At 65.7% G+C, this 56,876-nt stretch carries 49 protein-coding genes and 1 rRNA gene (1 of these 50 running past the window's edge); 19 read left to right on the top strand and 31 right to left on the bottom strand.

From position 1 onward, the window contains the following. From I7X43_RS15015 to polA, 10 genes are all read right to left on the bottom strand, one after another. Positions 1 to 84, bottom strand: a 16S ribosomal RNA gene (locus I7X43_RS15015); the annotation flags it as partial. A 349-nt stretch (positions 85 to 433) separates the two neighbouring features. Next, entirely contained in the window at positions 434 to 2,215 is a 1,782-nt protein-coding gene (locus I7X43_RS15020) for a GspE/PulE family protein (protein WP_198101770.1), read from the bottom strand. Next, positions 2,212 to 2,979, bottom strand: a complete 768-nt coding sequence (locus I7X43_RS15025; protein WP_198101771.1) for a class I SAM-dependent methyltransferase — start codon at positions 2,977 to 2,979, stop codon at positions 2,212 to 2,214. Before I7X43_RS15025 ends, I7X43_RS15020 begins: the two co-directional genes overlap by 4 nt. Before the next feature lie 42 nt (positions 2,980 to 3,021). Beyond that, positions 3,022 to 3,558, bottom strand: coding sequence for a DNA-deoxyinosine glycosylase (locus tag I7X43_RS15030; RefSeq protein ID WP_246480462.1), 537 nt, complete (start codon positions 3,556 to 3,558; stop codon positions 3,022 to 3,024). After that, entirely contained in the window at positions 3,537 to 4,070 is a 534-nt protein-coding gene (locus I7X43_RS15035; RefSeq protein WP_198101772.1) for a GNAT family N-acetyltransferase, read from the bottom strand. The genes I7X43_RS15030 and I7X43_RS15035 overlap by 22 nt, the downstream gene beginning before the upstream one ends. Continuing rightward, complete coding sequence (locus I7X43_RS15040; protein ID WP_198101773.1) at positions 4,067 to 4,882, bottom strand: TatD family hydrolase; 816 nt, start codon at positions 4,880 to 4,882, stop codon at positions 4,067 to 4,069. Before I7X43_RS15040 ends, I7X43_RS15035 begins: the two co-directional genes overlap by 4 nt. A 13-nt stretch (positions 4,883 to 4,895) precedes the next feature. Continuing rightward, complete coding sequence (gene purU / locus I7X43_RS15045; protein WP_198101774.1) at positions 4,896 to 5,747, bottom strand: formyltetrahydrofolate deformylase; 852 nt, start codon at positions 5,745 to 5,747, stop codon at positions 4,896 to 4,898. Next, positions 5,744 to 6,424: an ABC transporter ATP-binding protein gene (locus tag I7X43_RS15050; RefSeq protein ID WP_198101775.1), complete on the bottom strand. Its 681-nt coding sequence runs from the start codon at positions 6,422 to 6,424 to the stop codon at positions 5,744 to 5,746. Before I7X43_RS15050 ends, purU begins: the two co-directional genes overlap by 4 nt. Further along, positions 6,417 to 7,673: a lipoprotein-releasing ABC transporter permease subunit gene (locus tag I7X43_RS15055; protein ID WP_198101776.1), complete on the bottom strand. Its 1,257-nt coding sequence runs from the start codon at positions 7,671 to 7,673 to the stop codon at positions 6,417 to 6,419. The genes I7X43_RS15050 and I7X43_RS15055 overlap by 8 nt, the downstream gene beginning before the upstream one ends. Positions 7,674 to 7,700: 27 nt before the next feature. Next, on the bottom strand, positions 7,701 to 10,460 hold the full coding sequence (gene polA / locus I7X43_RS15060; protein WP_198101777.1) for a DNA polymerase I: 2,760 nt from the start codon (positions 10,458 to 10,460) through the stop codon (positions 7,701 to 7,703). A gap of 38 nt (positions 10,461 to 10,498) precedes the next feature. Between polA and I7X43_RS15065 the strand changes: the two genes are divergently transcribed. From I7X43_RS15065 to I7X43_RS15080, 4 genes are read left to right on the top strand one after another with little or no spacing between them, the layout of a single operon-like run. Next, a complete protein-coding gene (locus tag I7X43_RS15065) occupies positions 10,499 to 10,873 on the top strand; it encodes a hypothetical protein (protein WP_198101778.1) in 375 nt (124 codons plus the stop codon). Further along, on the top strand, positions 10,873 to 11,853 hold the full coding sequence (locus tag I7X43_RS15070; RefSeq protein WP_198101779.1) for a homoserine kinase: 981 nt from the start codon (positions 10,873 to 10,875) through the stop codon (positions 11,851 to 11,853). The genes I7X43_RS15065 and I7X43_RS15070 overlap by 1 nt, the downstream gene beginning before the upstream one ends. Next, positions 11,850 to 12,743, top strand: coding sequence for a BPSS1780 family membrane protein (locus I7X43_RS15075; RefSeq protein WP_198101780.1), 894 nt, complete (start codon positions 11,850 to 11,852; stop codon positions 12,741 to 12,743). The genes I7X43_RS15070 and I7X43_RS15075 overlap by 4 nt, the downstream gene beginning before the upstream one ends. A 5-nt stretch (positions 12,744 to 12,748) precedes the next feature. Next, the gene (locus I7X43_RS15080; protein WP_198101781.1) at positions 12,749 to 13,300 is read left to right on the top strand and encodes a tRNA-uridine aminocarboxypropyltransferase; all 552 of its coding nucleotides are present in this window, start codon (positions 12,749 to 12,751) and stop codon (positions 13,298 to 13,300) included. Here I7X43_RS15080 and I7X43_RS15085 read toward each other — a convergent pair. Both I7X43_RS15085 and I7X43_RS15090 read right to left on the bottom strand, forming a co-directional pair. Next, the gene (locus I7X43_RS15085; protein ID WP_198101782.1) at positions 13,287 to 15,632 is read right to left on the bottom strand and encodes a UvrD-helicase domain-containing protein; all 2,346 of its coding nucleotides are present in this window, start codon (positions 15,630 to 15,632) and stop codon (positions 13,287 to 13,289) included. The genes I7X43_RS15080 and I7X43_RS15085 overlap by 14 nt on opposite strands. A gap of 36 nt (positions 15,633 to 15,668) precedes the next feature. Then, positions 15,669 to 16,094, bottom strand: coding sequence for a hypothetical protein (locus I7X43_RS15090; protein ID WP_198101783.1), 426 nt, complete (start codon positions 16,092 to 16,094; stop codon positions 15,669 to 15,671). A gap of 126 nt (positions 16,095 to 16,220) precedes the next feature. Here I7X43_RS15090 and I7X43_RS15095 point away from each other — a divergent pair, with 126 nt between their 5' ends. Genes I7X43_RS15095 through I7X43_RS15105 form a run of 3 tightly spaced genes read left to right on the top strand, consistent with a single transcriptional unit; the run spans position 16,221 to position 19,349 of the window. Further along, positions 16,221 to 18,221, top strand: coding sequence for a M13 family metallopeptidase (locus I7X43_RS15095; protein ID WP_198101784.1), 2,001 nt, complete (start codon positions 16,221 to 16,223; stop codon positions 18,219 to 18,221). After that, entirely contained in the window at positions 18,221 to 18,640 is a 420-nt protein-coding gene (locus tag I7X43_RS15100) for a YchJ family protein (protein ID WP_198101785.1), read from the top strand. The genes I7X43_RS15095 and I7X43_RS15100 overlap by 1 nt, the downstream gene beginning before the upstream one ends. Next, positions 18,618 to 19,349 carry an RluA family pseudouridine synthase gene (locus I7X43_RS15105; RefSeq protein WP_198101786.1) on the top strand — a complete coding sequence of 244 codons (732 nt, stop codon included), beginning with the start codon at positions 18,618 to 18,620 and terminating at the stop codon, positions 19,347 to 19,349. The genes I7X43_RS15100 and I7X43_RS15105 overlap by 23 nt, the downstream gene beginning before the upstream one ends. 19 nt (positions 19,350 to 19,368) lie before the next feature. Here I7X43_RS15105 and I7X43_RS15110 read toward each other — a convergent pair whose 3' ends face one another. After that, positions 19,369 to 24,840 (bottom strand): PAS domain S-box protein, encoded by a 5,472-nt coding sequence (locus I7X43_RS15110; RefSeq protein ID WP_198101787.1) that lies wholly within the window; start codon positions 24,838 to 24,840, stop codon positions 19,369 to 19,371. Between the two features lie 27 nt (positions 24,841 to 24,867). Further along, the gene (locus I7X43_RS15115; protein ID WP_198101788.1) at positions 24,868 to 26,346 is read right to left on the bottom strand and encodes an NAD-dependent succinate-semialdehyde dehydrogenase; all 1,479 of its coding nucleotides are present in this window, start codon (positions 26,344 to 26,346) and stop codon (positions 24,868 to 24,870) included. Between the two features lie 91 nt (positions 26,347 to 26,437). Here I7X43_RS15115 and alaS point away from each other — a divergent pair, with 91 nt between their 5' ends. The 3 genes from alaS (at position 26,438) to I7X43_RS15130 (ending at position 30,055) form a co-directional block, all read left to right on the top strand. Beyond that, positions 26,438 to 29,068 carry an alanine--tRNA ligase gene (gene alaS, locus I7X43_RS15120; RefSeq protein ID WP_198101789.1) on the top strand — a complete coding sequence of 877 codons (2,631 nt, stop codon included), beginning with the start codon at positions 26,438 to 26,440 and terminating at the stop codon, positions 29,066 to 29,068. Continuing rightward, positions 29,065 to 29,619: a GNAT family N-acetyltransferase gene (locus I7X43_RS15125; RefSeq protein WP_198101790.1), complete on the top strand. Its 555-nt coding sequence runs from the start codon at positions 29,065 to 29,067 to the stop codon at positions 29,617 to 29,619. The genes alaS and I7X43_RS15125 overlap by 4 nt, the downstream gene beginning before the upstream one ends. 67 nt (positions 29,620 to 29,686) lie before the next feature. Then, positions 29,687 to 30,055 (top strand): TraR/DksA family transcriptional regulator, encoded by a 369-nt coding sequence (locus I7X43_RS15130; protein WP_198101791.1) that lies wholly within the window; start codon positions 29,687 to 29,689, stop codon positions 30,053 to 30,055. On the opposite strand, the gene I7X43_RS15135 is transcribed toward I7X43_RS15130, so the two are convergent. From I7X43_RS15135 to I7X43_RS15145, 3 genes are read right to left on the bottom strand one after another with little or no spacing between them, the layout of a single operon-like run. After that, on the bottom strand, positions 30,056 to 30,520 hold the full coding sequence (locus tag I7X43_RS15135; protein ID WP_198101792.1) for a YciI family protein: 465 nt from the start codon (positions 30,518 to 30,520) through the stop codon (positions 30,056 to 30,058). 10 nt (positions 30,521 to 30,530) lie between these two features. Next, entirely contained in the window at positions 30,531 to 30,830 is a 300-nt protein-coding gene (locus I7X43_RS15140) for a hypothetical protein (protein WP_198101793.1), read from the bottom strand. After that, complete coding sequence (locus tag I7X43_RS15145) at positions 30,823 to 32,286, bottom strand: peptide MFS transporter (RefSeq protein WP_198101794.1); 1,464 nt, start codon at positions 32,284 to 32,286, stop codon at positions 30,823 to 30,825. The genes I7X43_RS15140 and I7X43_RS15145 overlap by 8 nt, the downstream gene beginning before the upstream one ends. Positions 32,287 to 32,354: 68 nt before the next feature. Between I7X43_RS15145 and I7X43_RS15150 the strand changes: the two genes are divergently transcribed. Continuing rightward, entirely contained in the window at positions 32,355 to 34,181 is a 1,827-nt protein-coding gene (locus I7X43_RS15150; protein ID WP_198101795.1) for a diguanylate cyclase, read from the top strand. Between the two features lie 11 nt (positions 34,182 to 34,192). Here I7X43_RS15150 and I7X43_RS15155 read toward each other — a convergent pair whose 3' ends face one another. Next, positions 34,193 to 35,299 carry an MFS transporter gene (locus I7X43_RS15155; RefSeq protein WP_198101796.1) on the bottom strand — a complete coding sequence of 369 codons (1,107 nt, stop codon included), beginning with the start codon at positions 35,297 to 35,299 and terminating at the stop codon, positions 34,193 to 34,195. Between the two features lie 80 nt (positions 35,300 to 35,379). Continuing rightward, a complete protein-coding gene (locus tag I7X43_RS15160; protein ID WP_198101797.1) occupies positions 35,380 to 36,771 on the bottom strand; it encodes a DNA recombination protein RmuC in 1,392 nt (463 codons plus the stop codon). Between the two features lie 119 nt (positions 36,772 to 36,890). Here I7X43_RS15160 and I7X43_RS15165 point away from each other — a divergent pair, with 119 nt between their 5' ends. After that, entirely contained in the window at positions 36,891 to 37,628 is a 738-nt protein-coding gene (locus I7X43_RS15165; RefSeq protein ID WP_198101798.1) for a hypothetical protein, read from the top strand. 23 nt (positions 37,629 to 37,651) lie between these two features. On the opposite strand, the gene I7X43_RS15170 is transcribed toward I7X43_RS15165, so the two are convergent. The 3 genes from I7X43_RS15170 to I7X43_RS15180 are packed head-to-tail and all read right to left on the bottom strand — an operon-like array spanning position 37,652 to position 40,722. Then, entirely contained in the window at positions 37,652 to 38,602 is a 951-nt protein-coding gene (locus I7X43_RS15170) for a 2-hydroxyacid dehydrogenase (protein ID WP_198101799.1), read from the bottom strand. Beyond that, complete coding sequence (locus I7X43_RS15175) at positions 38,599 to 39,996, bottom strand: sodium:proton antiporter (protein WP_198101800.1); 1,398 nt, start codon at positions 39,994 to 39,996, stop codon at positions 38,599 to 38,601. Before I7X43_RS15175 ends, I7X43_RS15170 begins: the two co-directional genes overlap by 4 nt. Before the next feature lie 6 nt (positions 39,997 to 40,002). Then, positions 40,003 to 40,722 carry a nitroreductase gene (locus tag I7X43_RS15180; protein ID WP_310737583.1) on the bottom strand — a complete coding sequence of 240 codons (720 nt, stop codon included), beginning with the start codon at positions 40,720 to 40,722 and terminating at the stop codon, positions 40,003 to 40,005. A 145-nt stretch (positions 40,723 to 40,867) separates the two neighbouring features. Between I7X43_RS15180 and I7X43_RS15185 the strand changes: the two genes are divergently transcribed. Further along, a complete protein-coding gene (locus tag I7X43_RS15185) occupies positions 40,868 to 41,410 on the top strand; it encodes a phasin family protein (RefSeq protein ID WP_198101802.1) in 543 nt (180 codons plus the stop codon). Positions 41,411 to 41,537: 127 nt separating this feature from the next. Here the strand turns inward: I7X43_RS15185 and I7X43_RS15190 are convergent, their stop codons facing one another. Beyond that, the gene (locus I7X43_RS15190) at positions 41,538 to 42,071 is read right to left on the bottom strand and encodes a DUF4188 domain-containing protein (protein WP_310737584.1); all 534 of its coding nucleotides are present in this window, start codon (positions 42,069 to 42,071) and stop codon (positions 41,538 to 41,540) included. Between the two features lie 99 nt (positions 42,072 to 42,170). Here I7X43_RS15190 and I7X43_RS15195 point away from each other — a divergent pair, with 99 nt between their 5' ends. From I7X43_RS15195 to I7X43_RS15220, 6 genes are all read left to right on the top strand, one after another. Next, complete coding sequence (locus I7X43_RS15195; protein WP_198101804.1) at positions 42,171 to 43,067, top strand: LysR family transcriptional regulator; 897 nt, start codon at positions 42,171 to 42,173, stop codon at positions 43,065 to 43,067. Positions 43,068 to 43,124: 57 nt separating this feature from the next. Further along, on the top strand, positions 43,125 to 44,177 hold the full coding sequence (locus I7X43_RS15200; protein WP_198101852.1) for an SPFH domain-containing protein: 1,053 nt from the start codon (positions 43,125 to 43,127) through the stop codon (positions 44,175 to 44,177). A gap of 69 nt (positions 44,178 to 44,246) precedes the next feature. Beyond that, a complete protein-coding gene (locus I7X43_RS15205; RefSeq protein ID WP_198101805.1) occupies positions 44,247 to 45,827 on the top strand; it encodes a DUF4178 domain-containing protein in 1,581 nt (526 codons plus the stop codon). A gap of 33 nt (positions 45,828 to 45,860) precedes the next feature. After that, positions 45,861 to 46,079 (top strand): DUF350 domain-containing protein, encoded by a 219-nt coding sequence (locus I7X43_RS15210; RefSeq protein ID WP_198101806.1) that lies wholly within the window; start codon positions 45,861 to 45,863, stop codon positions 46,077 to 46,079. A 91-nt stretch (positions 46,080 to 46,170) separates the two neighbouring features. Then, positions 46,171 to 47,733: a polyamine aminopropyltransferase gene (locus I7X43_RS15215; protein ID WP_198101807.1), complete on the top strand. Its 1,563-nt coding sequence runs from the start codon at positions 46,171 to 46,173 to the stop codon at positions 47,731 to 47,733. Further along, positions 47,730 to 49,286 (top strand): FAD-dependent oxidoreductase, encoded by a 1,557-nt coding sequence (locus I7X43_RS15220; protein WP_246480465.1) that lies wholly within the window; start codon positions 47,730 to 47,732, stop codon positions 49,284 to 49,286. The genes I7X43_RS15215 and I7X43_RS15220 overlap by 4 nt, the downstream gene beginning before the upstream one ends. Before the next feature lie 24 nt (positions 49,287 to 49,310). Here I7X43_RS15220 and I7X43_RS15225 read toward each other — a convergent pair whose 3' ends face one another. From I7X43_RS15225 to I7X43_RS15260, 8 genes are all read right to left on the bottom strand, one after another. Continuing rightward, a complete protein-coding gene (locus I7X43_RS15225; RefSeq protein ID WP_198101809.1) occupies positions 49,311 to 49,625 on the bottom strand; it encodes an ArsR/SmtB family transcription factor in 315 nt (104 codons plus the stop codon). A gap of 88 nt (positions 49,626 to 49,713) precedes the next feature. Continuing rightward, positions 49,714 to 50,994, bottom strand: coding sequence for a diguanylate cyclase (locus tag I7X43_RS15230; RefSeq protein ID WP_198101810.1), 1,281 nt, complete (start codon positions 50,992 to 50,994; stop codon positions 49,714 to 49,716). An 83-nt stretch (positions 50,995 to 51,077) separates the two neighbouring features. Further along, on the bottom strand, positions 51,078 to 51,443 hold the full coding sequence (speD, locus tag I7X43_RS15235; protein WP_198101811.1) for an adenosylmethionine decarboxylase: 366 nt from the start codon (positions 51,441 to 51,443) through the stop codon (positions 51,078 to 51,080). A gap of 9 nt (positions 51,444 to 51,452) precedes the next feature. Beyond that, positions 51,453 to 51,698, bottom strand: a complete 246-nt coding sequence (locus tag I7X43_RS15240; RefSeq protein WP_216860166.1) for a MoaD/ThiS family protein — start codon at positions 51,696 to 51,698, stop codon at positions 51,453 to 51,455. Positions 51,699 to 51,704: 6 nt separating this feature from the next. After that, positions 51,705 to 52,922: a molybdopterin molybdotransferase MoeA gene (locus I7X43_RS15245; RefSeq protein ID WP_198101813.1), complete on the bottom strand. Its 1,218-nt coding sequence runs from the start codon at positions 52,920 to 52,922 to the stop codon at positions 51,705 to 51,707. Further along, positions 52,919 to 54,325, bottom strand: coding sequence for a threonine synthase (thrC, locus tag I7X43_RS15250; RefSeq protein ID WP_198101814.1), 1,407 nt, complete (start codon positions 54,323 to 54,325; stop codon positions 52,919 to 52,921). The genes I7X43_RS15245 and thrC overlap by 4 nt, the downstream gene beginning before the upstream one ends. Before the next feature lie 2 nt (positions 54,326 to 54,327). Next, positions 54,328 to 55,644, bottom strand: coding sequence for a homoserine dehydrogenase (locus I7X43_RS15255; protein WP_198101853.1), 1,317 nt, complete (start codon positions 55,642 to 55,644; stop codon positions 54,328 to 54,330). Positions 55,645 to 55,655: 11 nt separating this feature from the next. Continuing rightward, positions 55,656 to 56,876 carry the 3' portion of a pyridoxal phosphate-dependent aminotransferase gene (locus tag I7X43_RS15260; protein WP_198101815.1) on the bottom strand. It continues 15 nt past the right edge of the window, so the window shows 1,221 of its 1,236 coding nt (coding positions 16-1,236); its start codon lies off the right edge, out of view; the stop codon is at positions 55,656 to 55,658.

Consider the following 56,876-nt stretch of genomic DNA (forward strand, 5'->3'; position numbering starts at 1 on the left):
GGTTGCCCCGCGTTACCGTTCGACTTGCATGTGTAAGGCATGCCGCCAGCGTTCAATCTGAGCCAGGATCAAACTCTACAGTTCGATCTGTTTTACTCAACGGAATCGAAGTGAACTTCACTTCTATTTCCGCGAGCATTTTTTGCAAGTCATCCCAAATCGCTTCAGGATGCGACTCGCATCAAATGCCCACGCTTATTGGCTGCAACTTGTTAAAGAACTCGAACTCTTCAGTTCGTCGCGCCGTCTTCAACAGCGCAGAAGCGAGATTATTGCAGCGTTTTAATCCGACTGTCAACACCTTTCGAAATCTTTTTGCAATCAGCAAAAACTCTCAAAAGACCTCGCCTCCAACCACTTCTTGCGCCTAAGGCACCAATCAGCAGCGGAGCCCGCCAGTGTAGCAGGGTTTCCGATAGGCGCAAGTATTTTTTCAACTATCCCAAGCCGGGGTGCTGCGCAGCACTTCTTCCAGGGTGGTGAGACCCTCGCTAACTTTGCGCAGGCCGCCCAGGCGCAGCGGCACCATGCCGTCCCGGCAGGCCTGCGTCCGCAGGCCCTCGCCATCCCAGGCGCTACCGCGGGACTCTGACTCCAAGGTCAGCAACTCATATAGACCAATCCGGCCTTTGAACCCGGTGTGTCGACACTCCAGGCAGCCCACCGCTCGAAAGGCCCGAGGGGTGCCGCTGAGGCGCCAAGGTTTGGCATAAGGCGCCAGCGTCTCCTGGGTGATGCGCGCATCCGACGCCTTGCACGCAGGACAGAGCACCCGCACCAGTCGCTGGGCCAGCACGCCGCGCAAGGTGGCCTGGATGAGATAGGGCGGCACCCCCAGGTCCATCAAGCGGGTGACAGCCGAGGCCGCGTCGTTCGTGTGCAGCGTCGAAAACACCAGATGGCCGGTCAGCGCCGCCTGGATTGCCATCTCGGCCGTGGGGAGGTCGCGGATCTCCCCCACCATGATGATGTCCGGATCCTGTCGCATGAGGGCGCGAAGGCCTTCCGCGAATCCCAGATCGATCCCCGCCTGCACCTGCGTCTGATTGAAGCTGGGCTCGATCATCTCGATCGGGTCTTCAATGGTGCACACATTGACCTCTTCGGTCGCCAAGCGCCTCAAGGTCGAATAGAGCGTCGTGGTTTTGCCCGATCCCGTGGGTCCCGTCACCAGCACGATCCCATGCGGCTGGCCCACCAGGGCATTCCATCGCTCCCGGTCCTGCGGCGCAAACCCAAGTTGCCCGAGGTCTTTGACCACGGTCTCGGGGTCAAAGATGCGCATGACCAGCTTCTCGCCAAAAGCAGTGGGCAGCGTTGAGAGGCGCATTTCCACTTCTTCGCCCGCTGGGTTGCGGGTCTTGATGCGCCCATCCAACGGGCGCCGGCGCTCCACCACGTCCATTCGGCCGAGCAGCTTGATGCGCGCCACCATGGCGGCCATCACCGGCGTCGGCAATTGATAAACGGTATGCAGGACTCCGTCGATGCGAAACCGAATCGCGCCAACATCTCGGCGCGGTTCCAGGTGGATGTCGCTGGCTCGCTGATCAAAGGCGTATTGCCACAGCCAGTCCACGACCTGGACGACGCCTTGGTCATTGGCATCCAGCTGTTTGCTGGTTTTGCCCAGCTCCACGAGTTGCTCAAAGCTGGCCAGCGTGGACAACTCCCCTGACTTGCTGGCCACGCGAACCGACTGGGCCAGGGTGAAAAACTCCGTGGTGAACCGGGCAATGTCCACCGGGCTGGCCACCACCAGCTGAATAGTCTTTCGCAGGTGGCCCTGGACCTGCGCGACCCAGTCCGTGTCAAAGGGCTCACAGGTTGCGATGGTGGCCTCGGTCAGCCCCACTTGGACGGGAAAGCAGCGGTGCTTCTCGGCGTAGCTCACGCTCATCACATCGCCCACGCGGCCCAGGTCCACTTTGAGTGGGTCGATGCGCATAAACGGCAGCCCTGCCCGGCCGGCCAGCCATTCGGTGAGGGCATCCAGCGTCCACGGTTTGCCCGTATCCACCCGCGTCAAGCCTGCCCCCGCCAGTCGCACCATGGGATGAAGGGCCGAATCGCCAGAGCCGAAACGCTGCTCCGTGTCCCGGCGCGCCTCCGCCGTGATCAAGCCTTCTTCGGCCAACCAGGTCAATAGATCACGCCATGAGGGCCGCTGCGGGGCTCCTGCGGACTGACCTGCCGTGCTGCGCCGCGCGCTCATGCAATCGGCTCCGCAGCCACCACCTCACGCAGCCCCCGCAGCCAGCGCTTGGCCGGCAAACCCTGGCTGGCCTCCAGCGCCGTGGCCCGGCGCTGGAGTTCATCCTTGGGGGGCAGGCTCGACGCGCGACTGGCCACGACGACGGTGTTGCCTTCCTTCGTGCTCGACAGGCGCCACACGCGCCCTGGCCCAAACGCCTCGAGCAGCCGCTGACAACTGCGCTCAAAACTCACCTGTCGGCCAAACAGGTTCACACTCAAGACCCCGTCATCCGACAGCAGATCGCGGCAGGCCGCATAGAAGGCCACGTCATCAATCACCGGCGCGGCCGCTTCGTGGTCATACAGGTCAATGTGCAGCAGGCGCACTTGACCCGCCAAGTCCACGTGCTGCACCCAGTCCCCCGCGTCGGCGAGGCATAGCCGCAACTGATCGTGGTCGAGCGGCAGTTCGAAATAGCGCTCGCAGACCCGAACCACGTTTGGGTTCAGTTCAACCGCGATGGTGGGACGGTCCAGAACCTGAAGGCAGTATTTGGTCAGCGCTGCCGCACCCAGGCCGAGTTGCACGCACAGCCCTTCGCGCCACGTCGCTGGAGCCTGCCAGAGCAGCGGCGCCATCATGCGCTGGATGTAATCCAACTCCAGCTTGAGGGGTTTGGACAGGCGCATGGAGCCCTGGATCCAAATGGAATTGAGGTGCAGAGAACGCACGCCGGCGTACTCCGAGATCGAAACCTCGGGCATGAAATCTTCGTCTTGCATGGGGCGGGGATTGTGCGCGCCCTCACCTACCCTCGTGCGCCGTCAGGCAGGCGCCCACCCCTCGCGCAGCGCCTCACACCAGAGCGCTTGCTTGTCGGCCTGGCTCAGTCCCGCGTGCGCCGGGCTCGTCGAAGGCAGGCGCAAGAGGGGCCAGGGAGCGCCCGGCAACAGTGCCACGGCCTGGCGGTAAGCCGTGTCGCCATTGCAGGCGATGACGCGCAACCCAGGCAGACGCGCCACCAACGCGGGCAGAGCGCTGGGTTCAGCATGGCGAATGGCGCTGTCCAGACTGCCCGGTCGCTCGCAAGCGGTCACGGCGTCCCACAGGGCGATGTGCGAATCCATCAAAGCCTGAAGGCGTTCGGCATAGGGGCGTTGGGGCAAATCGGTCACGCCGGTCAGCGACGCCATGATCGGCCAGAAGGCATTGCGGGGGTGGGCGTAGTACTGCGCCGCCGCCAGCGAGGCCACACCGGGGAAGCTGCCCAGAATCAGCAACTGGGCATCGGGGCGCCACACCGGCGCGAGCCCGCGCAAACGCTCAGGCGCCTGGTCACTCAGTCGCGCCTTTGATCGCATGCGGAAGCCTCGATGGCATAAACCCACAGTGCTTGCCCGGAGCTCGGCGACAGCATCTGCCGCTGCCGCACCATGCCCAGCCGTTCCAACACCTGCTGCGAGGCCGTGTTGTCCAACCGCACCGTGGCCAGCACACGCTGCAAGCCAAGCTTCCAGGCGAGGGCCAGCACGGCACGGGCGGCTTCTTGCGCCAAGCCCTGCCCGCGGCCTTGAGGCAACAGACCGTAGCCGATGTCGGGTGCGTCGAGGTAATCGCGCTGCGCCAATCCGCAGACGCCGATCAGCCCAGGCTGCCAGCGCCGCTCCAACGCATAAAAGCCAAAGCCCTGGCTGGCGTAGCGGGTCCAGTACCCCTCCGCCAAGAAATGCTCCGCGTCTTCCAGGCTGCGCAGGCCACGGTCGCCCACCCGGGCCAGCCATTCCGGATCATTCAACAGACACAGCACCTCGGATGCATCGGCGCGGTCCAGCGGGCGCAGCAGCAGGCGTTCGGTCGGTGACGGGTGCTTCATGACGCGAAAGCTGCCAGTCCAGGCAGCACCCGACGCGCGTTGCAGCTGGAAATCACAGCCGTTTGTTCGAGGCTCCAGCCCCGCAGCGATGCCAGGGTCTGGGCAATGCGGGGCAACTCGCAAGGCTCGTTGCGGCTGCGCTCTCCGGCCGCCCGCTGCTCGGCCGTTTTGTAGAGCCAATGCGGCGGGATGTCTGGCGCATCGGTCTCCAGCACCAGCGCCGTTTCTGGCAATTCAGCAGCCAGGCGGCGAATTTGCAGGGCACGTTCAAAGGTCAGCGCGCCACCAAAGCCCAGCGCAAAGCCCTGTTCGATGAAGGCGCCGGCCTGTTGGGCGCTGCCATTGAAGGCATGGGCGATGCCGCCAGACACGGGCAGGCGCCGCAGGCCGGCCAGCAGCTGATCGGCGCTCCGGCGAACGTGCAGGATCACCGGCAGGTCGAACTTCCGGGCGAGCTTGAGTTGCTCGAGATAGAAAAACTGTTGGCGCTCCGCATCCAGCCCGGTCACGAAGTAATCCAGACCCATCTCGCCCACCGCCACCAGCAGGGGATCGTCAACCGCCTCGGCCAGCGCACGCTCCAGCAGGGCCAAGTCCGCCTCAACCGATTGCGGTGTGTAGAGCGGATGGATGCCCAGCGCGTAGGGCAGACCCGCCGCCCGGCACAAGGCCTGGGTGGACTGGAAATCGCGGGCCTGGACGCTGGGCACGACCAGGGTCTGGACCCCCACGGCCCGGGCCCGCGCCAGCACGGCATCACGGTCCTCCGCGAACTCGGGCGCGTCCCAGTGGCAGTGGGTGTCGATCCACATGCCCAAAGGCCCTTCAGCGGAAGACGACGGTGCGCTTCCCGTTGAGCAGCACCCGATGCTCCGCATGCCACTGGATTGCCCGCGCCAACGCCACGCACTCCATGTCGCGGCCCACGGCGGCGAGTTGCTCGGGCGTCTGGGCGTGGTCGATCCGGGCGACCTCTTGCTCAATGATGGGGCCTTCGTCGAGATCGCTGGTGACGTAGTGGGCGGTGGCGCCGATGAGCTTCACGCCCCGTTCGAAGGCTTGGTGGTAGGGGCGCGCACCCTTGAAGCCGGGCAAGAAGCTGTGGTGGATGTTGATGGCGCGGCCGCTGAGGAACTCACACAGGTCGCTGCTGAGAATCTGCATGTAGCGGGCCAAGACCACCAGTTCGACGCCCTGCTCTTCGATGATGTCCTTGAGCTTCCGCTCCTGCGCCGCCTTTTGCTCGGGTGTGGCCCCCAGCAGGGGCAGGTGGTGGAAGGGCACGTTGTGCGAGGCCGCGAGTTGGTAGAAATCGCGGTGATTGCTGGCGATCGCCACCACTTCGATGTTTAAGTGATCGGTGGCGACCCGGAAGAGGATGTCGTTCAGGCAATGGCCAAACTTGCTGACCAGGATCAGCACCTTGGTCTTGTGGGCCGCGTCGACCAGCTCCCAGTCCATCGTCATCTCGGTGGCGAGCGGCGCAAACGCAGCGCGCAGCGCCTCCAGCGGGCCCTGGGACTCGAACTCAATGCGCATGAAGAAACGCGCGTGATCCGGGTCGCCGTACTGGGCGGAGCTGAGGATGTTGCTCTGGGTTTGCAGCAAGACCCCGGTGACCGCGTGGACGATGCCGGCGCGGTCGGGGCAGCTGAGCTTGAGGATGTAGCGGTTCATACAGCGTGAAGCGTTCCATGGTGCAGGCGCCAGCGGTGTTGGCACCGCGCCGCCAGCTCTTGATCGTGGGTCACCAGCACGAAGGCGGTGCCTTGTTCGCGTGCGGCCTCGAGCATCAGCGCGAACACCGTTTCGGCGGTGTCGCGGTCCAGATTACCCGTGGGCTCATCGGCCAGCACGCAGGCTGGCTTCGTCACCAGCGCACGGGCAAAGGCCACGCGCTGGCGCTCACCCCCACTCAATTCGGCGGGGCGATGTTTCACCCGTTCGGCCAAACCCAGCCGGGCCAGCATGGCACGGGACTGCTCGCGCGCAGGCGCCACGCCCATGCGGCGGATGCGCAGCGGCATGGCCACGTTGTCCAGTGCGGAGAACTCGGGCAGCAGGTGGTGAAACTGGTACACAAAGCCCAGGTGCTGGTTGCGCCAGGCGCCCAGCGCGGCAGGGCTGAACTCGCTGAGAAGGCGGTCCATCAGCTGCACCCGGCCTCCGCTGGGCTGCTCCAGCCCCCCCAGCAGGTGCAGCAAGGTGCTCTTGCCCGAGCCACTGGCCCCAATGACGGCCACCGTTTCGCCAGCGCGAACCGTCAAGTCCAGCCCCTTGAGCACCGTGACGTCGAGCGGCCCCTCGTGAAAACGCTGGGTCAGGCCGGTGGCCTGCAAAACCACCTTATTCATAGCGCAGCGCCTGGGCGGGTTGGACCCGGGCGGCCCGCCAGCTGGGGTACAGCGTGGCCGCAAAGGCCAAGGCCAGGGCAATCAAGGCAATGGGGACGATGTCGCCGCGCTGCGGGTCGCTGGGCATGTGGCTGATGAGGTAAATGTTGGCGGGCAGGAACTTGGCGCCCAGCAGCCCTTCGATGGCGGGCACGATTACGTCCACATTGAAGGCAATCAGCAGACCCAGCAGCACCCCGCTGAGGGTGCCAACCACCCCGGCAAACGCGCCCTGGACGATGAAGATGGCCTGAATGGAACGCGGGCTGGCCCCCAAGGTGCGCAGAATGGCGATGTCGCTTTGCTTGTCCGTCACCACCATCACCAGGGTGGAGACCAAATTGAACGCCGCCACAGCCACGATGAGCGTGAGGATGATGCCCATCATGCGTTTCTCCACCTGAACCGCGGCAAACCACGTCGGGTTGGCACGCGTCCAGTCCCGCACCCGCCAGTCGGGGCCAAGCAGGGGCTGGAGCCGATCGGCCACGGCGCGGGCGGCGTGCAGGTCGTGCAGGCGCAGTTGCAGGCCACTGGCTCCGCCGGTGCGGAACAGCTTGGCCGCATCGTCCAGGTGCATCATCACCAAGCCGGCGTCGTACTCGTAATGCCCCGCCTGAAAGATGCCAGCCACCTTGAAGCTGCGCAGGCGCGGCGTAACGCCAGCGGGTGTCACACTGCCGCCCGGGGCCATGACGGTGAGCGCATCGCCCACCTGCACGCCCAGCTGGCGGGCGAGCTCTTGGCCGATCAAGAGCTTCCATTGCCCAGGCTGAAGCGCATTCAGCACCTCGGGGGCCAACTTGCCGGCCATGGGAGTGACTTGGGCTTCGTGCTCGGGCAGCACGCCGCGCACCATCACGCCGCGCATGTCTTCGCCACGGGCCAGCAACGCCTGGCTGCTGACAAACGGCGCCACGCCCGCCACCTGGGGCAGGCCCTGGGCTTGCTGGGCCAGCGGCTGCGAGTCCTCGACGCCCTGGCCGTCCCAGCGCGTCACCTCCAAGTGAGCGATGGCGCTGAGCATGGCGTCGCGCACCTCGCGCTGGAAGCCGTTCATCACCGAGAGCACCACGATGAGGGCGGCCACGCCGAGGGCGATGCCGACCATCGAGACCCCCGAGATGAAGGAGATGAAGGCGTTTCGGCGCCCGCCGCGACCACTGCGCAGGTAGCGCCAGCCGATTTGAAGTTCGTAGGGGATTTGCATGAAGCGCGCGATCCTAAGCGAGACCCCTCAGTGGGCGGCTTCCCAACTGGGGCCGAAGCCCACCTCCGCCAGCAGCGGCACCTTGAGCTGCGCCACACCCGCCATCAGTGCCGGGACCTGGCTGGCCACCCAGTCCCGCTCGGCTTCCGGGAGCTCAAACACCAATTCGTCGTGCACCTGCATGACGATCAGCGTCTGCTTGCCCGCCTCGTCGAGCGCGCGCTGCACGGCCATCATGGCCAGTTTGATCAAGTCCGCCGCCGTGCCCTGCATGGGCGCATTGATGGCCTGGCGCTCGGCGGCCGCCTTGCGCGGGCCGTTGCCACCCTTGATCTCCGGCAGCCAAAGGCGGCGCCCGAACACCGTCTCCACATAGCCCTTGTCCTTGGCGGCGGCACGGGTCTCGTCCATGTAGCGGCGCACGCCTTGGAAGCGGGCGAAGTACAAGTCGATGTAGTCCTTGGCGGCCTTGGGTTCGATCCCCAGCTGGCTGGCCAGGCCATAGGCCCCCATGCCGTAGATCAGGCCAAAGTTGATGGCCTTGGCCGCGCGGCGCTGTTCGGTGGACACCTGGTCGAGGCCGGTCCCAAACACCTCGGCCGCGGTGGCGCGGTGGATGTCCGCCCCGCTGGCGAAAGCCGCCAGCATGGCCGGGTCCTCGCTCAGGTGGGCCATGATGCGCAACTCGATCTGCGAGTAATCCGCGCTGGCGATGAGCTTGCCCGGCGGGGCAACGAAGGCCTCGCGGATGCGCCGCCCCTCCTGCGTGCGGACCGGGATGTTCTGCAGGTTGGGGTCATTGCTGGCCAAGCGCCCGGTCACCGCCACGGCCTGTGCGTAATGGGTGTGCACCCGGCCCGTGGCCGGATTGACCATCAGCGGCAGCTTGTCCGTGTAGGTGCTTTTGAGCTTGGCCAGGCTGCGGTGCTCCAGGATCTTGGCCGGCAGCGGGAAATCCTGCGCCAGCTCGGTCAGCACCTCTTCGTCGGTGGAAGGCGCACCAGTGGCGGTCTTCTTCTTGATCGGCAGCCCCAGCTTGCCGAACAGAATCTCACCGATCTGCTTGGGGCTGCCCAGGTTGAAGGGCTGGCCCGCCAACTGCGTCAACTCCTGCTCCAGCGTCAGCAGGCGTTGGCCCAACTCATGGCTCTGGGTTTGCAGGCGAGCGGCGTCCACAAACACACCGTTGCGCTCGATGCGAGCGAGCAGCGCCGAGGTCGGCATTTCAATGTGCTCGTACACATAGCGCAGGCCCGGTTCGGCCAGCACCCGGGGCAGCAGGCGCTGGTGCACGCCCAGGCACATCTCGCTGTCCTCGCAAGAGTACTCGCTGGCACGGGCCACATCCACCTGGGCAAACGGAATTTGCTTGGCGCCCTTGCCGCACAAGTCCTCATAGCTCAGCCCCTTGCGGCCGAGCTCGCGGTCGGCCAGCGCCTCCAGGCTGTGGCTCTTGTGCGCCTCCAGGACGTAGCTTTGCAGCATGGTGTCGTGCTGGTAGCCCGCCACGGCAATGCCATGGTTGGCAAACACGTGGGTGTCGTACTTGACGTTTTGACCCAATTTGGGGCGCGTGGCATCTTCGAGCCAGGGCTTGAGCCGGGCCAGCACAGCGTCCAGCGGCAGTTGTTCGGGGGCATCCAGACCCGCATGACGCAGCGGGATGTAGCAAGCCTCCCACGGCGCCACGCTAAAGCTCAAGCCCACGATCTGGGCTTCAAGGTTGACCAGGGAATCGGTCTCCGTGTCCAAGGCCACCAAATCCGCCGCCTGCAGCTTGGCCAGCCACACGTCGACTTGCGCCCAGGTCGTCACCGTCTCGTACCGCTTGTCTTGCAGCGGCGGCAGAGGTAAGGCCTCGACAACGGCCGATTCGCTGGCCGACGCCGCGGCGGGCGAATCCGCGCCGCCTTGGGCCTCCAACTCCCGCTTCCAGGTCTTGAAGCCGTTGCGGGCGAAGAAATCCAGCAAGCCAGCCCGGTCCACCGCGCCAAAGGCCAGCCCTTCGACCGATGGCCAAGGGTTCAAGTGCTCCGACAGATTGCAATCCGTCTTGATCGTGACGAGTTGGCGCCCCATGGGCAGCCAGTCCAGTGCTTTGCGCAGGTTTTCGCCGGCCACACCTTTGATGGCCCCGGCCGCAGCCATCACAGCATCCAGCGAACCGTGTTCCGCGATCCATTTGGCCGCGGTTTTGGGGCCGACCTTCTCCACACCGGGCACGTTGTCCACGGTGTCGCCCATCAGGGTGAGGTAATCAATGATGCGGTTGGGGGGCACACCAAACTTGGCCGCCACGCCCACTTCGTCCAGGCGCTCGTTGCTCATGGTGTTGATCAAGGTGACGGCGGGCGTGACGAGCTGCGCCATGTCCTTGTCCCCCGTACTGATCACCACCTGATGCCCACTGGCCTCCCCGACACGCGCCAGGGTACCGATGGCGTCGTCCGCCTCGATGCCCGGCACCACCAGCACCGGCCATCCCAACAGGCGAACCACCTCGTGGATCAGCGGAATTTGCGCCCGCAAGTCGTCCGGCATGGGCGCGCGCTGGGCTTTGTAGTCGGGATACCAGTCGTCGCGGAAGGTTTTGCCCGGCGCATCAAACACGCAAGCCGCGTGGGCACTGGGAAAGCGGTCGCGCAGCTGTTTGAGCATGGCCACCATGCCGTGCACGGCACCCGTGGCCTGGCCTTCGGGGCCGCGCAAATCGGGCATCGCGTGGTAGGCACGGTAGAGGTAGCTGCTGCCATCGACCAGCAGCAGCATTGGAAAGTCAGCGTTCATGGGCGGATTGTCGGGGCGATGGGAGAATGCCGCGCATCATGCAAAAACTCCTCGCCAGCCTCGCGCTGGCCGGGCTGAGCCTGAGCCCCGCCCAGGCCACGGAGCCCCCCCCACCACCCGAATTGCGTCAGGTCGACACCCCGACGCGCGTTGCCGCGACCCCGTCGGCCGCCAGCGCGCCGGCCACTCCAGCGTCAGAACCCCGTCGCCTTCGGACGCGCGGGGCGGAGCGCGTGCGCATCGTGGAGGACGCCTTCAACCGATCCGAAGAGCACCTGGACGCCCGCGAACGCGTGGTGCGGGTGGTGATTCACCCCAAGAACGGCGCCCCGTCCTACGAGTTAAGGCCCACGCAAGCCACCGACGAGCAACCGATGGTCGGCCCGCGCCGCTGGAAATTGATGGATTTTTGATGGCTGTCTACACCCCTGTTTCGGAGCAACAGGCTCAAGCGCTGCTCGACCGTTTGGGCCTGGGGCAGCTGCATCAACTCAGCGGCATTGGCGCCGGCATTGAAAACAGCAATTTTTTCGTGGACTGCACGGCCGGTCGCGTGGTCTTGACCCTGTTCGAGCGCCTGGGGCCTGACCAGCTTCCCTTCTACCTGGGGCTGATGCAGCACCTGGCGCGCAAAGGCCTGCCGGTCCCCGCGCCGCGGCCCGACGCCCAGGGCGACATCCTGTTTGAAGTGGCAGGCAAGCCCGCCGCGGTGGTCAGTTGCTTGCGAGGTGGGCATCAGCTCTCCCCCAACACCTTCCACTGCGAGCAATTGGGCCGCACCCTGGCCCAGATGCACGAAGCCGTGGTTGATTTCCCCCTGACCCAGCCGAATTTGCGCGGGCTGACGTGGTGGCAAGCCACCGTGCCGGCCCTGTTGCCGCTGCTCAGCGCTGAGGCGGCCACTTTGTTGGCGGACGAGTTGGCGTTCCAAACCGAATTGGCCGCTTCGCCCGCCTTCGCGCAGCTCCCGCGCGGTGCCATCCATGCCGATTTGTTTCGGGACAACGCCATGTTCGAGGGCCTGCCCGGCCGCGAACGACTGTGTGGGGTGTTCGACTTCTACTTTGCCGGAACCGACACCTTCCTGTTTGACCTGGCCGTCTGCCTCAACGACTGGGCCATCGACTTGGCCACCGGCCGCTTGATTGACGAACGGGCCACCGCCCTGGTTCAGGCCTACGAGTCCGTTCGCCCGTTGACGGCTGCGGAACACCGCCTGCTCCCCGCGCTCTTGCGGGCGGCCGCGCTGCGGTTCTGGATCAGTCGTCTGAACGATTGGTACCGCCCGCGCGACGCCCAATTGCTCAAGCCCCACGACCCCACCCACTTTGAACGGGTCTTGGTTGAGCGCCGCGCCAACCCCTGGCATGCCTTGAAGGATTTGTCGCAGTGAAGCCCAATGGTTTGCGCCTTGTTTTGCACAGCGTGCCCGCTGCCCAGGGGTGGCGCTGGATTGCCCTGGGGTGGCAGGTCTTTCGCCGCGCCCCCATGCCCCTGAGTGGCTTGTTTGCGGGCTACTTGTTCTTGGCTTCGTTGCTGAGTTTGCTGGGGCTTGCAGGCGCCCTGCTTAGCTTGATGGCGGTGCCTTTTGTGGGTCTGGCCTTCATGCTCAGCACCCACCGTGTACTGCAGAACAAGCCCTTTGAGTGGCAAGCCTTGCTCCAACCCCTCAAGCTCACGCGCAGTCGGGCGCAGGCTCAACTCAAGCTCGGGGTGATTTACGCCGTGGCCTTGGTCGCGGTCCTGACGCTGGGCGATCAGGTCGATGGCGGCCAATTGGATGCCCTGCACAAGACGTTGTCCGAAGCCGGCTCCGACGACGCGGGACGGGCTGCAGCGGAGAAGGCCCTGACGGATGCGCTGGGCAATCCGGACTTCTGGGGTGGGGTGGCACTTCGCACCCTGGGCGTCTTGCTGATCTCCATCCCGTTTTGGCACGCACCGGCCCTCGTCCACTGGGGCGGACAAGGCGCCTTACAGGCCTTGTTCTCCAGCACCCTGGGGTTGTGGCGCAATCGGGCGGCCTTTTTTGTCAATGGTTTGGGTTGGGCCGCATGGTTGTTTGGCCTCAGCAGCGTGCTGAGTCTGGTGTTGGGGGTCTTGGGGCTGGGGGGTTTGGTGCCTTTGATGGCCATGCCCTTGGGGCTCTTCCTGGCCACCGTATTCAACGCCAGCCTCTATTTCATGTTTGTGGACAGCTTCCGATTCGTGGCCGCTGACACCCCGGCCGCCTCCGACGGCAGCGCCCCGGCGGAGCCGCCGCCTCCCGAATTACCGACCTGAAGATCATGAGCCGCGTACGCTGCGCGCGCTGTGGCCGTGTTCGCTGCTTGTGTGTCTGGATTCCGCCGCCACTCCCGCATCAAACGGAACTCTTCGTTTTGCAGCACCCCTTGGAGGTGCAAGAGGTCAAGGGCACCGGGCGCCTTGCGCAGCTCGCCTTGGCTTGCGTCCATCGGGTCGTGGGCGAACGGTTTGAACCGCCGCCCAATCCAGAGCGGCGCTTTGAAGCCCTGCTTTACCCCGGCACGGGGCCAACGGAATCCCTGGCGGGCACGCCCCCGGAGCGCCTGCGGCTCTACGTGCTGGACGGCACCTGGCGCAAAAGCCGCCGGCTGTTGCATCTGAACCCCTGGCTGGCCGCCCTGCCCCGTCTCAGTTTGAACGCGCCGCTGGCCAGCACCTACGGTCAAGCCCGCAAAGCCCATGCCCCGCATCAGCTGTCAACGCTGGAAGCCTGCGCCGCCGCGTTGCAGCAACTGGAAGGTCTGGACCCGGCGCCGCTGATGCAGCTTCAGGCGGACCTGATCCGCAGCCTGCTGGCCTTCAAATCGGCGTGAGCTTGGCGACGGAGAGCGCCAGCCACTTGGCCCCATGGCGGCCAAACTGGATGTGGGCCCGCGCATCCGCGCCCGCGCCTTCGAGCGTCAACACCACGCCCTCGCCGAATTTGTTGTGGAACACCGCCTGACCCACGCGTAGGCCGGAGTCGTGTTCCGCCTTCTTCGGCACCGGCGCGGACACCGCCTGCTGCCACGCCGCCGGTTTTGGCGCCGGCCAGCCGCCCCCCCGGGCTTCGCGATGCCCCGCACCGACAACGCCCGAGAGGCCCGAACCCCGCTGCCAGGCGTTGGCGTAGTCGCGCTCGAAACCCGAACCAAAACCGCCCTGCTTGGGGCTGAGCCACTTCAGGCTCTCCTCGGGCAGCTCGGTCAAAAAGCGGCTGCGAACGTGGTACCGGGTTTGGCCATGCAACATGCGGCTTTGGGCCAGGCTCAAATGCAGCCGCTTGCGCGCCCGCGTGAGGGCCACGTACATCAGGCGACGCTCTTCCTCCAGGCCGTCAAAGTCCTGCAGCGCGCGCTCGTTGGGGAACAGGCCCTCTTCCAAACCCGTGAGGAAGACCGCATCGAACTCCAAGCCCTTGGCGGCGTGAATGGTCATCAGCTGCAAAGCGTCCTGACCGGCTTGGGCCTGGTTGTCGCCGGCCTCCAGGCTGGCGTGCGTCAAAAAGGCAGCCAGCGGGCTCATGATTTCGCCGGTGTCGGCGTCGGGCGTGAGACCGGGGCCGAGCTGCCCATTGCTCGCCAATTCGTCCACCGGCAGTGCCACGGCATCCTTGCCAAAGCCCTCCTGCGTGACAAAGCTCTCTGCGGCCGTGATCAGCTCGTCCAGGTTCTCCAGCCGCTCCGCACCGTCCTTGTCACTGCGGTAATGCCCCGCCAGGCCCGAGCCTTCGACCACCGTTTCCACGATGGCGCGCAGCGTCTGACCTTCGGTGGCGCGGCGCAGGCCTTCGACCAGCTCAATGAACTTCTGCAGACTGGCGCCCGCCCGACCTTGAAGGGCCGAGACCGATTGCCACAGGCTGCGGCCGGTGGCCTTGGCCGCGTCCTGCAGTTGCTCCACGGTGCGAGCGCCGATGGCTCGGGCCGGGAAGTTGACGACGCGCAGGAAGCTGGTGTCGTCGTTGACGTTCTCCAGCAGGCGCAGATAGGCCAGCGCGTGCTTGATTTCCGCGCGCTCGAAGAAGCGCAGGCCACCGTAGACGCGGTAGGGCACACCGGCATTGAAGAGCGCCGACTCGATCACCCGGCTTTGCGCGTTGCTGCGGTAAAGCACCGCGATCTCGCTGCGCGCCAGGCCGCCGCGGTGCAGGCTCTGCGCCTCTTCCAGCACCCAACGGGCCTCGTCGAAGTCACTCGGCGCCTCGAAGACGCGTAGGGGTTCGCCCTGACCTTGGTCGGTGCGCAGGGTCTTGCCCAGGCGGCGTTCGTTGTGGCTGATGAGGTGGTTGGCGGCGTCCAGGATGTGGCCGCAGCTGCGGTAGTTCTGTTCCAGCTTGATCAGCTTGTCGATGCGGTACTCCCGCTCAAAGCTGTGCATGTTGCCCACCTGCGCGCCGCGGAAGGCGTAGATGCTCTGGTCGTCGTCGCCCACGGCAAACACCGCGCCGCCGCCTGGGGGGGCAAACAATTTCAGCCAGGCGTACTGCAGCTTGTTCGTATCCTGAAACTCATCGACCAGCACGTGGCGGAAGCGCTGCTGGTAGTGGCTGCGTAAGGCTGGGTCGTCCCGCATCAGCTCATAGACGCGCAGCATCAGCTCAGCAAAGTCCACCACCCCCTCGCGCTGGCATTGGGCCTCGTAGTTGGCGTAAATCTCAATGAGGGTGCGGTCTTGCTCGTCCCGCGCCACGACGTCTTGGGGCCTCGCCGCCTCTTCCTTCCAGTGGGCGATGGTGTGCGCCACCGCCTTCGGCACGAAACGCTCCTCGTCCAGCTTCATGGCCTTGATGACGCGCTTCACGGCGGCCACAGTGTCGCTGGCGTCCAGGATCTGGAAACCCTGCGGCAGGCCGGCGGCCTTCCAGTGCGCGCGCAAAAAGCGGTGGCACAGGCCGTGGAAGGTGCCGATCCACATGCCGCGCACGTTGTAGGGCAGCAAGGCCGTCAGCCGCGTCAGCATCTCCTTGGCGGCCTTGTTGGTGAAGGTCACGGCCATCACCCCGCCCGGCCCCATGTGCCCCTGGCTCAGCAGCCAGGCGATTCGGGTGGTCAGCACCCGCGTCTTGCCTGACCCCGCCCCCGCGAGGATCAATGCTGACTCGTCCCCAAGGGTGACAGCCGCGAGTTGTTCGGGGTTCAGGTGCTGGAGGAGGGTCGAATTCATGAGGGGGCGGATTGTCGCTGCCCGGTCAGACGGGCCTCAAAGCAACGGCCGCCGACGCACCGTTCGACCCTCCCGGATCAAGAACAAACCCCAGACCAGCACCAAGACGCCGCTCGCCAGGGCGAAGGTGATGTCCAGGCCATCGAAGCCGCTGCCCGTCTGCGCGCCGGTCCAAACGCGGTACTGCGCCCGCCCCACGGCCCAAGGGAAAAGGGCCAGTGCGGTGTTCGCCGCGCCAGCCACGCCCAACGCCAGCCACGAGCCCCGCTGGCTCAGGGCCGCCACACCGCCGTACACCCCACCCAATCCGACAAACAGCAGGCCGGTGAGGCCCATCTGGAAGACCAACCCCACGCCAAAAACCAGCAGGCTCAGCGCAATCAAGGCCTGCACGGCCGCCTGGGCCAAGACCGGCGGGCTCAAGGCATCCACGGGATGGGGGGCGGTCGGTTCTGAGGTCACAGCGGACGATTTCCGTCAAGAGGTGGAACAACGGCTGGGCCAAGGCCCGGCGCAGGCAGGGCGCTGCGATTGATTGTGCGCCCCGTGCCGAACGGCATCACTCCTTGATTGGGCGACACTTTCCAGATGACGACCCCTGCTCTTCGCCCCCTCTTGGCTGCGCTTGCGCTGGCCGCACCGTACGCCCAGGCCCAGGATCGCCCGCTGGCCTGTACCGACTTCTACGCCCATGTGAACGGCGCCTGGATGGCGCAGACCGAGTTGCCGCCCGAGCGCTCGCGCATCGGCGCTTTTGACGGCCTGCGTGTGCGCAACGAGGAGCTTTTGCAAAAAGCCCTGAACCAGTTGGAGCCGACCCAGGCCAGCACCCCGGGCCTGCGCCACGCCGCCACGCTGTGGCGCTCGGGCATGGACACCGCGGCCATTGAACGCCAAGGGTTGGCGGCTCTAAAGCCCCTGCTCGACGCCCTGTCCAGCCTGCAGCGCCGTGAACAACTGCCCGCGCTGCTGGCGCAGATGGCGCGGCACCAGGTCAGCGGCCCCTTTGCCGTGGGCGTGCGCCCCGACGTGATGAACACCACGCGGCACACCCTGTCCATCGGCCAAAGCGGCCTGACCCTGCCCGACCGCGACGACTACACCCGCGCCGACGCCACGGCGCAGGGCCTGCGCAGCGCCGCTCGCGACTACCGTGCGACCTTGCTCAAGGCGGCGGATGGCGCAGCCCCCAGCACCGAGCGCCTCGATGCCCTGGAGCAGTTCGAGGCCCGCCTTGCGGCCGCCAGCAGCGCCCGGGTGGACCTGCGCAACCCGCGCGCCAATTACCACCCCCACCTCGCTGCCAGCCTGCAAGCCCAGGCGCCGGGCCTCGATTGGGCGGCCTGGATCCAGGCCTTGGGCCTGCCCGAGCGCGCACCGGCCCGTTTTGTCGTCGGCCAGCCGGATTACCTCAAAGCCGTGGCCCGCGAAGCGGCCGAGGCCCCGCTCCCCCTCTGGCGCGATTACCTGCGCCTGCGCGTGCTGGACGCCTTTGCCGCCGCCGGCCCCAAGGCCTTGCAAGACGCGCACTTCGCCTATTACGACCAGACTCAGCGCGGCTTGTTGCAGCCCGCACCGCGCCATGAACGGGTGGTCGAACTGATCGGCGGCCGCTACGGCGGCGCCCCGCTGGCCATGACGCTGGGAGAGGCCTTCGTCCAGGTGGCCTTCCCGGCCGAGGCGGCGCGCCGCTCTGCCGCCCTGGTGGAGGACATCAAGGCCGCGCTGCGCGAACGCATCTTCGCCCTGCCGTGGATGGCGCCCGCCACCAAGCTCAGGGCACTGGACAAGCTGAACGCCATGTCGCCCAAGATTGGGGCCCCGGCCCAGTGGCCGACCTGGGTTGGCTTGCAAACACGCGCCGATGATTTCCTGGGCAATCTGGTGCGTGGCGCCCAGTGGCAATGGGCCCAGCGCGCCCAAGACCTGGGTCAACCGGTGGACCGCAGCCGCTGGTTCACCAGCCCGCACATCGTCAATGCCTTCGCCGGCGGCCTGAACGAGATCGTGTTTCCGGCCGGCATCTTGCAGCCGCCCTTCTTCTCGGCCAGCGCCGACGATGCGGCCAATTTCGGCGGCATTGGGATGGTGATCGGGCACGAAATCATTCACCACTTTGACGACCGGGGCCGCCAATTCGACGCGGTGGGCAACCTGAACGACTGGTGGACGGCCGCCGATGCTGCAGCCTACCAACAGCGGGCCGATGAAGTGGTACGTCTCTACGGGAGCTTCGAGGCCGCGCCGGGCGAGTTTGTCAACGGCCGTCTGACCCTGGGCGAGAACATCTCGGACATGGCCGGCGTGCAAATCGCCTACGCCGGCTTGCTCAAGTCGCTCAAGCGCACGCCCAACGCACCGCGCGCCGATGGTCTGACGCCCCAGCAAGGCTTCTTCACGCAGACCGGCCTGATTTGGCGCAGCAAGATGCGCACCGAGGCCTTGATTCAGCAACTGCGCACCGACAGCCACTCGCCCCCGCGCTTCCGCGTGCTGGCCCCGTTGGCGCACAGCCCGGCCTTTGCCGAGGCCTTTGGCTGCCGCGCTGGCGACCCCATGGTGGCCGAACCGCGCATCAGCATCTGGTGATGGCCTCGGCCAAGACTCTGCTCAGCCCACAGTCCGCCTGCCCCTGCGGCCACCCCCGGCCCTATGCGGCGTGCTGCGGGCGCTATCACCAGGCCTTTGCCGAGAGCGGGGCGCTGACCGCCCCCACGGCCGAGGCCCTGATGCGCAGCCGCTACAGCGCCTTTGTGGTCGATGCGCGGGCCTACCTGCTGGCCAGCTGGCACCCACGCACGCGCCCCGAGGCGCTGGAGCCGCCCGAGCCCGGCCTGCGCTGGTTGGGCTTGGAGGTGCACGAGCATGCGCCCCTCGACGACACCCACGCCACCGTGCGCTTTGTGGCGCGCAGCAAACTGGGGGGGCGGGCCCATCGTTTGAGCGAAACCAGCCGCTTTGAGCGGGTTGACGGGCAGTGGCTTTATGTCGACGGCGACCTGGGCTGAGCCCACCCCTGCCGGCCTTCTGGATGTCGTGGCCGAAGGGCCGGGCTGGCGCGCCATCAACAAGCCGGCTGGCCTCTTGGTTCACCCGAGCGCGCTGGATGCCCAGGAGACCGACACCGTGGTCGCCCGCGCCGCCGCGCAATGGGGCGATGCGGGCGATGCAGGCGGTGCCTGGCACCCAGTGCACCGCTTGGACAAAGGCACCAGCGGGCTCTTGCTGCTGGCCCAGGACCCGGCCCTGCTGTCGGCCTGGGGCGCGGCCTTTCGCGATGGACAAGTGAAAAAACGCTACCTGGGGCTGGTGCGGGGTTGGCCGGGCGCCGAGGCGGGCACCGTCGATCACCCTTTGGCGCGCGACCCAGAGCTGCCCTCACAGGGGCAGCCGCAGTGGCCGGCCCAGACCCATTGGACGGTGCTGAACCGCCACGAATGGCCGGTGGCCACGCAGCCCGGTTTTGCCACCACCCGCACGGCGCTCCTGCGGCTCGAACCCGAACAAGGCCGCCGTCATCAGATTCGCCGCCACTGCAAGCACATGGCCCATCCGCTGATTGGCGATGCCACGCACGGCAAAGGGCCGCTCAACCGCGCACTGGCCGCCCACTTCGGCCTGCAGCGTCTGTGGCTCCACGCGGAAATCCTCACCCTGCCCGAAGGCCGCGTGCTGCACGCACCGCCGGGGCCCGAATGGGCCGCCCTGCGCGGCTGAAGCCCGAGCACGTGCTGAATCAGCTCAGCGCGCGGCGAGCTGCCTCAAAGTCCAACGCGGCCAAGGCTTCATCGAGTGCCTCCAGGCGATCCCCGAGCGCGGCCTCCAACTCGGCGCGATGGCTGGCCACGAGGGTCAGCACGGCGTAATCGCCCGCGTCCACGGCCGCCCGAATCACTTGCAAGGGACGGGGTTCTTCGTCACCACGGGGCAACTCAGCCTTGTCGGCACGCGCGGCGGGGGTCTCCGCAGGTTCGGAGGCCACCGGCACGGGTGGCTCGTGCAGAGCCTGTGCCAACCGCAACAGCTGTCCCAAGCCGCTGTCGATCACCCCCGCCAACTCCTGGACCCACGCCGGATCGAGATCTTCCCCCGCCTTGGCGCGGTCTTCTCCGACTTTGCCCCACTTCGCCAACTCGTCCGCCGCCAGCGTGGCGGCCAAGCCCTTGAAGCTGTGCAAAGCATGCCGAGCGGCCTCGTGTCGATCGTCCCCAGTCATTTCACGCAACTGCGCAGGCAGAACCCGAGCCGAGCGCTCAAAACTGCGGCACATGCGCAGGTAGAGCTCCGTTTTACCCATGAAACGCTCCATGGCAGCCTGCAAGTCGATGCCCGCGGCGAGCCCTTCCGCCCGCAACTGCGGGTCCACAGCCGCAACGGCGGGCAGGGCTGGGGCGGGCTCGTCCTGCGCGGCGGCAACGGGGGTCGCCTCGGTTTGCACCCGTCCTTCTGTCATGCGGGCGATGAGTCGCACCAGTGCATCGAGCTCAAAGGGCTTGCCCACGTGGTCGTTCATTCCGGCGGCCAAACACTCCGCGCGGTCCGCGGGGGACGCGTTGGCCGTCATGGCCACGATGGGCAGATCGGTCAGGCGCAGCTCGTTGCGGATGGCCCGCGTGGCCGTCAAGCCATCCATGACCGGCATCTGCATGTCCATCAGCACCAAATCAAACCGCTGCTCCACCAGGCAATCCAGCGCCTGCCCCCCATGTTCAGCCAAGGTGATGAGCGCCCCTTCGTCCTCCAGGAGTTCTTGCGCCACCTGCCGGTTGGTGGGGTTGTCTTCCACCACCAGCAACCGAACGCCCCGCAATCGCTGGGCCCGAGCCGCGGGGGCCGAACTGGGGCCATGGCTGCGGGCCACGGACAGGGTCTCAGCCAACACGCCCGCCGTGATCGGCTTGATCAGGAAACCATCCCAATCGCCCGCACGGCCGTGCGCGCTGAGCTGCTCGCGCTCGGGCAGGGTGCCCATGCCCATGGCGATGACCCGCTCCGCCCCCGCCTTCGAGTCCTGGCGAACGGCCCGCAACCAAGCCAGACCATCCGGCGTCGCCAAGGTGTTGTCCACCAGCACGGCGTGCACCGGCCGCCCCTCGTCCATCTCGACCTGCCACAGGGTCTGCGCATCCTGCAAGTTCGGGGCCGCCAACGCCTGCCAACCCAACCCCTCCGCCATGGCTTCAAGGGCAGCCACCGCCACCGGGTTGTCATCCACCACCAGGACCCGCCAGTGGTGACTCACCGCCGGCGGCTCCGCCTCGACCACCACGGGCAGTTCAAGCGAAAAGCTGAAACGGCTGCCGCGCCCCAACTGGCTCTGCAAGTCGATCCCGCCGCCCATGGCCTGCACCAGCCGCTGGCTGATGGCCAGCCCCAGGCCCGTGCCGCCAAAGCGGCGCGTGGTGCTGGCTTCCGCCTGCGTGAAGCCCGAAAAGATGCTGGCCTGCTTGTCTTCCGCAATCCCGATGCCCGAGTCCCGCACCGAGAACTCCAGCCGCACGCGGTCCCCCAGGTCTGCCACCCGCCGCACGCTGACCACCACATCACCTTGTTCGGTGAATTTCACGGCGTTGCCACCCAGATTAATCAGCACCTGCTGCAGGCGCATGGCATCGCCCACCAGCCCTGCGGGGACCCGCGGGTCCACGTACAGCACCAGTTCCACGGGCTTGCGACCCACATTGCTGGCCAGGATGACGGCCAGGTTGCGCAGCAGGTCATCCACCTGGAAGGGGTGGGGGTCGAGCACCATCTTGCCGGCTTCGACCTTGGAGAAATCCAGGATGTCGTTGAGCAAGCCCAGCAGCGAGCGGGCCGCCCCTTCGCTGCGATCGGCGTAATCGGCCTGACGGGCATCCAGGGCGGTGCGACGCAACAACTTGAGCATGCCCAAGATGGCATTCATGGGCGTGCGAATCTCATGGCTCATGTTGGCCAGGAATTGGCTCTTGGCCACACTGGCTTCATTGGCCCGGTCGCGCTCCACGGCCAACTCCGCGTTGAGCGCTTCAGCACGCCGCTGCTCCGCCTTGAGCTCACTGATGTCCAAGGCCAGCACCACGAACCCCCGCACTTCGCCTTCCTGGATATCGGGCACGTAGTGCACGAGCATGGTTCGGGTGGTGTCCTGAAAGGACTCCATGCGCTCAAAGTTCTGCACTTCACCGCGCAGCACCGCCTCCAGGCGGGGACGCTCGGCCTCCACGAAGGCTGCACCGAACACGTCTTCCATGGTGCACCCGAGCATGCGCTCCGGCGTCCAGCCACACCACGTGAAGTAGCCCCGATTGGCGAACACGCAGCGCAAGCGACGCGTCCAATACGCAATCCGTCCCGGCACGGCATCAGCAACCAAGCGCAGGAAGCGCTCCTGCGACCGCATCAGTTCCTGCGCCCGTTTGGCCTCGCTGATGTCGATGTAGGTCGTCACCAACCCGCCCCCGGGCAAGGGGGTCCCGCGGACGTCCAGCGTCATGCCATTGGGCCGAGTCCGTTCAAAGTGGTGGGGCGCTTCGGCCTGGGAATACGCCAAATAACGATCCGCAGTTTCCGCGGCTTCGGGCCCGTCGCCGTAATCGCCCCGCTCCAAATTGAAACGCTGCAGGTCATGCAACGTCGTTTGGCCCGGAAGCATGAGCGAAGTGGGCAAATCCAGAAGCCGTTGAAACTCCAGGTTGGTGGTCTTGAGTTTCAGCTCGCGATCGAACACGATCAGCCCGCAGGGCAGGTTTTCCAGCACCGATTGCATCCAGGCCCGCTCCTGCTCGGCTTGGGCTTGCATCTCCCGCTCGTGGGTGATGTCCTGGTAGGCCCCCACGATGCGCAGCGGCCCGCTGTCGTCGAACTCCGCTTCGCCCACCGAGCGGACCCAAATGGTTTTTCCAAACGCATCTGTGAGGCCCAACTCCAAGTCCCATGCAGCAGCCTCTTGAACGGCCTCGCTCATCGCCTGCTTGAGTCGGTCGACATCGTCCGCTCGCACATAGGCCAGAGCTTGCTCCAGGCTCGGCTGCTTACCAGGACTCATGCCGTGGATACGAAACACTTGGTCTGTCCAGGTCAATCGGTTGTCTTGCAAGCTCAGTTCAAAGCCCCCGACCCGAGCCAATCGCTCCGTGCGATCCAGCATGACCTGGCGTACCCGCAACATATCCTCGGCGTGCCGCCGCTCCGAAATATCAAACGCCGTGCCCGCCAGGCGCAGCGGCTGACCCTGCGGCGTGTGCGAGACCACCATGCCGCGAATGGACACCCACACCCAATGGCCCTGAGCATGGCGGACCCGCGCCTCGACCTGGAAGTGCGGCTGCACGCCGTTCAAGTGACGCATCAAGGCGTCGCGCACGCGCTCCCCATCATCCGGGTGCAAACGCTGCATCCAGTTGACCGGGCCCACACCGGGCTCGGTGCGCCCGGTTTCCCCCAGCATGGCCGCGAAGCGTGCGTTGACTTGCCATTCACCGGTCTGGTAGTTCCACTCCCACGTCCCGGCCTGCGTGCCTTCGATGATGGCGTTGAAGCGCTCCCGCTCCGATTGCAGTTGATCTTGCGCTGCCCGGCTTGCGGTGATGTCAAAGCTCAACGCCAGATAGCGTTCGGACCGCCCATCTGCACCGGAAATCGGTGCCAACACGCTGTTGACCCAGAAGAGACTGCCGTCCTTGCGGCGGTTGCAGATCGGCCCGCTCCAGGTCTTTCCGGCCAGCAGCTGTTGCCACACCTGCGACCAAAAACCGGGGGGGTGGCGACGGGAATCGAGCATCGAAAACAGCGAGCCCACCAGTTCCGCTCGGCTGTAGCCGGTGAGGGCACAAAAGGCCTCGTTGACCTGGAGCAGGCGGCCCGCCAGATCTGTCTCGGCCACCAGCAGGTGCTGTTGAATCGTGCCGAGCCAGTCGTTGTGCTCCCGCACCGCGGCTTCCAGGCGTTGTGCCGTGTTGCGGCGGTCGGTCTGGTCGAGCACCAACACCACCGCGCCGAGATCTGAGGCCTCCACCGCGCTGATTTCGACATCCAACCACCGCACATGCCCCCGCCGGTCCAGGGTTTCCAGGTCGCGCACCTGCCAACCCTGATGTTCTTTGACCGCCGCCTCAATGGCCGACCGATCGCCACCCGCAGGCAGCTGCAGGGCGTCGCCCAAGGTCTGCCCCATGAGGGCCGGCAGTGCCGCCTCGGCCAGCGTTTGGGCGGCCGCATTCGCCCATTCAATGCGGCCGTTCCGGTCGAGGTTGAAGACCGCCTGCTGCGTGTACTGCGCCACCTGCGACATGCGCTCGAACTGGGCGGTCCGCAGCTCGCTCCGCGCCTGCCCACGCTCCCGGTGCCAGCGCGACCACCCCGCCAGGGCCGCCGCCAGAACCGCCACCCCAGCGCCGGTGAGCCAAAAAAACGCGCTGGGCGGCGAACCCGGTGGGGGAGCTGGCCCCAGTCGAGCCGTCCAACCGGGCAACCCGGGCAGCGCCCGGACTTCAACCGGCGTCGTTTTCAGTTGCCCCCAAACCGGCTGCTGGCCGTCATCGCGCAGTTCGAGCGCCAAGGACGCCTGGGTCCCGCCGCCCAATCCTTTCAGCCACTGTTTGGGCTCCAGGCTCATCAGCACCCAAGCTCGGGCGGGTGTGCCTGTGGAACCCGTCGACGCCGTTGCTTCGCCCCGGGCCATCAGCGGCAGAACGGCCCAAACGCGGCTGTCCGCACCCTGCCCCAAGCCAACGGCCAGTTGCCCCGACCCCGCAGCCCGGATCAACAACCGTCGCAGCGCCATTTGTGCCGCCAGCGCATGGTCGGAATGGCGGCCGGCCGGATGGGCGGAGCGGCTGACGAATTGCGCTGACTGCTCCGCCAGTTCGGCTCCGGCCTCCAGACTCACCCACTCCAAGCTTTGCATGCCCGGCGGCAGAGGGTCCAGCCCCCGTGCCTGCACCCAGGCGTCCAGATTGGGCACCGTCCCGGGCACTTGAGCCGCGGCCACGCGCACGGTGGCCAACACCTGGTGGACCTGCGCCAAGCGACGCTCCCAGTCCAACTGCACCGCTTCACCCGCTGCGCGCTGCAGGGTGGACTGCCCCATTTCTTTGTGCTGCCACAAGACCCACGAGCCCACGCCCACCACCACCGACACCAACAACAGCGCGGTGAGGGCGTCGCGCAGCGCCCGGGTCCACACCGGGCGCGGCACAGTTTCAGCGGGTTTCAAGTCGAATGACATAGGAGCGAGCTTGCCAATTGCCCTGCATTAAAGGCCCACACAGACCATCTTCAGATCCAGGTATTCCTCAATGCCCTGATGGCCCCCTTCGCGCCCATAGCCCGATTGTTTGACGCCCCCAAAGGGGGCTTCGGCACTGGCAATCAAGCCCGTATTCAGCCCCACCATGCCGTACTCCAGGGCCTCGGCCACCCGCAAACAGCGGCTGATGTCGCGGCTGTAGAAGTAGCTGGCCAAGCCGTAGTCGCTGGCGTTGGCCCACGCAATGGCCTGCTCTTCGGTCTCGAACTTGAACACCGGGGCGACCGGACCAAACGTCTCCTCCACGGCCACGCGCATGCGCGGGGTCACACCGGTGAGCAAGGTGGGGCTGAAAAATCCCGACCCCAAATCGTCGCGCGGCTGTCCGCCCACCCGCAGCTGGGCCCCTTGGGCGACCGCGTCGTCCACGTGCGAGCGAACCTTGGCCATGGCAGCCGCATCGATCAGCGGCCCCACCTGGGTCTCGGGTTGGTCGCCGGCTCCCACCACCAGGGCCCCAACCCGCTCCGCGAGTTTGTCCACAAAGGCGTCGTGAACGCCGGCTTGCACATAGAAACGGTTGGCGCAAATGCAGGTCTGCCCCGCATTGCGGTATTTGCTTTGGATCGCGCCCTCAACGGCCGCGTCCACATCGGCGTCGTCAAACACAATGAAGGGCGCATGGCCCCCCAACTCCAGTGACAGGCGCTTCAGTGTGGGGGCGCATTGCGCGGCCAGCAGGCGCCCCACTTCGGTAGACCCCGTGAAACTCAGGTGGCGCACCACGGGTGACTCACACCACAGCTGACCGATCGCGATGGAATCTTCTGCCGTCGCAGGCAATACCCCCAGCACCCCAGCCGGTAAACCGGCCCGCTGGGCCAATTCGGCGCAGGCCAAGGCCGTCAGGGGCGTTTGTTCCGCCGGCTTGACCATGACCGTGCACCCTGCCGCCAATGCCGGGGCCACTTTTCGCGTGATCATCGCCAAGGGGAAATTCCAAGGCGTGATGGCCGCGCACACCCCCACCGGCTGCTTCCAAACCCAATACCGCTTGCTCGCGTCACTGGCCGGGATGGTCTCGCCATAGACCCGCTTGCCTTCTTCGGCATACCACTCCAAAAAACTCGCGGCATAGGCCACTTCACCGCGGGCCTCGGCCAAGGGCTTGCCCTGCTCTGCGGTCATCAGGGCGGCCAAGTCCGCCGCGTTCTGGCGCAGTTGCTGGGCCCAGCGGCTGAGCAGCACGCCCCGGTCCCGCGCGCTTCGGGCCCGCCAGGCGGGAAGCGCCCGCTCCGCCGCGACCAGGGCCGCCTGGGCCTGCTCCGCCCCGCACCCCGCGACCTCGGCAACCCGCGCGCCATTGGCCGGGTTGTGCACCAACAAATTCGTAGAGCCCACCCCCCATTCGCCGTCAATCAAGCTGCTGGTTCGCAACAGGCTGGCATCATTGAGGGTTGGCAACGCGTGGGCAGGCTCGCTCATGGGGGGTTTCCTCCGGAAGAGAGCCACACTCTAGCCCGCGCCGTCCCGTTCCGAACAACCGATTCAGCTCCTCGCCGAGCTTGCCCGTGCCATGAAAGCCGCAGACATCCGCGCCACGTTCCTGAAGTTTTTTGAGTCCAAGGGCCACGCCGTGGTCGCCAGCTCGCCCGTGGTGCCCGGTGACGACCCCACGCTGCTGTTCACCAACGCCGGGATGAACCAGTTCAAAGACGTGTTCCTGGGCTTTGACAAGCGCCCCTACAGCCGTGCCGCCACCAGCCAAAAGTGCATCCGCGCCGGCGGCAAGCACAACGACCTGGACAACGTCGGCTACACCGCGCGCCACCACACCTTCTTCGAGATGCTGGGCAACTTCAGCTTTGGCGACTACTTCAAGAAGGACGCCATTGCCTTTGCCTGGGAGCTGCTGACCGTGCACTTCAAGCTGCCGGCCGACAAGCTCTGGGCCACCGTGTACGCCGAGGACGACGAGGCCTACGACATCTGGCTGAAGGACATCGGGCTGCCGGCCGAGCGCATCGTGCGCATCGGCGACAACAAGGGCGGTCGCTACATGTCGGATAACTTCTGGATGATGGGCGACACGGGCCCCTGCGGCCCCTGCTCCGAAATCTTCTTCGACCACGGCCCCGACGTGGCCGGCGGCCCCCCGGGCAGCGCTGAGCAAGACGGCGACCGCTACATCGAGATCTGGAACAACGTCTTCATGCAGTTCAACCGCACCGAAGACGGGGTGATGCACAAGCTGCCCAAGCCCAGCGTGGACACCGGCATGGGCCTGGAGCGCCTGGCCGCAGTGCTGCAGCATGTGCATTCGAACTACGAGATCGATCTGTTCGTCGCCTTGCTGGCGGCCGCCAAGAAAGCGGTGGACGAGGCCGGCGCCGGGGACTGCGACAAGGATTCGCCCTCGCTCAAGGTCATCGCCGACCACATCCGCGCCTGCAGCTTCACCGTCTGCGACGGCGTGATCCCCGGCAACGCCGGCCGCGGCTATGTGCTGCGCCGCATCGCCCGCCGCGCCATCCGCCACGGCTACAAGCTGGGCGCGCGCACGCCCTTCTTCCACAAGCTGGTGCACGCGCTGGTGCTGCAGATGGGTGAGGCCTACCCCGAGCTGCGCCAGGCCGAAGCCCGCGTGACCGAGGTGCTGCAGCAGGAGGAAGAGCGCTTCTTCCGCACCATCGCCAATGGCATGGAGATCCTCGAAGCCGCCTTGGCCAAGGGCGGCAACGTCGACGGCGACACCGCCTTCAAGCTGCACGACACCTATGGCTTTCCGGTCGATCTGACCGGCGACGTCTGCCGCGAGCGCGGCGTGACGGTCGATGAAGGGCGCTTCAACGAACTGCTGGAAGAACAGAAGACCCGCGCCCGCGAGGCCGGCAAGTTCAAGATGGCCCAGGGCCTGGCCTACAGCGGCGTGCCCACGGCCTTCCACGGCTACGAACATCTGGTCTGCGAAACCAGCCGCATCACTGCGCTCTACGTCGACGGCGCGGCGGTGGAGGTGGTGCGCGCCGGCGAGGACGCCGTGATCGTGCTCGACCACACGCCCTTCTACGCCGAAAGCGGCGGCCAGGTGGGTGACCGGGGAGAACTGCGCAACGCCAGCAGCCGCGTGGCCGTGCATGACACCCTGAAGATCCAGGCCGATGTGTTCGGTCACCACGGCTCGGTGGTGGAAGGTGAGCTCAAGATCGGCGACCCACTGGTGGCCAAGGTGGACGCCGAAGGCCGCGCCCACACGGTGCGCAACCACAGCGCCACCCACCTGATGCACAAGGCATTGCGGGAAGTGCTGGGTAGCCACGTCCAGCAGAAGGGCTCGCTGGTCAGCCCCGAACGCACCCGCTTCGACTTCGCCCACGGCGCTGCCATGACGGCCGAGCAACTCGCCCAGGTCGAGGCCCTGGTGAACGCCGAGATCCTGGCCAACGCCGCCGCCGAGGCCGCGGTGATGGACCTCGAATCGGCGCAGAAGAGCGGCGCCATGATGCTGTTCGGTGAGAAGTACGGCGAGACCGTGCGCGTCCTGACCATCGGCAGCAGCAAGGAACTGTGCGGCGGCACCCATGTGAAGCGCACCGGTGACATCGGCCTGTTCAAGATCGTCGGCGAAAGCGCCGTTGCCGCCGGCATCCGCCGCGTCGAGGCCGTCACCGGCGCGAACGCGCTGGCCTACCTGCAAACGCTGGAAGGCCGCGTGGCCCACATCGCCGCCAGCCTGAAGGTGGCGCCCGCCGAGGCCGCGAACCGCGTCGAGGGCCTGCTGGAACAGATCAAGCAGCTCGACAAGGAGCTGGCTGCCGTCAAGGGCAAACTGGCCTCAGCCCAAGGCGACACGCTGCTGGAGCAGGCGGTGGATGTGGGCGGCCTGAAGGTGCTGGCCGCCAAGCTTGACGGCGCCGACGCCAAGACCCTGCGCGACACCCTGGACAAGCTGCGCGACAAGCTGAAATCAGCCGCCATCGTGCTGGCCACTGTGGAGGGCGACAAGGTGCAACTGGCTGCGGCCGTCACGCCGGATGGCGTGGCCAAAGGCCTGAAGGCCGGCGAACTGGTCAACCATGTGGCCCAGCAAGTGGGCGGCAAGGGCGGCGGCAAGCCCGACATGGCCATGGCCGGCGGCACCCAACCGGCTGCGCTACCGGGGGCGCTGGCATCGGTCAAGGATTGGGTGGCGAGCAAGAGCGCGTGAGCACGACATCTGGACTGACGATCCGTCGCATTGCGATCGGCGATGCCAGCAGCATCGCAGCCGCGTTCGCCGATCCTGAGATGTACAGCGGCACCTTGCAGCTGCCGTATCCAGGCGAAGCGGGCTGGCGCACCCGGATTGAGGGCATGCTCGCCCCGGGCAGCAGCGACCACGTTCTGGTGGCCGAGCGCGACGGTCAGTTTGTCGGCATGGCCGGGTTGCATCCGGCCGGTGCATCGGCACGGCGCCGTCACGCCATGCACTTGGGCATCACCATCACGGCCACAGCGCAAGGGCAAGGCGTGGGTAAGCAGCTCATGGCCGCACTCATCGACCTGGCCGACAACTGGCTGGGCGTGTTGCGCCTGGAACTCACCGTCTATAGCGACAACGCCCGCGCCATCGCTCTCTATGAGCGTTTTGGTTTTGTGCGCGAAGGCCTGTTTCGGGGATACGGCTTGCGCAAGGGGCAGTACGTCGACACGCTGAGCATGGCCCGCTGGCACCCAACGCCACCCCGCGTGCCGGCTTCGCTTCTTCAGTCGGTTTGACCCAGTACAAAGTCAAAACCCGCTCAATTGGAGAGCATGGGGGCATCAACTTGGTTGGAGCCCTTTCATGAACAGCCCCCTCACCGCCGCGCAACAGGCTTGGATCGAAGCCGAGCTGCATCTGCAGCAGACCGCACTCGAACGCGAACAAACCTTGCAGTCCGGCGGTGTCAGCCGCGTGGAGCAAGCCGCTCAGTTGCTGGCCGACGACCCCGATGCCCCCCGCGAGCATGAAGGTGACCGCGAGGTGACTTTGGAACTGGCCGACCGCCTGATGGGCGACGCCCGCGCCCTCAACGACGCGTTGCTGCGACTGCGGGGCGGCGATTACGGCTTGTGCACCGATTGCGGCAGCAACATCCCCTTCGATCGTCTCAAAGCCCAACCCACGGCGCTACGCTGCATCGCCTGCCAGGAGCGGGCGGAGCAGCGCTGATCAAAACGGCGGCTTGCGCGCCAGTTTGGGCGCCCACTCGTTCACCAGCATCAGGGCAGCCGTGCTGAAGAATCGGTGGTATTCCGCCACCATTTCGCCCTGAACAATCACCGGGTCGGTCGCCACGTGCTGGCGCGCGGTGTCGATGTCGGGCACGGCCAGGATGAAGATCCCCCGCCGCCCTTCCACACCGTCCAAGGGGCCGGCCACCGCCAACACGCCCGCATCGGCCAGGCGCCGCATGTTGGCGAAATGGCCTTTGAACATGGCGTCGCGGGCTTCGCCCTTGGGCACCGGGGTGCCGCTGGACTTCAGGATCACCAAAACATAGGGGCGCATGCCTGCCTCGTTCGCCCCTGTGCGCTCGGCCAGCTGAGCGTCGTAGTTGGGGGGCTCGGTGGCAGAAACCGGGGTCGTCGCGCTGAACAGGCTCAGCGCCAACAGGGCAGCTTTGCAGCGGTGCATGGGGGGCTCCTCAGTCGGTGGAGGCTTCATTCCACCACGACGCCAACCACTCGGGTGGGCCCACGACGGTCAGGTGCAGGCTCAGCCAGTCGCCCTCCACCTGCTCGGTCAGGTCCCAAGACCAAACACCGCCCTCCTCGATCGGCCCCTGGGGCCCGGGTGCCTGCGCCGCCAGATCCCCGATCAAGCGCTGCGCTTCTTCGCGAGCGGCCTGGGTGTCCGCCGGGCGCACGCTGGCCAACCCTTCCAGGACCGCCATCCCGTCGGTGGTGTCGGACCGATCAAATGAAAAGTATCGAGGCTCAAGCACGCTCCGCGCCCCCAATCAGGCGGCGCAACCACGGGCGAAGGGCGAGCAAAACCGCACCCGTCACCAAACTGCCCACCCCCAGTTGCGTGAAGAGGGTGGAATAGGCCGGGTTGCTGGTCAGCGGCGAGCCATCCACCGGCTGCGCCACCCAGCCGGAAAAATCCCCCGCGAACAAGGAAGCCAGGCCGCTAACCAGCATCCAGCTGCCCATCATCAAGCCCTGATGCTGCGGCGGCGCCAAGCGCCCCACCATGGCATAGCCAATGGGCGAAATCAGCAACTCGCCCACACTCTGCAACCCATAGGACAGGGCCAGCCACTCAAACGCCACCCGACCATCGGGGGCCGCCAGTTGGATGCCAAGCGGCAACGCCAAGAAGCCCAGCCCCATCAACAGGAGCGAGGCCGCAAACTGCTGCGGCACATCCACCGGCCACCCGCAGCCGCGCAGCCGCGTGAACCACCCCGCCAGCAGAGGGCCGCCGATGACGATCACCACCGTGTTGATGTTCTGCACCCACTGAGGAGCGATGGTCATGCCCAGCACCTCCAAGCGAACATTGCCCACCGCAAACAGCTGCAGGCCGCTGGGCGCCATTTGGTACAGGGACCAAAACACCAAGGAGCCCAGGGTCAGCGCCAAAAAGGCCTGCATGCGCTGGCGCTCCGCCACCACCGGGTGGCGCCAGGTCAGGCCGATCAGGCCCAGCGCCACCAGCGCACAAAAGGCCTTCATCCCCAGCGCGGTGTCCGCCGGGTGACGCAACAACCCATCCAACACGGGCACCAGACCCACCAAAATGGCGACCCCCACCGCAAACCGCCCCCAAAAGGCGCGCCGCCCCGCTTGCAGCAAGGGCGTGCGCAAGTCCGCCAACCGATTCCAGTAGGCGAGGGTGAAGAGAATGGCCACGGCATTGCCGACCGTGGCAAACCAAAACAGCGCGCTGTACCGCTGGTCGAGTTGGTAGTGGCCCGCCACCGCATACCCGATGAAAAACCCCAGATTCATGCCCGCGTAGTTCCACAGGAAGGCGCCTTCCCGCCGCGGATCCTCGGGCTCGAAGCGCTGGGTGAGCATCATGTTCAGGCAGGTGACATTCAGGCCGCTGCCCGTCAGGAAGAGCGCGAGCCCCAGGTAAAGGCCATCGAGGCTGCCCCCGGCGATCGCCGCGCACCCGAACACCTGCAGCACCATGCCGCCAATGAAGAGGTTGCGGTTGCTCAGAAACCGCCCCCCGAGGTAGCCGCCAAACAGGTGCAGGCCGTAGTTGAAGGCACCGAAAAGGCCCATCATGAGTGCGGCCTGCTCGTTGTTGAAACCCAGCCGCTGGGTGACGTACAGCACCAGACTGGACTGCAACACGGCATAGCCCAGCGTGGAGAACATCTGAACGAAAAACAGCACGCCGGAGCCCGCCGGAATGCGCGCCAGTGAAGTCTTGAGGGATTGCATGGCGGCATTGTCCGGGGTCGGGTTGTGCCCCCTGGTGAGTCCAAACCCGCTCCCTATACTGGGTCGCCATGAAGGGCTTGCTTCGCTTCGTTGCCCGGTCCACGGTGCTGGGCTGTTGTTGGCTGGCGAACCTGGCGCTGGGCCAGGACCTGCCCAACGCGCTCGACCAACCGTTTGACACGGTCATGGCCGAACTGACCGGGGCTGCCCAAGCGGCAGAGCAACGCGCCGACCCAACCGCGCGCCTGCAGGCCCAGCGTGCCCAGTTACGACTGCTCGCAGCCGCCCGCCGGGCCGATCGGCTCGGCCCCCTGATTCAGTCCCTGTCCAGCACGCCCGCTTGGCAGCTCAGCGAACGTGCTTTCGAGTTGCTAAGTTACCGCGCAGCCCTGGCCCTGCAAACCAGCACGGCCACTGAAGCAGCACGCCTGGCCTTGCCGCTGCGTCGCCTGGGGACCGCCGAACTGGGCCCGGACTTGTACGACGACGTGCAATTGCTGCTGGCCCACATCGACCGCGAACTGGGCATGCAGTCCGCCGCCCTGCAACGTCTGGACGCACTCTTGCTGGACGCCCGTCGATCGGGACGGGTGGCCACCCAAACACGCGCGTGGCTGGAGCGGGGCGGCGTGCAGGTGCGACTGTTCGATTACGCCCAGGGGCTCAAGGACTATGAGCAGGCCCTGACCAGCGCCCCAGCCTGGGCCCCGCTGTGGCAAGCCCGGGCTCGCATGGGCATGGCGCAGAACCTGAACATGCTGAATCGACGGCCCGAAGCCTTCCCGCTGCTGGCGGAGGCCTTAGCGCAGTTTGAGCGACTGGGGGATCAAGCTTTGCAGGCGGACGCGTTGCTGCTGCATTCATTTTTTCTGAGCAAGGATGACCGTCCTGCGGAGGGTATCGCCTATCTACGCCAAGCCCTGCAACTGCGTGAACAGGTTGGCGACAAAGACGGTGTCGTCAATGCCCTGACCCATTTGTGTGGCCGTCTGTTGCAGGCAGGACGCGCGAACGAGGCCCTCGCAGAGTGCAAGCGCGGCCTTGCCCTCAGCAAAAGCGTGCCTTCATCATCGCTTACCTGGGACGTTAACGGCGTCACCGCAGAGGTTTACGCCAAGATGGGGCAATACGAAGCGGCATACCAGCACGCACACCGTTCAGAACGGGCGTTACTGGCTTTATCCAAACAGCAGTTGGCCGATCAGACCGGCGCACTGCGGGCTCAATTTGATGTGGACCTGCGCCGACTGGACAACGAGCGACTCACCGAGCGTCTGTCCTTCGAGGAGCGCGACCGGCAGCGCCTGCGACTGCTCATCGCGGGCTTGGTGCTCGCGGTGGGGCTGTTGCTGGTCTCGGGAGCGCTGTTGGCGCGGCTGTATTGGCGCACCCGCCATCTGGCCGAGCACGACGCACTCACGGGCCTGCTGAACCGCCGCAGCCTGCTCGAATGGGCACAGGACGAGGTGTCGCGCAGCCAACGTCATGGCCTCCCGCTCAGTTTCATCGCGGTCGACCTGGATCACTTCAAACGGGTCAACGACGAGCGCGGCCATGCCACCGGCGACCGGGTGCTAAAGGACGTGGCGGAATGCCTAAGGGCCGGCGTGCGCCGCGAAGACCGGTTGGGCCGACTCGGCGGCGAAGAATTCTTGCTCGTGCTGCCCCACACGCCGGCGGATGAGGCCTGCGCCCTGGCCGAACGGCTGCGTGGCGCAGTCGAACACCAGGTGCGTCTGAGTCCGGATTGGCCTCAAACACTCAGCATCGGGGTCAGTACCTGGCAGTCCGGTTTGAGTTTGAGCGATTGCCTGCAAGCCGCCGACGAAGCGCTCTATCGAGCCAAAGGCGGAGGAAGGAACCGGGTGGTGGTCGCGCATCAGCCCCCGGGCTGACACAACCACCCTCAGCTGGCCTCCGGTCCGTTGGAATGCGCAAGTGCCCGAGTTGCCGGCCACACGGCCAGCAACAACCCCGCCATCAGCCACAGGGGGCCGCCCACCCCTGCCACACCGGCCAGCACACCAAAACCCATGGGTAGGGTGACACTGGCACCGTTGGTGGCCAGCATGCGCAAGCCGAGCACTTGACCGTGTCGAGGAGACGGCGTCGCCTGAGTCAGGGACGACAAGATCGTGGGCTGGACGGAGCCCAAAGCCAGCCCCAGGAGCGTGGACCCCAACATCAGTCCGGCCACCCCGGGAAGCCACACGTACACCAACGACACGCCCGCCGTCACCGCCATCGCGCTGCGCAGGGTCCCTTGGGCGCTCCACCGGCCGCTGAATCGAATGATCAACAGTCGCACCACGGCCGCAGCGATGGCGAAGCTGGCCAGGATGACCCCAATCGTCGATGCCGAGTAGCCTCGCGCATGCCCCAGGACCGGCACCACAAAGGCATGGGCATCCCACGCGGCCGCCAACATGATGTTGATAAGCAGCAGCGGGAGCAAGCGCGGCAATCGCAGCAGGTCCCACGCCGGCCGGGTCGAAACCCGGTGGGTTTGCGGCGGTCGCGGGTCGCGACGGTGAGCATGAAGCAGCAGCACCCCCAGCGGCGCCATCAACACCGCCGCGGCAAAGGCCGCCGCATGGCTGTGGTGATCAATCAGCGCCCCCGCCACCAGCGGCGACACCGTGTTGGACAGCGCCGGCCCCAGCGCCACCCAGGAGTACATGCGCTGGCTGCTCACACCTTGAACCAGCGCCCGCTGGGCCACCTCGCGCTGGATGGCCACAGCGGCGATGGCGATGGCGCCTCCTGTGCCGATGGCGCCGAGCACCAAGGTCGGCAAAGACGGCCACAGCAGCGGCGCCGCGCTCCCGATCAGGGACAGCACAGCCGCCATCCAGGTGGGCTTCCACAAGCCGTAGCGGTCGGCCCAGGCGCCGGCCGCCGCGCCCAATAGCGCAGGCGCCAGCGCCACCAGCGCCAGCAAGACCCCGACCATCACCTCGCCTTGGCCCTGGGCCAAAAGCCACAGCGTGGTGGTGACGCGCGTGGTGGCCATACAGGCATGCACCGCAATGAGGGCCGCCATCAAGCGCCAAAACGGCGCACTCGAAACCGAAGCCGAAACCGCTGGTGCGCTCAAATCGCGTCGTCCCCGTCATCCAGGGCCGGCAGCGGCAAGAGCTTCTGGCTTTCACTGTCCGGCAGCGCCTCCACCCCTTTGAGCTGGCGTGTCATGGCCCGGGTGCGCACCTCGGCCGCATCAATGGTGTTGCTGGCCTCTTGCAGCTTTTTCTTGGTCTTGGCCAGCACGTCCCCAAACTTACCAAACTCGGTTTTGACCGCACCCAGGACGCTCCACACCTCGGCACTGCGCTTTTCCAGCGCCAGGGTGCGAAAGCCCATTTGCAAGCTGCCCAGGGTGGCCAGCAAGGTGGTCGGGCCCGTGAGCATCACCTTGTGCTCGCGCTGCAGCGCCTCAAAGAGCCCCGGGCGGCGCAGGCACTCGGCATACAGCCCTTCGGTGGGCAAGAAGAGCAGCGCAAAGTCGGTGGTGTGCGGCGGGGCCAAGTACTTGTCGGCGATAGTCTTGGCCTCCAGACGCAGGCGCGTCTCCAGGGCTTTGCCGGCCGCCTCCGCTGCCGGTGCGTCGGCCCGTTCTTGGGCATCGAGCAACCGTTCATAGTCTTCGCGCGGGAACTTGGCGTCGATGGGCAACCACAAGGGCCCCTCAATCCCCTGCCCGGGCAGACGGATCGCAAACTCCACGCGCTCGTTCGAGCCCGGCACCGTAGCCACGTTTTGGTCGTATTGCTCCAGCGTGAAGACTTGCTCCAGCAGGCCGGCCAACTGCACCTCGCCAAATACACCGCGGGTCTTGACCCCACTGAGCACCCGGGAGAGCGAACCCACGTCCCGCGCGAGGTTTTGCATGTCCCCCAGCCCTCGGTGCACCTGCTCCAGGCGCTCAGCCACCTGCTTGAAGCTTTCGCCCAAACGCTGCTCCAGCGTGGCGTGGAGCTTTTCGTCGACCGTTTGGCGCATTTGCTCCAGCTTGGCCGCGTTGTCCTGCTGGATGCCGGTGAGGCGCTGCTCCACGGCGTGGCGCAGTTCCGCCATGCGCTGCTCATTGGCTTGGATCAAAGCTTGCAACTGCTCGCGCAGCTGGGTGCTGCTGCGGGCCAGCGCCGCGTCCAACGCCTCGCGCGCGGCCGTTTGGCCCTGGGTCAAGGCCTGTTGCAGGCCCGCCAGCTGCACGCGAAAGGAGTCAATCTGCTCGTTCTGAGTGCGCCAGGCCTCACCCGACTGAGCGCCAAGCGCGGTCTGGAACTGGGTCAACTGACCCAACAACTCTTGCCGAGCGGCCTGGCCGCTGCGCTGCACTTCGTCGCGCAGGTTGCGATCACTCAGTTGCAGCGCCTGCTGCAAGGGCTGAAGGTCTGGGGCCGGCACGGGGCGGCGCAGCAGCATCAACACCAGCACCGCGTTGAGCAGCGCCAGGCCAAGAATCACAAGTTCAAGCCAAGGCATGCGGGGCATTCTCCCCGTCTTGCGATGCCGCAGCCCCCTGCAGGGAAACTCGGGGGGCTGCGGCGTCAACCCAACGGCGCGCTGCCGCGTCTTCACTCCTTTCCACCTTGTATCTGCCCATGCGCTTTCTGCCCTTTGCCCTTCTCCTCTTGGGCGTGACCCAAGCCCACGCCAACCCGGTAAACGAGCTCAAGACGACCTTGCAGCGCCTGCAGGGTGACGCCCCGTTGAAGGGGCAGATCAGTTTGCGCAGCGAGAACCGAACCAACGAAGGCAAAGAGGACGCCGAAGTTCAACCGGGAGCGGCCCAACTGATGTTCGAGGATGGCCCCCAAGGGCTACGGCTGCAGTACCCCCAGGCCTTGCTGAACAGGGCCCAAGCCGAAGACCAAGCCAAAGACCAGGACAACAAAAGCAGCACGCCCACGGTCACCGGCCTGCGGGAGCTGGGCTACAAAGAAGTGCGCGAGCTGGTGCGCCCGGCCGAGGTCTTGCTCCGTCACTTGAATCGGGCGCAGTTCAAGGGGGAGAAACCGGACAGCTGGCAGGGCAAGCCCGCCAAGTTGCTCAGTTTTGAACTCGAGCAGAAGCGCCCGGACAAGTACATCAAAGCCTACGAGGGTCAGTTGGACATCTGGGTCGCAGCCGACGGCACGCCGCTTGCGGCGCGCAGCCGCCAAAAGGTCAGCGGGCGCGCCTACGTGGTCATCAGTTTTGAGATGAACGCGCAGGACGAGTGGCACTTCGCCGTCCAGGGCGAACGCTTGGTCACCACCCGCAAGACGTCCACCAACGGCGGCAGCGGCGCGGGTGAAAAAGGTGTGACCAAACGCGACTTCACGCTGCAACTGAGCTGAACCCGACCCGGGTTCGAGCCGGTTCACTGAGGAATCGGCGTCGGCCCCGGCTCGCCACGCGCCCACGCGAGCAGGTTGTCCACCGCGCACTGCACCATCGCCCGCCGGGTCGGCAAGGTGGAGCTGGCAATGTGCGGGGTGAGCACGGCGTTGTCGCAGGCCAATAAGTCGGTGCACACCGTGGGCTCACCCTCGAATACATCCAAACCGGCGGCGGCGATCTGGCCGCGGATCAAAGCCTGGGCCAAGGCGCGATCGTCCACCACCCCACCGCGCGCCAGGTTGATGAGAGTGGCGCTGGGCTTCATCTGGGCCAGTTGCGCCGCCCCGATCAAGTGATGGGTGTCGGGGGAGTAGGGCACACACAGCATCACATGGTCGCTTTGGGCAAGCAAATCGGGTAGTGAGCGCCAGCCAGATTCCCACCCCGCCACCGGGCGGCGGCTGTGGTGCAACACCTGCATGCGCAAACCCTGCTGGGCCGTCCGCGCCACTTCTTGTCCGATGCGGCCCAGGCCAACGATGCCCAGCGTGCGTCCCATGACAGGCAGACCAGCAAACTGATCGATGCCCCACCCCCGCCACTGCCCCGCGCGCAGGAAGCGCTCACTCTCGCCCACCCGGCGGGCCGTCGCCAGCAACAGCGTCAGGCCAAATTCGGCCGTAGCCTCGGTCAGCACCCCGGGCGCGTGACTGAGCAACAGGCCGTGCTGCCGGCAGGCGGCCACATCCAGGTTGTTGTAACCCACCGTAATCAGCGCAATGGCGCGCAGGTCTGGGCACGCCGCCAGCAGCGCGGCGTCCACCCGTTCCGAACCCGAGCCGAGCAAGCCCCAGCACCCCTGCATTTGCGCCTGCAAGGCCGCCGGGCTCAGGGCCTCGTCGTGATCGTGGAGACGCAAGGCGTAATGCGCGACAAGCGGCTCCAGCAGGTCGGGAAACAAGCGGCGCGCCACCAACAGGTGCGGCTTCATGCGAAGAACACCCAACTCATCAGCGCCAACACCGGCAGCAGCAGCCCAAAACTCCAGCCCATGTAGCCAAAGAAGCTGGGCATGCGCAGCCCCCGGTCTTCGGCAATGGCCTTGACCATGAAGTTCGGGGCGTTGCCGATGTAGCTCATTGCACCCATGAACACCGAGCCGGCGGAAATGGCGGCCAAGGTCTGCGCCCCCTGGGTCATCAAGGTCGACGCCTCCCCCCCCGCCAAATTAAAGAACACCAGGTACGTGGGGGCGTTGTCCAAGAACGCTGACAACCACCCGGAAAGCCAAAAGTAGGCCAGCGGAATCGCCTGGCCCTCGGGCGTCGACACCCAACGCACCAGGTCCGCAAAGGGCCCATTCACCCCCGCCTGCAGCATCACCAATACCGGCGCCATGGTGATGAAAATCCCCACGAACAGCTTGGCCACCTCCGCCATCGGCCCCCAACTGAACTGGTTGGCTTCGCGGACAGCCCTGGGCGTGAGCTGGAGGGACAGTGCCGTCACCCCGAGCAAACCGGCATCCCGCACGAGCGACTGCAAAGCCACTTGCTGGCCCAAAACCGAGACGTTCACCCCGGGCTTCCAGACGCCGCTGAGCAGCACTAGCCCCACGATCAGGGCGAGCGGCAACAAGTTCACCATCCCATCCAAGCCCACGCGTGGGGTGTCTGGCGTCGGGTCCAGCGGCACCACGCCTTCTTTGCGATACCAGTAGCTGTCGAGCCCATAAAACATCGCCAAGAGCACGCCGCACACGAAGACCATTTCCGGCCCAACGTGCCGAACCGTCCAGAAAAAGCTCACGCCCTGCAAGAACCCGAGGAAAAGCGGCGGATCGCCCAGCGGTGTCAGGGAACCGCCCGCGTTGGAGACGATGAAGATGAAAAACACGATCACGTGAACCGCATGCCGGCGGTTGTCGTTGGCCCGGATGAGCGGCCGGATGAGCAGCATCGACGCGCCCGTGGTGCCCATGAAGGACGCCAGCACCGCCCCCAGCGCCATGAGCCCCGTGTTCAGCCCCGGCGACCCGTGTAGGTTGCCCCGCACATAGATGCCCCCGGACACCGTGAACAGGGCCACCAACAAGATCGTGAAGGGCAAATATTCCGCCACCAAGGTGTGCGTCACCACCCCCGCCGCAAGGGCCGGCCCCTGGGAGAGCGCCAAGGGCAGCAGAAACATCAAGGCCCAGCCCAGCGCCACTTTGCCGAAATGCCGATGCCAAAAGTGCGGCGCCCACAGCGGGCACAGCGCGATGGACAGCAGGATGCCCACAAAAGGCAAGGCCCACAGTGGGCCCAGCTGGCTGACCTCCAGCGTGGCCGCCTGCCCCAGGGCGGGCCACAGCGCCGCCAAGCTCACCGTCCATCGCTTCATCCGCACTCACTCCTCGTGAAAGGTGCTGAACTCTGACACCGGTACCCGCGACGTGACCAGGGTGTTTTCGATGGCCTCAGGGTCTGCATGACCCAGCGCCATGCCACAGACCAACACCTCATCCGGTCCAAACGACAGCCATTGCGCCATCGGCTCGTGGAAGTGGCACCAAGCGGCCTGCGCGCAGGTGTGCAGCCCTTCGGCCGTGGCGGCCAGCATCAGGGTCTGCAAAAACATGCCCAGGTCCAACCACGAGCCTTGGGTGAGGCTTTGATCCACGGTAAACAGCAGACCCACGGGCGCCCCGAAAAACTCGAAGTTGCGCAAATGCTGCGCCTGCATGCCCGCTTCGTCGCCCTTTTTTAGTCCCAGCGCGTCGTACAGCGCCAAGCCCACCTCGCGTCGGCGCGCTTTGAAAACGGCCTTCCAAGTGCCCGGGTAGTACTGATAGCGCCCCTTGAGCGATGACAAACGCTCCCGGTCGACAGCGACCGCACGCGCTTGTTCGGTAACACGCCTGAGGGCCGATCCTGTCAGCACATGGACGCGCCAAGGTTGCATATTGGCCCCAGACGGCGCCCGCGCGGCCTGAGCCAACAGTTGCTCCACCCAGGCTCGGGGGATGGGCGTGGGACGAAACGCCCGGACCGACCGGCGGGCCCAGAGCACTTCATTGAACACCGTCGCCGCTTCGGGCGACAAATCAGGGAGGTCAGCAAGCTTCACCCGCGCATTGTCAGAGCCCCCCGTTCCCCTGGCGCGAAGACAAAATTGCTGCACCGCAAAAATTTCTTGCAATCGCTCCGGTTTTCCTGAATACTGACGACATTGCTGCACTGCACAATTTTTGTCATCACACCAGGAGACGACCATGCTGCTGACCCCGGAACAACTGTTTGCCCAACAAAAAGCCGCCACCGCCGCCGTGTTCGGCTTCCAAGCCAAGGCCTTCGAAGGCGCCGAGAAACTGGCCGAATTGCACCTGCAATTGGCCAAGACCGCGCTGACCGAAGCCGCTGAAACCACCAACGCCCTGCTGTCGGTGAAGGATGCCCAAGAGTTCGTGGCGCTGCAAACCAGCCTGCTGCAACCCAACGGTGAAAAGGCCGCCGCCTACGGCCGCCACGTCGCCGACATTACGTTGACCACCTCGGCCGAACTCGGCAAGCTGGTTGAGGCCCAGATGGGTGATGCCAAGGCGAAGTTCGACAACTTGGTCGAAAACCTAGCCAAGAACGCCCCGGCGGGCACCGAAAACGTCGTGGCTCTGGCCAAGTCGGGTCTGGCTGCCGCCAACAACGCCTTCGAGTCGGCCCAAAAGGCAGCCAAGCAAGTGGCAGAAGTGGCGGAATCCAACTTCCAGACCCTGACCGCCCAGGCCACCAAAGCCCCGCGCGGCAAGAAGAGCGCCTGATCGCTTAGCGATCCAAGCGGTGCGAGCGGAGCCCTCGGGCTCCGCCTCCCCCAAGACCAACCCCGCCACCCCTTCATGGGAGCGGGGTTTGTTGTTTTCTAGGGCCCATCAGGCTTTCTAGGGCCCATCAGGCCGGGTCTAGCGGCGCGGCGGCCATCCGCTCGCGAGCCCCCGCCAGCGGCCCCACGGCCGGTCGCAGGGGCGCGATGCAACCCGCGCCGAACGGGGGCATGTTCACGTAGATGGACTCCGTGCGACCCGGCTGAATCACATAGGTTTCATGCCAAATGCCCACCGCCCCGTCGCGGCCCACTCGACGATTGAAATCCGCCCACGCGGGTAGGTGGGCCGCTTGACGGTTCCGCGCATACGCCATCAAGGCGTCCACACTTTTCCAGTACTGCAGCATGAGCGTGGTGCGCCCAAACCACATCTCTCCATGCAGGAAGCCGTAATCCCGCTGCAGGGCCAGCTCTTTGAGCATGCGTGGCATGGCCGTCGCCACGGGCAGCCATCGATCCACCCGCCAGAGCTGGTTGGCCCGCATACCGATCAAAAACACCACAAATTCCCCTTCGGGCTGGGCCGTCAAGCGCCCGAATCGAATGGCCTTGCTGTGGCGATCAGGGGGGGTAGAAATCAGGTCGGGGGTAGCAGCCACGATGCGCGCTCGGTCAGGTGATGAACAGGGGCAGCAGTGTGCTGACTGGATCGATATTCCACAATCGACAAAATTTGCCAGCCAGCTATACATAATCGAATGGCTCCATTACCCCGTTTTGATTGGTCTCTCATCCCGAGCTTTCTGGCCGTCCTAGAGACCGGAAGCATGATGGGTGCCGCACGCGCCCTCCAGTGCCCGCAGCCCACGGTGTCACGCCGCATTGGGCAACTGGAGGGACAACTGGGCGTTGCGCTGTTCGAGCGCACGGGCCGCGGGGTCCGTCCCACGGCGGCGGCGCTGGCCTTGGCAGAGTCCGCGCATCAAATGGCCCTGGGGGCTGATCAGTTGGCACAACTCCTTGCGCGACGAAGCGTCGACACCCGCGGCACGGTGCGCATCAGCGCCAGCCACGTGGTGGCCAGTGGGTGGCTGCCGAGGGTGCTTTGTGCTTTGCACGAGGCGGAACCGTCCCTCCAGATTGAATTGGTGGCGACGAACGAAGTGAGCAACCTGCTGCGCCGAGAAGCGGACATTGCCCTGCGGCTGCTGCGTCCCCAGCAACAAGGCTTGATCGCCAAGAAACTGGGGGACGTGCGCCTGCTGGCCTGCGCGCACCGCCGCTATCTGGCGCGCACAAGCACTCCACAAGACGCCGCAGACCTGCTGCAGCACAGCTTGGTGGGCTACGACCAGAACGACGCCATCGTGCGCGGATTTGCCGCGACCGGGCACGCGGTGTCACGCGAGAACTTTGCCTTTCGCACGGATGACCACGTGGCCTATGCCCAGTTGGTGCGCGCTGGAGTCGGCATCGGGTTTCTGCCAGACTTTTTGATCCGCGATGACCCCGACCTTGTTGCGCTGCTGCCCGAACTGCCCACCCCTACCCTTCCGCTGTGGCTGGTCGTGCACCGGGAAATTCGCGGCACCCCCGCGGTTAGGCGGGTGTTTGACTTCCTATCCACCCAGTTGTCCTTTGTCACCCCGCTCTGAAAGGCTTGATACTGCGCCTGCCGTCGCTTGACGGCTTTTGTGCACGAGGAACGCACCATGGGCTTGATGAGCTTCATAAAGAAACAGTTCATTGACATCCTGCAGTGGACCGAGGACGGCGACGGCACGCTGGCCTGGCGCTACCCCATGCAGGACCAGGAAATTCAGTACGGCGGGCAGCTGGTTGTGCGCGAGTCGCAGATGGCCGTCTTCGTCAACGAAGGCCAGGTCGCCGATGTGTTCGGCCCCGGTACGCACAAGCTGACCACGCAGACCCTGCCGGTGCTGACCTACTTGAAAAACTGGGACAAGCTGTTCGAGTCCCCGTTCAAGAGCGACGTCTACTTCTTCAGCACGCGCCAGCAGATCGACCAGCGCTGGGGCACGGCCCAGCCCATCACCATCCGCGACAAGGACTTCGGCGCCGTGCGCCTGCGCGCCTTCGGCAACTACGCCTACCGCATTGCCGACCCGAAGAAATTCCACACCGAGATCAGCGGCACGCGCGAGAAGTACACCGTCCAAGACCTGGATGGCCAACTGCGCGGCCTGATGTTGCAGCACATTGCCGACGGCATTGCGCAAAGCGGCATCCCCTTCCTGGACTTGGCTGCCAACCAGATTGAGTTCGCCAAGGCCATGCAGGGCGCCACCGCGCCGTTCTTCGAGGCCCTGGGCCTGAAGCTGGAAGGCATCACGGTGCAGTCGGTCTCGCTGCCAGAGGAACTGCAGAAGATCCTCGACCAGAAGATCGGCATGGGCATGATCGGCCAGAACATGGGCCAGTTCATGCAGTACCAGACTGCGCAGTCCATTCCTGAAATGGCCAAAGGCGTGGCTCAGGGTGGGGGTGGCGGCGTGATGGGTGACGCCATGGGCATGGGCGCCGGCCTGGCGATGGGCCAAGTCATGGCGCAACAGATGGGCGCCGGGCTGGCGGGCATCAACCCCGCCGTTCAGGCCGCGCAGGCCCAGGCCGCAGCGGCCGCCGCACCCAAGAGCGAAGACGTGATCGCCCTGATCGAAAAATTGGGCGACCTCAAAGCCAAGGGCATCCTTAGCGACGAGGAATTCGCCGCCAAAAAGGCGGAGTTGCTCTCGAAGCTCTAACCGATGGTGACCGCCCCCAGTCTGCCTGCGGTCGCAACGCCCTTGGGACGGCCGTGCGGGCGTTGAGCCTTGGCTGAAGACCAAACCCCAGCGCAGCGCCGCTGGCGCGCCGCCTGTCCCAACTGCGGCGCGCCGGTGGAGTTCGCCTCCGCGGCGTCAGGCAGTGCCGTTTGCGGTTTTTGCCGCAGCACGCTGGCGCGCGAGGGAGAAGTGCTGCGCAAGACCGGGGAATCTGCCGAGCTCTTCAGCGACTACTCCCCGCTGCAGATCGGCACGCAGGGCAAGTTCCAGAACGAACCGTTCACCATCCTGGGTCGTGTTCAATTGGCCTACGAGGGCGGGCGCTGGACCGAGTGGCACGCATTTTTTGACAACAGCGGCAAATCCGCCTGGCTCAGCGAGGACAACGGCTCCTTCGTGCTGAGCTGGCCGCTGCCGCTGGCTCAGCCCCCAGCCTGGAGTGCCCTGGTGCTGGGCGCCCAGCAGCTCATTGACGGCCAGGGCTTCCGCGTCGCAGCCCTCACGCCCGCAACCTTGCATGCCGCCGAGGGCGAACTGCCCCAAGCCCCGCGCCTGGGCGAGGCCGTGCAGGTCGCCGAGCTGCGCAGCAACCGAGACGAGGTGGGCTCGCTGGAGTACGGGGCCGACCAGGCCCCGCGCTGGAGCTTGGGTCAGGCCGTTGACCTCGCCACGCTCCAACTTGTGAACACCCGAGAGGAGTCCAGCGCAAGTTGGGCGGGCCGCAGCCTGCAATGCCCAAGCTGCGGCGCACCCATTCAGCCGGCGCTGCAGCAGAGTCAGTCCATCACCTGTGGACAGTGCAGCGCCGTGATCGAACTGGCGGGCACGCCGGGCGCCGACCTGCAGTTCCATGCGCAGGCCATGGGCATGGAGCCACCGATTCCGCTCGGCCGCACCGGGCGCCTGAGCCTGGCGCCGGACACCGCCAAGCTGCCCTGGCAGGTGGTGGGCTTCATGGAGCGCTGCACCACGCCCGACGAAGACGGTGAGCAGTATTTCTGGCGCGAGTACCTGCTCTTCAACCAACAGCAAGGCTTTGCCTTCCTCGTGGATGCCACGGAGGGCTGGAGCTTGGCCCGGGTGCTCACCGGAGCACCCGACCTGGTGATGAACAGTGCCCGCTGGCAGGGCAAGACCTACAGCCTGCACGAGCGTTACGGAGCCATCACCACCCACGTGCTGGGCGAGTTCTACTGGAAGGTGCAGCGCGACGAACGCTGTGAGGTCGCGGACTACCGCGGCACCGGCGGCGCCAAAGGCACGCTCTCGCGCGAGCAGTCTGGCCACGAGGTGACCTGGAGCCTGGGACGCCCCTTGGACGCCCGCGAAGTGGCCTCGGCCTTCGGACTGAACGCCGAACAGCAGGCCCGCATCCGACCCGATGGCACGCCGGCGGGCATCGGCGACGCCGTCAAGGGGCTGGCGGTGTTTGCCGTCGTGGCCTTGCTGCTGGTGGTGCTCTTCAAAGCCTGCAGCGCTGACGAGTGCGACGACTTCAAGACCCGCTTTGGTGAGACCAGCGCCGAATACCAGCAGTGCCGTGCCAACCAGCGGGCCGGCAGCAGCTACCGCAGCGGCAGTGGCAGCGGCGGGTGGTCCGGCGGTGGTTTCGGCGGTGGACATAAATGACCCGCGCCCCGCGTATTGATCAAGGAGATGAACATGAACACTGAGTGGCTCACGCTCGCCAGCATGGGCGGCACCCTGCTCTATGCCCTGATGGGCGTTGTGATTTTTTGGGTCAGCTTCATCGTGGTGGACAAGATCACCCCCTACAAGCTGTGGGAGGAAATCGTGGAACACCGCAACCTGGCCCTGGCCATCGTGGTGGCGGCGATGTGCCTGTCCATCGGCGTGATCGTGGCTGCGGCGATCCACTGATCCCCCCAGTCTTCGGCCCTTGGGCCTACGCCTCCCCTGAGGGGGCCGCAGCCCGCTTGGGGCGGCCCGGCGCGGGCTGCTCTTCCGCTTTATGACCGTTTCTGAATCTCGCGCACGAATCTCGCTGGCCGAGGTCCTGCTGCTGGTCAGCGTCTTTCTGATCGCCGCCTGCGGGCTGGCTTACGAACTGGCCGCCGGGGCGCTGGCCTCTTACCTGCTCGGCGACTCGGTGCTGCAGTTCAGCACCGTCATTGGCAGCTACCTCTTTGCGCTGGGCATCGGCGCCTGGTTGTCGCGCTTTATCGAGCGCCAGCTGGTGGCGGTGTTCTTGCGGGTGGAGTTGCTGGTGGGCGTGCTGGGCGGTCTGCTGCCCATGGGGCTGTTTGCCGCCCACAGCCTGATGCCGCTGGGCCATGAAGGCCCCTTCCGTGTGCTGCTCTACGCCCTGGTGCTGCTGGTGGGGAGCCTGGTGGGGCTGGAGATTCCGCTGGTGATGCGCATCCTCAAGCAGCACGCCAGCGGCGAGCGCGGCAGCTTGCGCGAGCTGGTGGCCCAGGTTCTCACGTTTGACTACCTGGGCGCCCTCTTGGTGGCACTGGCCTTCCCGCTGCTGCTCGTGCCCCACCTGGGCCTGGTGCGCACGGGGCTGTTTTTCGGCCTCATCAACCTGGCTGTCGCCTGCTGGGCCCTGTGGCTGTTCCGCCAGGAGCTGCGGCGCTGGGCCGCCCATGCCGCAGCCTGCGCGGCCAGCATCGTGCTGCTGTGCGGCGCTTGGGCCGCCTCGGAGGCCCTGACCGACTGGGCCGAGCAGCGCTTTTATGGTGAGCCCTTGGTGCTGCGTGCCAGCAGCCCCTACCAGCGCGTGGTCGTCACGGAGGGCCGGACGGGCGTCAAGCTGTACCTGAACGGCAACCTCCAGTTCCACGAGCGCGACGAGTACCGGTATCACGAGGCTCTGGTGCACCCCGCACTGGCCGCCCACGGCGCGCCCCGCCGCGTGCTGGTGCTGGGCGGGGGGGACGGCCTGGCCATTCGCGAAATCTTGCGCTACCCGGGCGTGGAGTCCGTGACCCTGGTCGAACTGGACGAAAGCATCACCCGCCTCGCGCAAGGGCCCCTTCTGAGCCGGCTGAACCAAAGCGCCCTGCGCCACCCCAAGGTGCAGGTGGTGCATGCCGACGCTTACCGCTGGCTGGAAACCCAGCCGCAACCCGGCGGCTTCGACGTGGTCATCGCCGACTTCCCCGATCCCAGCAACCACGCCCTCGGGAAGTTGTACAGCACCAGCTTCTACCAGCGCGTTCTGGAACACCTCAGCGCCAGCGGCATCCTGGTCGTGCAGTCCACCTCACCGCTGATCGCCCGCCGCAGCTTCTGGACCGTTGTGGACACGCTGGAGGCCGTGGGGCTGAGCACGACGCCGTACCACGCCCTGGTGCCCAGCTTTGGCGAGTGGGGGTTCGTCATGGCCAGCCACCGCCCCTGGAAAGCCCCGCCGCAGTTGCCCTCGGGGCTGCGCTTTCTGACCCCCAAGAGCCTGCCGCAGATGATGCAGTTCCCGCCCGACATGGACCGCGTGCCTGGGGGCATCAATCGACTGTCTGACCCGGTGCTGGTCACCCACTTCCTCGAAGAATGGGGCAAGGCGCATTGACCCCACGGATCCCACGCCGCAGCCTGCTACTCGCCGGACTGGCCCCCTTGGGCGCGTGCAGCCGCCCGCCCAGGGCGCTGGACGTGCAGTGGTTGGGGCCGGACCCGGAGCGGGGCCACCGCCTGCGCACCACGCCACCCACCGGCCAGGCACGCGCGCGCCGCACCGAGGTGCTGGTGCTGGGTGCCGGCGTGGCTGGCCTGAGCGCCGCCCGCGCCCTGCGTGCGGCCGGTCGACAGGTCACTGTGCTGGAGCTGGACAGCGCCCCCGGTGGCCACAGCCGAGCGGGCTTGGTTGGCGGCCTGCCCTGCCCGCTGGGCGCCCACTACCTGCCCCAACCCGGCCCGCAGCTGCCCGAACTGCAGGACCTGCTGGTGGAATGGGGCGCCGCCGAGCGCCGCAATGGCGTGTGGCGCATTCAGGAGGACCGGGGGGTCCACAGTCCGGCCGAACGCCGGTTTGACGGCACCGCTTGGCAGCCCGGTTTGTTGCCCGCGCCTCCAGATCCACAAGCCCTGGCGCAGCATCGCCGCTTTGCCCAGCAAGTGGCCGAAGCCCAGCGTCTGGGCTTTGCACTGCCCACCCACCGCGCCGCTTTCGGCCCCACCCACCGTGCCCTGGATGCCCAAACCTTCGATGCCTGGCTGGACACCCAAGGCCTGACCGAGCCAGGTCTGCGCTGGTACTTGGACTACTGCTGCCGCGACGACTACGGCGCGGGCTCTGCCCTCGTCAGCGCCTGGGCGGGCTTGCACTACTTTGCGAGCCGCCACGGCTTCCATGTCGCGGGCGACGACGACGAGCCCGACGCCCGCCCGCCCATCACCGCCCCGCAAGGGAACGGCTGGCTGGTGGAACGACTGGCCGCCCCCCTACAAGAGGCCCTGATCACCGACCGGGTGGGCCTGCAGCTCGACGTCGAACGCAGCGGCGTGCGCCTGCGCTGCTGGAGCCCGGAAGGCTTGGAAGACTGGCATGCCGCCTCCGTGGTGCTGGCCGTGCCCCTTTTCGTGGCGCAGCGCCTGTGGCGCAGTCCGCCGGCGGCACTGCAGGCCGCGCGCCTGCAGCGCGCGCCCTGGCTGGTGGCCAACCTGCTGCTGGAGGGCCCGCCGCTGCCGCGCATCGGCGCCCCCTTGGCCTGGGACAACGTCATCCAGCACAGCCCGACCCTGGGCTATGTCAACGCCCAGCATCAAAGCTTGGACCCTCGCCCTGGCCCCCAGGTGTGGACGCTGTACTGGGCCCTGCCGGCGGCCGAGCGGCCGGCGCTGCTGAGCCGGTCAGCCTCCGACTGGGCCGCTCGCGTGCTGGCCACCCTGACCCCCACGCACCCTGACCTGCCCGAACGCTTGCAGCAGCTGCGCCTGACCCGCTGGGGGCACGCCATGGCCATTCCGACGCCCGGCGCCCGCGGCCAGGCGGCCCTGGTCGCACTGCGCCAACTCCAGGGCCGCGTGCGAATCGCCCACGCCGACCTCGCCGCCTATTCGGTGTTTGAAGAAGCTTTCATGGCCGGCCTAGCGGCCGCCCAGGATCTGCTCCACTCGAGCTGACGACCACAGCGACGCGGCGCCCGATCACTCCGGGCACAACACACTGAGTTCCCCCGCGCACCGGGCCAACAACTCGACCGCCAGTTCTGGCGTCAGCAGGTGCAGGTTTTCCGTGCCCCGCTGCCGCACCTCCACCAGCCCCGCCTCCCGCAGGATCTTCAGGTGGTGCGACACCGCCGGTCGCGACAGCGGCAACTGATCGGCGATCTGGTTCACATTCAATGCTTCATGCTCGGACAGCAGCAACAGGATCTGCTGGCGAGGAATCTCTGAGAGCGCGAAAAACAACGGTTTGCACGCAACAAAGGTCTGGGCGAGTTGCTCGGAAGCGCGGGACATGGTGGATCGTTCGGAAGTCGATGGAAGAGTCAGATCAAGACCAATTCAGGGATGGAGCCTAGTCCAACGCCCCAAGTCAGGTGCGAATTCATGCGCCACCCCAAACCACCCGATCCCGCCCGCCTTGCTTGGCCTCATACAAACGGGCATCAGCGGCGCGAAGCCAAGCATCAAGGTCCTGGCCCGCACAAGGACTGGCCCCCACGCTCACGGTGCAGTGAAACGCTTGGCCGTCGACAGGGTTGTGTTGTTCGCTTTGGCTGAAATGCTCGCGAAAGAGCTCGGCTCGCCGATACAGGTCGTTGAGCGGCCCGGTTAGAAGAACAGCAAATTCTTCGCCCCCCAGTCGGGCCACCAGCCCGTCTGGGAAGTGCTGGCTGAGCAGACTGCCCATCTGCCGCAAGACCGCATCGCCCGCAGCATGGCCCCGTCGGTCGTTAACCTGTTTGAAATGATCGACATCCAACATGAGCGCCACATGCTGCTCCTGCGGCGGCGGTGGGGTGCCCAAACGAACAGGGCCTTCCGCGAAGAAATGGCGCCGGTTGTACAGGCCGGTCAGCGCGTCGCGGCTGGCCAATTCACGCAGTGCATCCAGGCTGTCCAGCATGTCCAAATTCTGGTGAACGCGCGCGCACAGTTCTTCATACGAAAACGGCTTGGCCAAGAAGTCATTGGCCCCGAGCTTGAGAAACCGAGCCGACAGCTCCTGGTCCTCTGACGCCGACACACCGATGATGGCCAGGCGGTCGCGACCTCGCAGCTTGCGCAGCGCTTTGACCAGTCCAAAACCATCCATCCCGGGCATGTGCCGATCCGTCAATACCAAGCGAATCGCGGGGTCGCGTGACAAACAATCGAGAGCCGCTTGCCCGTCCCCCGCTTGATGCACACGAAGACCTTGCCGCACCAACCAAGAGGCCACCAATCCCCGACTGGCGGGCGAGTCATCCACCACCAGAACCGACTGGCTGCGGTTGCGCCAAAGTCGCTGCACCAGACTGGCCACATACCGATAAACATGACTGCTGTCCTTGAGCACGTAATCCACGAGCCCCTGACGCAGCAGCTTGGACCGCAAAGCCTTGTCGAAGTCCCCTGTTACGGCAATGGCCGGTAGCTTGTGCGTGCGGAGCAATTCCAGCACGCCATCGGCATCCGCGTCCGGCAGGTTCAGGTCGGCCACGGCCAGGAAATACGGCTCGGGCGCCGCTTCCAAACACGCCCGAGCAGCCGCCAACGTGGGGGCCCAGTCAACGCGGCATCCCACTTGCTGGATCAAGGTTTGTCGGGCCCACGTCGCAACGGCCTTTTGATCCTCAATCAAGAGGACGGATCCCAGTGGTGTGGCGGGCAGGGCAGCGCTCATGAAGCCATTAGACCCGCTTGAGTATTCGTACGGCAACCGGGGGGCACTACCCACCCGAACCACTGGACTTGGGAGGTCGTCGCTTAGGCGATGGTTCCCCGCTCAACCGCTTGAACCCGGGCCACTTGCGGTGCAAACACGGCTTGCAGTTGCTCCAGCACGGCGTGCGCTTTGGCTCGGTTGTCCGCGCTGAAGTTGCAGACGTATACATCGACCGTCACAGCCTGCTGTTCCGGCCAGGTGTGAACCGCCAGGTGCGACTCGGCCAACAGCACCACGCCCGTGACGCCCGAACCCGCCGGTTCAAACGCATGGAAGCACTCAGACACCGCCTGCAGTCCGGCCTCGCTCACGCAACGCCGACAAAGGTCACGCAGGACCGCCCCGTCCGTCAGCCATGGGCCCTGCGAACAGCCGATCAGGTCCGCACATAGATGGAGACCTTGCATGGCAGGGACTTAGCCGCCCGTCACCGGCGGAAAGAAGGCCACCTCATCCCCATCACTCACCGGGGTCTCTTCGGGACACATTTGATGGTTGCGCGCACAGCGCAACACTTGGTCACGGCCTAGCACCTGGGCATGACGCCCCCCCCGGGCAATCAGGGCCTCGCGCACGGCGCCCACCGTCAAGCCGGCCTCAAAAGGCAAAGTATCTTCGGCCCCCAAGGCCTCCCGCAAACGGGCAAAGAATCGCAGGGTCAACACAGATCAAACCGCATTCAGCATCAAGGGGATGAAGCGTACCGCGTCACCCGGCTGTACAGCTTGACCCGGGGCAAGGCAGACCAAGCCCTGCGCCCAAGCCAGCGACGACAACACCCCAGAACCCTGGTGCCCATACCGCTCCACTTGGCCCTGCTCGTTCAGACGTGCGCGCAGAAATTCGCTGCGCTTGGGGTCCGGCCGGCTCCATGCAAAGGCCGCCGGCAGGGTCAAGGTGGGCTCGGCAACCTCGGCCTCCCCCGCCAGACGGCGCAGCAAGGGCCGCGCCAAAAGCAAGAACGTGACAAAGCTGGAGACGGGGTTACCCGGCAACCCCACGAAATGGGCATGCCCTCCGCCAGCGCGGTGGATGCGGCCGTACGCAAATGGTTTGCCTGGTTTGATGGCGATTTGCCACAGGTCCAACTGCCCCTGGGATTCCAGCGCGGGCTTGAGGTGATCCTCCTCGCCCACAGAGACGCCGCCACTGGTCAACACCAGATCAGCGGATTGAGCGGCATGGGCCAGAGCGTCCCGCGTGGCCTGGAGCTGGTCTGGAACGATCCCGAGGTCGTGTACTTCGCAGCCGAGGCCTTCGAGCAACGCACGCAAGGTGAAGCGATTGCTGTTGTAAATCGCACCCGGCGGCAAGGGATCGCCCGGCATGACCAACTCGTCGCCCGTGGAGAAAAGCGCCACCCGGACCGGCCGGCGGACCGGCAAGTGCGCCAAACCGACCGACGCGGCCAGGCCCAGATGGGCCGCCGACAGTCGCTGGCCGGCTGAAAGAATCTCGGCTCCCAGCCGAATGTCTTCCCCCGCACGGCGGATGTTTTGCTGGGGCTGGATCTCCGCCGGCAGGTGCACCCACACCTGCCCAGACTCGTCCGTGCGGGTCGCGCAGTGCTCTTGCATCACCACGGCTTGGGTACCAGCGGGAACACTGGCCCCAGTAAAGATGCGCGCCACGCCGTCGGCCGGGAGGGCTTCCGGCCACCGGCCAGCCGGCACCCGCTGCAGCACCGGACGCTCACATCCGGCATCGGTCAATCGAACGGCATACCCGTCCATCGCGCTGTTGTCTGCAGACGGCACGGAAATGGACGCCGCCTGCGCCCCCGCCAACACCCGTCCGCGGGCATGCGCCGTCAAAACAATTTCCGTATCGGCCACCGGTTCGACGGCCGCCAGCAGGCGCGTCAGCGCCTCGTTGAGTTGAATCATCCCAGTCCCAAGCAGTGATCGATCACGGCTCGAACTTGAGCCGCATCGGCGTCCACGACCTGGACGCGCTGGGGCAGATTTTCAATGCCTTCGAGATGCGCGGGGCGCGGTGGCTGCATCCCCGTGGCCTCCACCAAGGTGTCGGCAAACTTGGCGGGCAACGCGGTTTCGAGCACGATCATGGGCACGTCAGGTTGGCGCAGCGCCTCGGCCACCTTCAGTCCATCGGCGGTATGGGGGTCGATCAGCCGGCCCGTCTTGTGCCAACAGGCTCGAATCGTCGCGACCCGATCGGTGTGCGAACTGGCGCCGGAGGCAAATCCGTAGTGGGCGTGGACTCGCTCCATCGTCGCCGCATCGACCTCAAAGGCGCCGCCTTGAAACCGCGCGGCCACCTGTGCGCCATCTCGATCCATCACGTCGGCAATGAATCGTTCGAAGTTGCTGGCCTTGCTGATGTCCATGGACGGACTGCTGGTCGCGTGCGTGTGGGCAGCGCCTCGGGGGGCGTAGCGCCCGGTTCGGAAGAACTCATCGAGCACGTCGTTTTCATTGGTGGCGACCACCAACTGCTCTATGGGCAACCCCATTTGCCGCGCCACATGACCGGCACACACATTGCCGAAATTTCCGCTCGGCACCGTGAAGCTGACACGCTCGTCATTGGATTTTGTCGCTTGGAAGTAACCAGCAAAGTAATACACCACTTGGGCCAGCAGGCGCGCCCAGTTGATGCTATTGACCGTACCGATCTTGCGGCTCTTTTTGTAGGCCAGGTCGTTGGAAACCGCCTTGACGATGTCTTGGCAGTCGTCAAACACGCCCCGCACGGCCAGGTTGTGGATATTGGCATCCTGCAGGCTGAACATCTGCGCCTGCTGGAACGCACTCATTCGCCCGTGCGGACTGAGCATGAAAACATTCACCCCGGCGCGGCCGCGCATGGCGTATTCAGCGGCACTGCCCGTGTCTCCGCTGGTCGCCCCCAGGATGTTGAGTTGCTCGCCCCGGCGGCCCAACTCGTACTCGAACAAGGCGCCAAGCAACTGCATGGCCATGTCCTTGAAGGCCAGCGTAGGCCCGTTGGACAACTCTTCCAAGTAAAGGCCGGGTTCGAGCCGGTGCAGCGGCGTGATCTCCGCTCGCCCTCCGAACACTTCCGCCCGATAGGTTTGTGCACACAGGCGCCGCAAGTCCTCTGCGGGAATGTCGTCGATGTAGAGCGAAAGGATCTCGAACGCCAACTCGGCATAGCTCAGGGTGCGCCAGCTACTGAGCGTGGTGGCGTCCACTTTCGGGTAGCGCTCGGGCAAAAACAGGCCACCGTCTTCCGCCAGGCCTTCGAGCAAGATGTCGCAAAAGCGTTTGGGCACGCCACCGCCGCGGGTCGAGAGGTAGCGCATGGTCAAGCCAGTTCTTCCTTACGGATTCGAGCAATGGGAGCCAACACCGAGGGCAGGCTCTGCATGAACTCCTGCGCCCGGTCCATGCGCTCCTCCACCGTGGTGTGGGTCAGGATGATGAGATCCGTCTGACGCTCGCCCTCCAAACTCTCGCGTTGCAACACTGCGTCGATGCTGATGTCGTTTTCCGCCAGGATGGTGGTGATGCGGCTGAGTACGCCGGTTTCATCCGCCACCCGCAATCGCAGGTAATAGGCCGAGCGCACGCCACTCATCGGCAAGATCGGCGTGGTCCCCATTTGGTCGGGCTGGAAAGCCAGATGAGGAACGCGATGGTCGGGGTCGGCCGTGGCCAGGCGCGTTACATCCACCAAGTCCGCGACAACCGATGAGGCCGTGGGTTCGGCCCCCGCCCCCTTGCCGTAATACAGCGTGGTGCCCACCGCATCCCCTTGCACCATCACCGCGTTCATCGCGCCTTCGACGTTGGCAATCAACCGCTGGGCAGGAATCAGCGTGGGGTGCACCCGCAGTTCGATCCCCCCCAATTCGTCACGTCGCCGTGTGATGCCCAACAGTTTGATTCGGTAGCCCAGCTGCTCGGCGTATTTGATGTCAATCGCCTGCAGCCCGGTAATGCCCTGGATGTGCGCCTTGTCGAATTGCACGGGTGTACCGAAAGCAATCGCCGACAAGATCGTCAGCTTGTGGGCGGCATCAATCCCTTCAATGTCAAAGGTCGGGTCGGCCTCGGCGTACCCCAACCGCTGGGCTTCTTTCAGGACCACCTCGAAATCCAAGCCCTTGGCCCGCATCTCGCTCAAGATGAAATTGGTCGTGCCGTTGATGATGCCCGCTACCCACTCGATCCGATTGCCCGCCAAAGACTCTCGAAGGGCCTTGATGATGGGAATCCCCCCAGCGACCGCCGCTTCAAAGGCCACCATGACCCCCTTGGCTTGGGCGCGGGCAAAGACCTCATTGCCATGGGTGGCCAGCAAGGCCTTGTTGGCGGTCACCACGTGCTTGCCGGCGTCAATCGCAGCCAGCACAACGTCCTTGGCCACGCTCTCGCCCCCGATCAACTCGACCACGATGTCAATTTCGGGATCTCGCACGATGTCCATGGGGTCTGCCACCACGCGAATGCCTTCAGCCACCTGGGCCCGCGCCGCGGCCAAGTCACGCCGACAAACCGCCGCCACCTCAATTCGGCGACCGGCGCGACGGCTGATTTCCTCTTGGTTGCGCGTCAGCACTTGGTAAGTGCCACCGCCCACAGTGCCGAAGCCCAGCAGGCCTACTTTGATGGGTTTCAAGATCGTCATGGTTATTCGGTTGCGTGACGTTTGCGATAGCCCGACAAGAAGCGAGCGATACGAGCGATGGCCTCTTCCAGGTCATCGAGATGAGGGAGGAACACCAGACGGAAGTGCTGGGTATCCCCATGGTTGAAGCCCGTCCCTTGCACGATCAGCACCTTTTCCGCTGCTAGCAATTCATAAGCGAACTGCTGGTCATCCGCGATGGGGTACAGCTTGGGGTCAAGACGGGGAAACATGTAAAGCGCACCTTGCGGCTTCACCACGCTCACGCCTGGAATGGCGCTGAGCAATTCATAGGCCCGGTCGCGCTGACGCGCCAGACGTCCGCCCGGAGCCACCAAGTCTTTGATGCTCTGGTATCCCCCCAGCGCCGTTTGGATGGCCAGTTGGCCGGGCGTGTTGGCGCACAGGCGCAGCGAGGCCAGCATGTTCAAGCCCTCGATGAAGTCCTGCGCATGGGCTTTGTTGCCACTGACGATCATCCAGCCCGAGCGAAACCCACAGCTGCGGTAGTTTTTCGACAAACCACCAAAGGTGAGCACCAGCACATCCGTGGCCAACGAGGCCATGGCGACATGCTCAGCCCCATCGAAAAGCGTCTTGTCGTAAATCTCGTCCGCGAGGATGACCAGCCCGTGCTCGCGCGCAATTTGCAGGATTCCCAGCAGGGTTTCCCTCGGGTACACGGCCCCCGTGGGGTTGTTGGGGTTGATAACCGCGATGCCCTTTGTGCGGGGCGTGATCTTGGCTCGCATATCGGCCAAGTCCGGCAACCAACCGTTCTCTTCGCGGCACAGGTAGTGCACCGGCTTGCCTCCCGCCAGACCCGTCACCGCCGTGTACAGCGGGTAGTCAGGCGAGGGAACCAGCAGTTCATCCCCCTCATCCAGCAGGCCGTTGACGGCCATGGTGATGAGCTCGGAAACCCCATTCCCCAAATAGACGTCGTCCACGGCAACGCCGGCAATGCCCAACTGCTGCGTGTAGTGCACCACCGCCTTACGCGCAGAAAACAGTCCCTTGCTGTCGGTGTACCCAGCGGCCTCCGCACCCGGCAGGTTGCGGATCATGTCCTGAACAATTTCGTCGGGCGGCAGCAAACCAAACGCTGCAACGTTGCCGATATTCAGCTTGATGATCTTGTGGCCTTCGTCCTCCATTTGCCGCGCCTTGTCGAGCACGGGTCCGCGGATGTCGTAATTCACGGTGGCCAAACGGGCCGATTT

Source organism: Inhella gelatinilytica (assembly GCF_016093295.1).
GTDB classification, from domain to species: domain Bacteria; phylum Pseudomonadota; class Gammaproteobacteria; order Burkholderiales; family Burkholderiaceae_C; genus Inhella; species Inhella gelatinilytica.

What these genes read in the sequence shown, in the direction of transcription:
- I7X43_RS15135 (WP_198101792.1), bottom strand. Translation starts at nt 30,520, where the DNA reads ATGCACCGCTGCAAAGCTGCCCTGTTGGCGCTGAGCCTGTTCAGCGCG.
- I7X43_RS15160 (WP_198101797.1), bottom strand. Translation starts at nt 36,771, where the DNA reads ATGCCTTGGCTTGAACTTGTGATTCTTGGCCTGGCGCTGCTCAACGCG.
- alaS (WP_198101789.1), top strand. Translation starts at nt 26,438, where the DNA reads ATGAAAGCCGCAGACATCCGCGCCACGTTCCTGAAGTTTTTTGAGTCC.
- I7X43_RS15055 (WP_198101776.1), bottom strand. Translation starts at nt 7,673, where the DNA reads ATGCAAATCCCCTACGAACTTCAAATCGGCTGGCGCTACCTGCGCAGT.
- I7X43_RS15155 (WP_198101796.1), bottom strand. Translation starts at nt 35,299, where the DNA reads ATGGCCACCACGCGCGTCACCACCACGCTGTGGCTTTTGGCCCAGGGC.
- I7X43_RS15105 (WP_198101786.1), top strand. Translation starts at nt 18,618, where the DNA reads ATGTCGACGGCGACCTGGGCTGAGCCCACCCCTGCCGGCCTTCTGGAT.
- I7X43_RS15225 (WP_198101809.1), bottom strand. Translation starts at nt 49,625, where the DNA reads ATGTCCCGCGCTTCCGAGCAACTCGCCCAGACCTTTGTTGCGTGCAAA.
- I7X43_RS15050 (WP_198101775.1), bottom strand. Translation starts at nt 6,424, where the DNA reads ATGAATAAGGTGGTTTTGCAGGCCACCGGCCTGACCCAGCGTTTTCAC.
- I7X43_RS15200 (WP_198101852.1), top strand. Translation starts at nt 43,125, where the DNA reads ATGGGCTTGATGAGCTTCATAAAGAAACAGTTCATTGACATCCTGCAG.
- I7X43_RS15100 (WP_198101785.1), top strand. Translation starts at nt 18,221, where the DNA reads ATGGCCTCGGCCAAGACTCTGCTCAGCCCACAGTCCGCCTGCCCCTGC.
- I7X43_RS15085 (WP_198101782.1), bottom strand. Translation starts at nt 15,632, where the DNA reads ATGAATTCGACCCTCCTCCAGCACCTGAACCCCGAACAACTCGCGGCT.
- I7X43_RS15095 (WP_198101784.1), top strand. Translation starts at nt 16,221, where the DNA reads ATGACGACCCCTGCTCTTCGCCCCCTCTTGGCTGCGCTTGCGCTGGCC.
- I7X43_RS15065 (WP_198101778.1), top strand. Translation starts at nt 10,499, where the DNA reads ATGCAAAAACTCCTCGCCAGCCTCGCGCTGGCCGGGCTGAGCCTGAGC.
- I7X43_RS15185 (WP_198101802.1), top strand. Translation starts at nt 40,868, where the DNA reads ATGCTGCTGACCCCGGAACAACTGTTTGCCCAACAAAAAGCCGCCACC.
- I7X43_RS15145 (WP_198101794.1), bottom strand. Translation starts at nt 32,286, where the DNA reads ATGCAATCCCTCAAGACTTCACTGGCGCGCATTCCGGCGGGCTCCGGC.
- I7X43_RS15195 (WP_198101804.1), top strand. Translation starts at nt 42,171, where the DNA reads ATGGCTCCATTACCCCGTTTTGATTGGTCTCTCATCCCGAGCTTTCTG.
- I7X43_RS15175 (WP_198101800.1), bottom strand. Translation starts at nt 39,996, where the DNA reads ATGAAGCGATGGACGGTGAGCTTGGCGGCGCTGTGGCCCGCCCTGGGG.
- I7X43_RS15115 (WP_198101788.1), bottom strand. Translation starts at nt 26,346, where the DNA reads ATGAGCGAGCCTGCCCACGCGTTGCCAACCCTCAATGATGCCAGCCTG.
- I7X43_RS15170 (WP_198101799.1), bottom strand. Translation starts at nt 38,602, where the DNA reads ATGAAGCCGCACCTGTTGGTGGCGCGCCGCTTGTTTCCCGACCTGCTG.
- I7X43_RS15020 (WP_198101770.1), bottom strand. Translation starts at nt 2,215, where the DNA reads ATGAGCGCGCGGCGCAGCACGGCAGGTCAGTCCGCAGGAGCCCCGCAG.
- I7X43_RS15130 (WP_198101791.1), top strand. Translation starts at nt 29,687, where the DNA reads ATGAACAGCCCCCTCACCGCCGCGCAACAGGCTTGGATCGAAGCCGAG.
- I7X43_RS15210 (WP_198101806.1), top strand. Translation starts at nt 45,861, where the DNA reads ATGAACACTGAGTGGCTCACGCTCGCCAGCATGGGCGGCACCCTGCTC.
- thrC (WP_198101814.1), bottom strand. Translation starts at nt 54,325, where the DNA reads ATGCGCTACCTCTCGACCCGCGGCGGTGGCGTGCCCAAACGCTTTTGC.
- I7X43_RS15080 (WP_198101781.1), top strand. Translation starts at nt 12,749, where the DNA reads ATGAGCCGCGTACGCTGCGCGCGCTGTGGCCGTGTTCGCTGCTTGTGT.
- I7X43_RS15110 (WP_198101787.1), bottom strand. Translation starts at nt 24,840, where the DNA reads ATGTCATTCGACTTGAAACCCGCTGAAACTGTGCCGCGCCCGGTGTGG.
- I7X43_RS15040 (WP_198101773.1), bottom strand. Translation starts at nt 4,882, where the DNA reads ATGTGGATCGACACCCACTGCCACTGGGACGCGCCCGAGTTCGCGGAG.
- speD (WP_198101811.1), bottom strand. Translation starts at nt 51,443, where the DNA reads ATGCAAGGTCTCCATCTATGTGCGGACCTGATCGGCTGTTCGCAGGGC.
- polA (WP_198101777.1), bottom strand. Translation starts at nt 10,460, where the DNA reads ATGAACGCTGACTTTCCAATGCTGCTGCTGGTCGATGGCAGCAGCTAC.
- purU (WP_198101774.1), bottom strand. Translation starts at nt 5,747, where the DNA reads ATGAACCGCTACATCCTCAAGCTCAGCTGCCCCGACCGCGCCGGCATC.
- I7X43_RS15165 (WP_198101798.1), top strand. Translation starts at nt 36,891, where the DNA reads ATGCGCTTTCTGCCCTTTGCCCTTCTCCTCTTGGGCGTGACCCAAGCC.
- I7X43_RS15230 (WP_198101810.1), bottom strand. Translation starts at nt 50,994, where the DNA reads ATGAGCGCTGCCCTGCCCGCCACACCACTGGGATCCGTCCTCTTGATT.
- I7X43_RS15030 (WP_246480462.1), bottom strand. Translation starts at nt 3,558, where the DNA reads ATGCGATCAAAGGCGCGACTGAGTGACCAGGCGCCTGAGCGTTTGCGC.
- I7X43_RS15025 (WP_198101771.1), bottom strand. Translation starts at nt 2,979, where the DNA reads ATGCAAGACGAAGATTTCATGCCCGAGGTTTCGATCTCGGAGTACGCC.
- I7X43_RS15070 (WP_198101779.1), top strand. Translation starts at nt 10,873, where the DNA reads ATGGCTGTCTACACCCCTGTTTCGGAGCAACAGGCTCAAGCGCTGCTC.
- I7X43_RS15150 (WP_198101795.1), top strand. Translation starts at nt 32,355, where the DNA reads ATGAAGGGCTTGCTTCGCTTCGTTGCCCGGTCCACGGTGCTGGGCTGT.
- I7X43_RS15035 (WP_198101772.1), bottom strand. Translation starts at nt 4,070, where the DNA reads ATGAAGCACCCGTCACCGACCGAACGCCTGCTGCTGCGCCCGCTGGAC.
- I7X43_RS15245 (WP_198101813.1), bottom strand. Translation starts at nt 52,922, where the DNA reads ATGATTCAACTCAACGAGGCGCTGACGCGCCTGCTGGCGGCCGTCGAA.
- I7X43_RS15215 (WP_198101807.1), top strand. Translation starts at nt 46,171, where the DNA reads ATGACCGTTTCTGAATCTCGCGCACGAATCTCGCTGGCCGAGGTCCTG.